Here is a 57,671-nt window from a genome sequence, read left to right as displayed (position 1 = left end):
CAGTTTAGGAATTAAAGCCTTCCAAAGCCTCTGGAATAAGCATAATCCGGGAGATCCACTTGATGTTGATGGTTCGCTAGGTACGGATTGGGAAAATTCTAAAACTATTAAGCGATTAATGAAATCGCCTATAGATGGCTTTTCTTAGCTAGCTCTGGCAACAGTGGTCGCCATTGCTATTGGGGGCATTCCCGAATACAAATCGTCCTAATCTATTGTTCGATTCCTAAGAATGCGCCGTGTTTATGAGTTCTTGCAGCATTAGTCATCGCGGCCTAACAATGCCCATGCACACCGACCGCCGAGAAGTTAGTGGTAAGCCAAACTGCTAGTTATTAGAGTAGCGATCGCACCTCGTCACTTCTTCATCTCCTCACCAAATAACAGGAAATGAAGGTTGCAAGTGCGATCGCCCTTTCCTCTCGATCGACTTCCCAACTTACAAACCTTTACAAAAGTCTGTCACTTTTTCTCACCGGCAGGGCGATCGGGATTTTGTTATTCTTTGAGTTTTGGAAGACGCAGTTAATCGCCTTTCGGGCATAGTGCGCTCTCCCCGTTTGGTCAGTAAGGCTGAAGCATGGCGTAGTTTATGCAGTCGGACGACACATATGCTGGTATAATCTGAAAAAGCAGACGTTGTAAATTGAACCCATGTTGTTTGATTGGGACGAGGAAAAAGCCAGAAGCAACCTTGCCAAGCATAGTGTTTCTTTCGATGAAGCCACTTCTGTGTTTGACGATCCGTTATTTTTAACCTTTGGTGATCCAGAACACTCCTTTCAAGAGCAACGTTTCATTATCATGGGAGAATCAGCCAAAGGACGATTGTTAGTTGTCGCTTACACTGACCGTGCAGGCATCACGCGCCTAATCAGCGCTCGTCCCGTTACCCGCAAAGAACGTAAAGCTTATGAGTCAGACCTCTGAAATGGATGATGATTTGCGCCCCGAATATGACTTTACTCAACTCTCTGTTGTAGCCCGCGGTCAAGGACGCAAACAATCCACCCTAACAGTCCAACTAGATCCTGATGTTGCAACAATTTTTCCAGATTCTGGCGCAGTTAATGAAGGGTTGCGCCTATTGATGCGACTGATTCAACATTCCCCCTCCCAGCCAATTGTACAGTCTGTAACGTCATCAAAAGGGGCATAAGATCAATTCCGATATGCACGGGATGATCAGTCCATACTGATGACACAACTGCTTAATTTTTAAAGCCGTCGGCGCGTGTCTAAAATTTGTTGTTGCAATTCCTCGAAAGCGGGGATTTGTGAGCTACCGTCTTTCTCAAATATCGCCCTTATTTGCTCCATCAGCTCGATCGCCAGTGGTACGCCAAGCTGCAACTGTTCCAAGACATCCCGCTGAGCAAAAACAGCTTCCGGTGTTCCTTCTAGAATCAATTTACCGCGATCCATCACAAACACCCAATCAGCCCAGGAGTAAATGAAATCTAGATCGTGACTTGCTAAAAGGATAGTGGTTCCGGCTGCGTGAATTTGTTGGAGTAAACCGACCAGTTGTCGCGTGTGACGCGGATCGAGATAGGCCGTAGGTTCATCTAGCAGCAGCAGTTTGGGCTTGAGAACCATGATATCGGCGATGGAAACGCGCTTTTTTTGCCCTAAGCTGAGGTTGTGAATTGGTTCGCGGGCGAGTTCGTTTAGATCGAATTGCTCGATCGCCTCTTGCACCATTCTCGCAATATCCGGTTCTGACAAACCCAAATTGTACAATCCGTAAGATATATCTTCTTCTACCGTGGAAGCTACTAATTGGTGTTCGGGATTTTGAAACACGAGTCCGATTTGTTGGCGCAGTTTTGTCAAGGATTTGCGATCGTAGCGAAAGGGTTCACCTTCCCAGCGAATTATTCCCTGTTGCGGTTGGTACAAACCATTTGCTAGCAGGAAAAAGGTGGTTTTGCCGCAGCCATTTTGACCGATCAGCCCGCAGCGCTTCCCGGCGGGGACTTTGAGGCTTAAGTCCTGAATTGCTACTCGCGAACCGCAGGGATAGGAGTAGAAAGTGCGATCGAATTCGAGAATTGGGAGTGAGGAATTAGTCATTTGTTATTGGTTATTGGTTATTGGTTATTGGTTATTGGTTATTGGTTATTTGTTATTTGTTATTTGTTATAGTAGCAATCCTCACATCATTTGTATAATTTATTGTAGGAACAATCCCCCGCTCGATTTCCCCGATCGAGGGTAGGCATTCTTGACACTACCTACAAATTTTGTGAATCATTTAGGATTGCTATAGTCATCAGTCATCAGTCATTAGTTATTGCTTGCCACTAACAAATAACCAATAACTGATAACAACTGTCAACTGTCAACTGTCAACTGCCAAAGTTGAATTTCATAACAAAGATGCTCTTCAAAAAGTTTACTCGCTTCCAATCCTTCAACCACCAATTTCTTAAACCAGCGGCGAAATATCCAGCGCAGGAATTTGTGGATGGGCGGAACCGCAATCGAAATCAAATCCGCAACATAGATCATTGTGTTGAGTCCATACCTGCGAAAACTATCGACGTACAAATCAATAGTCGGTAAAATATGAGTCGAAATATCCTCAGTTTTTACTAACGTGAACCCAGCTTGCAACAAAGCAGCATTAAGTTCTTTGACAACATGACAATTAGAAAACATTCCTTCTGTATAATTAGGATTAGAGCGCATCATATCCGCAAGCAGCAAATAGCCTCCAGGGTTGAGTACAGCCGCCGCACCTTTGGCTATATCGACAGCAGACATATATTGGCTACTTTCGCTTAAGAGAACCAAATCGTAGGAATGGGTGGCTTGAAAATCTTCAAATTTAGTGAGGTGAAAAACTGCCCGATCGCCCGTACACTTAAGAAAGCGCTGTTGTTGAAACGGATCTGGTGCTAGCCCTTCCACTGCAAAAGCGCGATCGAGCAAATAAGCCGCATTTCCGCCAATCCCGCACCCAACATCCAACACAGTCTTAATTTGTTTAGGAATAAAATCCAAAAGTTTATCTGTGTAAGCTTGCTGAGCAAAACGCAGCCGCCCGATAGTGAGATCCTCAGCGGGCACAGGTAGAGATTTCCAATAACCGTAATGAAGATACGGCGAATCCGTCAACCCCAAATAGTAATTCAGCGCCGCATTTTGGTAGCGAGTCACTTTAGAAATAGAGATTGATTTTTGCTTCGACATTGAGAAAGTTAGATTAATTTAAGGATTTCCGGGAGGGTTAAAATTCTTCCCAGCCCTTGCATACCTGTTCATAACACTGAACTGCCAAAAAAGCAAACTTTTGCAACAAATTGACATCAAAATCACAAAAATCCATCAGCGTTCATCTGTGTTTGTCTGCTGATATCTGCGGTCAAAAAAATCTCAATCTAACCAACCTACGATCGTCCCATTACAGTCGGCGGACAGCGCCGGATTTTCACCCAACTTTCCCCCAAACGTTCGATCGCCCTTCGCCATCACAGCCGATCGACCAGGCGAGATACTAGCACTATTTGAGTTCTTTGACACAAGACTGATGCTGCACGGGCCCGCATTCATTCCTTTTTCATAATCCTTTCATTCTTTGTGATTTTGTGGTAAAGTCAAAAATGAAACGATTATGAAAAATAGCGGCGGGCGATCGTACCGTCAGCAGCAAACTGTAGCGAAGTTCACTTGGAATTTTTGAATATATGCGGAAAAACCGTCAAATTACCCTAAATTTCCCTCTCCCCCTCCCCGACTCTCCCCCTAGTAAAAAACATCATCTCCTAGGATTCGGGCTGTTGCTAGCAGTTTGTCTCAGCGGGTGCAACACTCAGACGACCCAGCCTCAAACCAACCAAAATCCAGCTTCAGGCCCAACCGCCACCGATTTGAGAAACAAAGATAAAAAAGTCATTCTCACCACCTTCACGGTGCTGGCAGACATGGCTCAGAACGTCGCCGGTGACAAGGCAACTGTTGAATCCATTACCAAGCCAGGGGCGGAAATTCACGGCTACGAAGTCACGCCCAGCGACTTAACACGAGGGCAAAAAGCCGATGTGATTTTAGACAATGGCTTGAGCTTAGAACGCTGGGCTACTCGATTTTATAACAGTTTTCCCAAGGTTCCTCACATTACTTTGAGCGAGGGAGTCCAACCAGTTAATATTTCGGAAGATGCCTATCAAGGTAAACCAAATCCCCATGCTTGGATGTCGCCCAAAAATGCTTTGATTTATGTTGATAATATTCGCAAGGCTTTAGGAAATATCGATCCGGCTAATGCTGCAACCTATGACGCAAATGCGGCAAAATACAGTGAACAAATTCGGGCGATCGACGAAAAACTCAAACAAGCTATTTCAGCAATTCCCCCGGACAAACGCTACATAGTAAGTTGTGAAGGCGCTTTTTCTTACATTGCCAACGATTACGGTTTGAAAGAAGTTTATATTTGGCCTGTCAACGCCGAACAGCAATCCACACCGAAACAAGTCGAACGGGTGATTAATACAGTCAAAGCAAATCAAATACCTGCTGTATTCTGTGAGAGTACCGTCAGCAACCAAGGACAGCTTCAGGTAGCCAAGGAAACAGGCGCAAAATTTGCCGGGGTGTTTTATGTCGATTCCCTCTCTCCAGCGGAAGGCCCAGCATCAACCTATCTTAAGTTACTTGAATACAATGTCAATACTTTGATAAAAGGGTTACAGGGAAAGTAAGGAAGAAGGAAGAAGTCATTAGTCATTAGTCATTAGTCATTAGTTATTAATGCTGTCCCCCCGAACTTTCCGTCCAACGTCATCAGTCCGATGTCCGTCGGAAGAAGGAAGAATTCTCATACAGCAAGCTTTTTAGCCATCTGTATCTTACGTTTAATTAAGTAAAGTTACTTAAGGAAAATAAAAAAGATGAATGAAATCGGCATCAATCTTGAAAATGTGACAGTTGCCTATCACGGCAAAGTAGCCTTGCACAGCGCCTCGCTGCAACTCAAGGCGGGGACGATTTGCGGTTTGGTTGGGATGAATGGCGCGGGAAAATCGACGATGTTCAAGGCGATTATGGGATTTGTGAAGCCAAACACCGGACGCATTTTAATTAATGGGTTGCCGATTCGTCAAGTGCAAAAACGCAATTTGGTTGCCTATGTGCCTCAGTCGGAAGAGGTAGATTGGAATTTTCCGGTGAATGTTCGCGATGTGGTGATGATGGGGCGCTACGGGTACATGAATCTGTTGCGGATTCCTGGATCGATGGACAAACAAGTGGTGCGAGAAAGCTTGGAAAGGGTGGAAATGTGGCCGATGCGCGATCGGCAAATCGGAGAGTTATCCGGCGGACAAAAGAAACGCACCTTTTTTGCGCGGGCTCTGGCGCAACAGGCAACGGTTTTGCTACTGGATGAACCCTTTGCTGGAGTCGATATCAAAACTGAGAAATTGATGATTGATTTGTTGATGGAACTGCGTCAAACAGGACATACAATTCTCGTTTCAACTCACGATCTAGAGTCTATTACCACGTTTTGCGACCAAGTAGTGTTAATTAATCGCAGTATTCTCGCCTATGGTAATACCTCTGATGTGTTTACAGAGGAAAATCTTTCGCGAACTTTTGGAGGTTCCGTTGGCGATTTTTCGTCTGCAAAAAGTCGGTCAACCTGAGATATTGTAGCAATGTCAACAAAGGATTTTTTGGTGGGTTTGCACGTTTAATGCCCGATCGCGAATCCGCCCCTATAGGATTATTGATTGTGGTGTCCGATCTCAGTTAACTCAAGTCGATTTGGAGAAAAAATAATGGATTTAATTCAGTGGTTTGCCGCGCCGTTGCAGCATGAGTTTATGCTAAAAGCAATTTTAATCAGTGCTTTGGTCGGGCTTGTTTGTTCGGCGCTTTCGTGCTACATGACTTTGAAAGGATGGGCATTGATGGGTGATGCGGTTTCCCATGCGGTGATGCCGGGGGTTGTGATTGCTTATGTGCTGAATATTCCTTTGGCGGTGGGGGCGTTTGTGTTTGGTGTGGGCTCCGTAATTGCGATCGGCTTTATCAAAGCGAAAACTCGCATCAAAGAAGATACGGTAATCGGTTTAGTGTTTACTGGATTTTTTGCCCTTGGTTTAGTGTTAGTTTCTAAAGTCAGAAGTTCGATCGACTTGACGCATATCTTATTTGGCAATGTCTTAGGCATTTCCGATTCAGATATTGTTCAAACTGTAATTATTAGTGTCATCACCTTAGTGACGCTGGCAGTTTTACGCAAAGATTTAATTTTGTTTTGTTTTGATTCGACTCACGCGCGATCGATCGGTTTAAATATCACATTTCTCTATTACGTGCTGCTATCTTTGCTATCGCTCACCGCAGTGGCTGGACTTCAAACTGTTGGGATTGTTTTAGTAGTAGCAATGTTGGTGACTCCGGGAGCAACCGCCTATTTATTGAGCGATAATTTTGACCGGATGATGTTGATTGCGATGGCGAGTGGGGTATTTTCTAGCGTCATGGGAACTTATATCAGCTATCACATAGATGGGGCGACGGGTGGATGTATTGTTGTTTTGCAAACGCTGCTGTTTGTGTTGGCGATGATTTTTGCTCCGAAACACGGTTTGTTAGTCAGGGCGAGGAATTCACGGGCGATCGATTAATAAGAGTCGGCGGTTAAAACCGCTCTTAGACAAGCCTAATTCGTCTAGGTATTTAAGCCGGATTAGGTATAACATCAAAGTTAATATCTTCATACAAATTTGCTAGCAAAACTTCCACAAAAATAGAAGTTAAGAAAACTCGATCGCCCAGCTATACGCATTCCCAGGCAGAGCCTGGTAACGATAAATTGAGTTCATAAAGGTCATATTGGGAATAGGATTTTGTAGGGAGTGCGATCGGTGTATCTCAAAACAAAGCAAATTCAGATATGGCAATGCCGTTTCCCTACCCTAAAATAATCATGAGCAGTCCATAAAAATAGTCAGAAACCGGGTTTTTTGCGACAATACTTCGCTACAGTCAACAGATTCAGTAAAAACCCGGTTTCTTTGGTTGTAATGCGTAAGTTCCGTTGATATTAACCGCCACCGCCACCGCCACCACCGCCACCGCCACCACCGCCACCGCCACCACCACCACCGCCACCACCGCCACCGCCGCCACTACTCGGATCTACGTAAGTCGTCACAACTATTTTTTCATGGTGATAACCGCAATTTTCACAGTGACGGATAACTTTATCCTTCCCTTTATTCCTTGGCGTAGCTGTAGAGATTACTTGTCTATTAGTGTCTAGCATGAATTTTTTACATCTAAAACAGAATGTTATAAAATAGACGTAAATCATTACTAAAATTAAGTAAAGCACACCTATCCATATCGGCGATGTCATCATTGCTATGAATAAGAAAATCATTAGAAAGAAGTCTACGAAAGGGTTTCCTCCTCCCGAAGAAGATTGAGATTGGTTGCCAGTTTGTTGCCAACCAGGTTGAGGTATATTCAGAATTGCCTGGGGAAATGCAATGTGCACTTCTAATTCTTGTTCCGGTAGAATAGCCTGACTTGCCACAAATTCAAAGGTTTTCGGATCTACTTGATGGGGAACCGCTGCTGCACCGAAATTCGTAAACGAGAGAACTTTCCCTGACAAAGCATCTGGTAAATTTACCGTAACTTTTCCAGTATTAACTGGCGCTTTCCGACCCGCTGCAATGGCTTTCCAATAAACGAGAGTATTCTCACCATCTAACTGCAATCCACCTACAACTCGATATTTGATGATAAAAGTATGTGTATCTGGCGGTTTTAATTCATGTTCCCAACGAATGCAAAGTTGATTGTTTTCTGTTCCAGTGCTACTAGGAATTATGCGATTGTTTTCGGCAACTGTCACATCTTTAATTTCATCGACTTTATCTAAAGGAATATAGCGATACCGTTCATTGTTGTAGGCTGCTGTGAATACATATTTTTGCGTTTCAGTAACTAACATATCTCCGTTTGTCTGAACGTCGATCGCAACATTGATGTTATCCCAGTAAAACGGTAGCTGTTGGGCTGTGGCATGAGTCACTGTGACTAACAGTAGGGTTAATGATGCTAGTAATGAAAAAACTATTCTTTTGAGGATGCGTTTATTTATCATAGGATTTCCACAAGATAAGTGTTGAGTACAATTATTCAACAGGTTTATTGGGGAGTCAATTCATAAAAATCATTAATTATGTTCATAAAAGTCATATCTTCAGTCGGGCAGGGAATTCATATCAATTCCGGTTGCACCGGAATAATATAGAGGAGACGGCAGTGCCGTGTCCTCATTTCCTAATTTCTTCTCAACTTTGAAATACTACACTTAACAAAGTTAAAACCGTGCCGCCAAATACGGCTTCAAATGTATATCTGCGGGAGGGTTTGTAAGGGTAGGAGTTCCAAACGCGGAGTTCTCCGTTGAAGCCGCGCGAGGCTAAAGTCAGGGAAACTTGACGGTAGTTTTCTAAAGTTCGCAGCAGCAATTGACCGATTAAAATGCCTAAACTGTGCATTCCCCGCTTCCAAGTGCGGTAGCCACAGCGGGAGTTTTGGGCTGTCCAAAGTTCGTCGGCGATCGCCAATAAGCTAAAAATAAAGCGGTACATTAGTAATAACAGTTCTGTGACTAACTCTGGACAGCGTAATTGTCTCAGAATCTGCAAAATTTCGGTAAATGGTACTGTCAACAGGATGAAGTACATACAGCTTGTGGATGCGAAGGCGCGGGCAAACAGCAAGCTCACTTGGTATATTCCAGTGCGGCTCACATAGAGATAAAAAGTGCCGGTGCTAATTCCCCAACCTTGCCAAATATCCCACTGAATTTCTGGGATTCGATCGCTCCCAACCGCACCCATCGCCAAAGCAGGCAAACTCGTCAGTAAAAACATCAGCGGTAGCGACAGCAACCGCAGATATAGTTTCGCCGGAATTCCCGCATAAACGACGATCCAGATTGTCAACCATAGGGCGATCGACAACTGCACCGCTACATGGGAAACTAGAGACAGGATTAAAAGGGCGATCGCAAATGATAGTTTGTGAGATGGCGGCAAACCGCGCAAGCGATTTGTATAAGCCAGACTATCAATTTGATGGTTCATTCCAAGGTTTTGCGATCGGAATTTTGCCGAGATTGCGATCGGCCTTTATATAACCCAATCACGTAGCCAATTACGCCAGCCCCCATCGCCGCTTGAGACGCAAACAATAGACTAGCAATTTCTCCGCTAGCAGGCTCAACTAAGTGATTAAACCAAGGTTTATAATCCGGTTGAATTTCGGTAATTGCTTTCTTAGCTTGGTCATCGGAACCGCCGTATTCACCCCGAACAAATGCTAGGGGAATCACAGCCAGAATAATCACTGCACCAGCCAACAGCCAATTTTCCCGCGAAGTAGCTTGCTGATTTGTAGGTTTTTGATTCACGACTTTATGACTCCTGTCTCAATAACTTCAAAGTTTCCAACTCCGGCTTCCCGTAGGAATGCAGCCAATTCCAAACCAATACAGTCAGCAATCCCTCACTAATAGCCAGAGGAACTTGAGTAATTGCAAAAATGCTAGCAAACTTGAGAAACGAAGCTACAAAACCACCGCTTGCTGCGGGAAAAGCCAATGCTAATTGAATCGAAGTCACCACATAAGTCAGCAAATCCGCCAAAGCCGCAGCACAAAAAATTGCCGCCCGCTGACTACCAGTTCGCATCAGCAAATGATAGATAAAATACGCAGCAAAAGGGCCAACAATTGCCATCGAAAACATATTTGCTCCCAGGGTAGTCAAGCCGCCGTGGGCCAACAAAATTGCTTGAAAAAGCAGCACTAAAGCGCCGAGTACAGCCATCACCGAAGGGCCGAATAAAATCGCCCCCAAACCAGTGCCCGTCGGGTGAGAACAACTCCCCGTTACCGAAGGAATTTTTAGAGCAGAAAGCACAAAAGTAAACGCACCCGCCAAAGCTAACAACAGTTTAAGTTCCGGGTGTTCTTTGGTAATGCGGGCGATCGATCGCAAACCAACTAGAAAAAAAGGTAACGCCACAATCCACCAAAACGCCGCCCATTGCACCGGCAAAAAACCTTCCGAAATGTGCATAGCTGCGGCGGGCGTTGCCGAACCGAGGACAATATAACAACTCAAGCCAGCCATCAATCCCAGGCTGACTAATTTCCGATTTCTGGCCTTCACGCTGAACCTCGCAGATGAGACTATGTAAACAAACACATCGGCGGGCATCCTGACTCAGAAAGCGACATAGCTTTCATTACAGTTGCGGGACAGCGCCGGACTTACACCGAACTTTCCCCGTTTCCTCTAATGGCTGCTCCCCATTAGAACCGAATGATTAGCTTAGTATAGTCGATCGCGCAACTCTCAGCCGAATACTTTACCAAAATATTTCAAATTAACTAGCTTAGATTGTGTCCGACAGCTTCAACTGTCATTGCAAAGAACGAAGCAATCGCCAACACTTAGGATTGCTTCGTTCCTCGCAATGACAAACAATAAAACTGCCAGCAAACACAATTTAATCTATCTTCCTTCGCGTCCTTTGCGTCTTCGCGGTTCATTAAAATCTTTAGGAAATACAAAATTATAGCCAAACAACTAAACGCTATAATATTAATGAGTTTTGAGGAAACCCGCCATGTTAAATTACAACTTTCCGACGCACTGGCCCTCAGCCGACGAACTACCAGACTCAGATGAAACACCAGTGGATAACGAACTGCAAGAATTAATCCCAGGATTGCTAAAAGCAATATTGCTCATACTTTGGGCAGAACGCATGGACTGGTTTTTTGGTATAGATATGGGTCTTTACCATCACCCGGAAAAACCTCCGATTGTGCCAGATGCTTTCTTGAGTTTAGGGGTGCAACGGTTTTATGACGAAGAATTGCGTCCCAGTTACGCGGTGTGGGAGGAAAAAGTGATGCCAACTTTTGTCCTCGAAGTTGTTTCCCCAACTTATCGCAAGGAATATACCGCCAAATTGGAAGAATATCAAAGTTTAGGCATACTTTACTATGTTATTTACTCTTCTCGCCGCCGTCGCAAACCTCATTTGGAAGTACACAAGCTAGTCAATGGCAAGTACGAGTTACAGTCAGGAAATCCTGTTTGGATGCCAGAGATAGGTTTGGGAATTGGCTGTGAAAGGGGCAATTATTCTGGGGTGACAAGGGAGTGGTTGTATTGGTACGATGCTGATGGAAAACGTTATTTTACTCCAGAAGAACAGGTGAAAGAATCGGCGCAACGCGCACAACAGGAATCGCAGCGCGCACAACAGGAATCGCAGCGCGCCGATCGACTAGCTGAACGATTGCGAGAGTTGGGGATAGATCCTGATAATATAAGCTGATTGCAGTCAAGAGTGCGACACAGAGGTACTCTGCGGGCGATCGCCAATCTGATTTTTCCACGCCCGATCGCCCTCAACCGAGAATTTTCGAGAAAAACCCGGTTTCTGCGTCCGGGAATGTATGAATATTTATCAAAAAAATTAGGAAAGATGCGGACTTATTTGGAACAGACAGATAGTTTGATAGCAAACATTGACAAGCAGCTCGAAAACATGAAAATCTGGAGAGGTTATTAAATAATGGTTATGGATCTGCGTTTTTACGATGTCATCGGCTTTGGGGATGAAGTTCCGGGAGTTATAGCCGTTATCTCAGCAGCCCGAGAATACCGCCGCCGGACAAAGCGTTATCCGCGAGTTTTGCTGATGTCGAAAGCAAACTTGCAAGAAGGCATTGGCGGGCATTTAGTCAGAGGCGGCCTTGCTTATTTAGATAGAAGTCAGATAGATCAAGAACTGCGACAATCTTTAAAGTTAGATACCTTTGGTTCACCAGCGACAATCTATCAAGAGTTCCTGCAAAAATCCGGTGTCAGTGCGATCGCGCTTGATCCCCGCAAAGCCAGCGCAGCGCTGCAAGAAATGCTGTCACAAGCAGGTGTCGATCTCCTCAGCAAAGTAGAAATTCAATCAGTCAATAAAGAACGCCAAAGAATTGCCAGCATAACCACATCTAAAGGCATAGTTTATGCAGGAAAGCAATTTATTGATGCCACTGTCAATGGCGAATTAGCTCAAGCTGCCGGCGCGAAAAAGCTAAAGGGATTTGAAACCTTTGGTCTGCCAAACTCCGAACTTCCAGTCACCCTCGCTTTTGAAACCCAAGGACTCAGTGCAAGAAAACTGAAAGAACTCGATTACATTTATCTAAAACGCTTCACAAACCTCGCCGATTCTGAGAGTCAAAAATTTTTGCTGTACGCTGCAGGCAAGGATGCCCAACTAGCAGAAGAACTCCGACAGGAAATGCTCGACACCAGAGGAAATCTCAAAACTCTGTGGGCAGGCAACGATTACATCGACGTGCGATCGCCCGCGCTGTCTGTAGCTTACCACTCCTTTAGAGGAACAAAGCTATCTTTTCCTGAAATCGGCGTAATTTTAGACGAGGGAAATATAGCCATACTTCCAAATAGCAGACTTTCGTGGAACGCGCTATTATTTGCAGTCACCAGCAGCGAAGCAGAAGCCTTAGCCAAAAGCGGGAGTAAACCGACGGCTAATATGCAAAAAGAGATGTTATTCGTAGCAACTTGGCTGAGGAGTTTGGGGGCTACTTCTGTTACTTCTGCCTCAGAACTGTATATCAGACACGCAGGCAATGTGACGGGAGTTGTAGAACCTTTAACGGGCGCACAAATGCTGTTAGGTGGCGTACCTGCCAATCAAGCACTGGCAACATTTAGCTATCATTTTGATGTACGCGGAGGCATCCCCGGTATGGGGGAAAAAGCCAACAGTTTAGGATGGTTAAAAAGTCTGAGTTTTAAACAGCCTACCTTCAATATTGGCATCCGCCACGCAGTGATGAAAAACATTCCTAACCTGGCAGTTGTCAGTCCGTGTTCTGGATTTGAAGGGTTCGCCTGTTCCGTCGGCAGAATTGTTGAATTCAACGCTGCAGTTGGTCAAGGTGTCGGTATCGCTGCCATTAATGCTATTCTTAATAATAAAAATATAGCTGATATATCTAACGCAGAAGTGAGACAAGTTCTCGTTGAAACAGGTCAGTTACCTAAAATTTTTGGAGTTGCAAACAATGCTGATGGAACGCTATTAGCGCAATTCGAGACACTTGTCGGTGCGGATGCTATTGCTTAAGAAGATGGAAGATGGAAGATGGAAGATGGAAGATGGAAGATGGAAGAAGTCATTAGGGGCGGTGCCCCCGTGCCCGCCCTCCTGCCGTCATTAGTCATCAGTCATTAGTTATTTTTTATTTGTTATTTGTAACAACTGGCAACTGACAACTGACAACTGACAACTGACAACTGCTTTCCGTCCAACGTCATCAGGAAGAAGGAAGAAGGAGCATCAAGCACGCCAGCTTTTGTAGTGCTGTCCTCGCACGGGCTTTTATCACCAAGCGAGCGAGGACAGGACTCAAACAAAAAATGCTTTTTACAAAAATGAAATGCTCCCCTTGAGTCCTCACTACAAACCAATTCTTAATTCTTCTGCGAGCACTTCGGATGAATACCTCCCTGCAAACAAATGTAAGCAATTTGATTTTTATCTAAATTTTTAGCCTCGGCAAAATCAACTCCTTGGAATCTACCTGATTTACTACCTGCAGGACTTTGAATAAACTGATCGGAAGCTGCTTTACCCTGAAATACAGCCCCTTGAAAATTCACTCCCGCTACATTTGCGCCCCTAAAATCAACCGAAATCAGGTCGGCATTCCGCAAATTAGCATCTTGCAACCGAGCATCTTGAAAATTGGCGTTGGCGAGTTTAGCAGAACTCAAATCGGCATTTTGTAAGTTCGCACTTTTCAAATTTGCACCGGATAAATCTGCACCTTGCCATTCCGATTTAGACAAATTTGTCAAGGATAACTGAGCGCCTTGGCCCTTGACTTTGCCCAAACGCGCGCCTGATAAATCGGCTCCAGACAAATTCGCGCTGCCCATATCTGCACCCGTAAAAGCTGCATTTTTTAACATTGCTTGCTGCAAATTTGCGCCAATTAAAAGAGCACTGCTAAAATTAGCTCCATTCAAATTTCCGCTTGACAAATTAGCTTTGTTCAGGACAGCGCGCACAAAAGTAGTGCGGTTCATTACAGCACTATTTAAAAATGCTCCGGTTAAATTTGCTCCTTCAAAATTAGCGCTGCTCAAGTCAGAAATCCAATCGTCAAATGTACCCGGACGCCTGTCTTCGCCGCTGCCGTAAAAGCGAGTTCCCTGCAAGCTGGCATTGGTTAAATTGGCGTTTTTCAGCTTGATTCCTGATAAGTCAACTTTGTCTAATACTAAAGTAAACTGAGCGGGGCCGGCAGGAGTTTGACTTAAATCGGTGCGACTGAGATCGACGCCGTTGAGTTGGCTGCTATACACTGTGAGAATTTTGCCGATCGCCCTTTGCACTGTTCGCTGACGGGTAGCCGCTAACTCGCGTTCCGAGGCTTTCCCCCGGTAGCGCAGGGATTCGATCTCGTTGCTGAGACCTTGGTTTAATCGCCGCAAGTCAGGTAAAGCTTTCGGCCCACTACTGACTAAAGCTTGTTGGATCGCGTCCAGCATTGAGCTGCTATCTTCTTGGGTTAGCAAATCCGCTAACAGCGGTATGGCGCGGGAATCTTCCACCGCCCCCAAAGCCAAAATTGCCGATCGCCTCCCCGATGTTCCGCTGGGCGAAGCCGGAGACAATTTACTAACCAAAGCCACAAATAATTCGTCGTTCCGCTGGCGAGAATCCCGCATATTTGCTTGACTTTGAGTGTAGATCAAAGTGCCAACAAACAAAGTTAAAATTAATCCCGCGCTGCCAATGGTAACTATCACTAAAGTTGTGCCTGGATGTTGGCGCATCCAATTCCACAAACTGGGATCTTCTTTGACATTGGTTTCGCGAGTCAAAACCAAAGCCGCAATCTGCGCGTCTTCCTCAGTCCAATCTTGATTGTTGACAGGATTGGCAGATTGTTCGATCGATCGCGCATTGACCACCAAAGTATTCGCGAGGCGATCGTGTCCCGATTGCCGTTTGTAGCGGAATGCAAAAGCGCCGTCTGCCAGCACTGCCAAGCCGCTCAACCCCCCTAAAATGATTAAATCAGGAAACGCGCCGGACAAGCGCCAAATGCCGTAGGCTACGCCCAGAGGCACTCCCCAGCGCCCCAAACTTTCGCGGATCAGCACTCGCCTCCAACCCGGAGGAGTACCAAAAGCTGTGACGACTTTAACGGCAAACCAGCGTTTCGGGAGTGTTTGGCCGGTTCGGGCGAGCAAAAACAGTTCCCACGCCGCTAAAACTAGCGGTGCTAGCAGCGCCCCCGACCAGAATAGATTAGTTAGGGGTGCGACTCTCGGGTTGCGATCGCGCACGGGTACGCCCAAAATACGGGCTACAGTTTCCGATGTTGCCGCTACAGAGGAATTTAGGGGCACGGTTTGAGCGTCCTTGTTGACCAATGCCCCGATACTGAAGGGAACGAGGGCGCTGGCGGCAATTAAGGAAATTTCAACGGCCCAAGCGCCGCACCTACGAACCAGCAGTGGCATTTGCTGGGATTTTGTCTGCCAAGATGGAGACGGATCGGGTTGATTAATATCATCACCGGATGCGGTTGGGTTAGCCATATTTATAATTTCCTATTTTTAGTCGTTAGTTGGACGAATCAGCAGATATTGCCAATTTGTACGCTATGTAGATTAGCACTCCGAGAACGGCAAGACTCATCAGGGCCGAAATTAGCTGTACTATGCTATTGAAGACTGTCAGAACCACGATCGCTCCGACGGCAAAGACTGCCACTTGTCCTGGTTTGGGGAGTTTTTGAAACTTGTCCAGAAATTGATTGTAGAAGGTTCCGAGCGCTTGATAGCTATCTGGATTTTGTTGGATGAGGGACGATCGCTCTACTTTAGCTTTTAGTTGTGCGATCGCTTGCTGCAAATTGAACTTATTTTGAGGATTCATAAAAAAAATTGGGAGTTAGTTTAGCTGTACGCCGATCGTTTTAGGGCGGTCACATTAATAAGAGTCACATTAGCGTGTTCGGAACCGCTCATTATCCTCTACCGTCAAAGAAGTGGAACCTTCCGCCATTGTGTTCGGATAAATAAGGATAAAAATGAAGATATGCTATCCGTGCGATCGCCCCAGACTGCGCTTTGGCTCGATCGCAATCCTAGCCCTAGGAATGATTTTAACTGCACCGGGGGCTCTTCGGAGCCAACCGCTACAAATTGCTCCGGGATTTCGCGAACCCCTGAGTGTTTCAGGAGTCTCCGGCGGCCCGAACAATAGCGGCGACTGCGGTTTCGTGGCCGCCGGGCCGAACCAGGTGATCGAAGTAACGCAGGATTTGCCATACTGGAAAATTGCAGTACAAACGGCGGGAGCGCCGAGTTTGATGATTCAGGGGCCGAGGGGTCGTTTCTGCGTCCTACCGGCGAATGCTGGTGCGGGGAACGTAGAATTTTCCGGTTATGGGGACAAGGGGACTTATGTAATTTTCGTGGGCGATCGGGCTCAAGGTCAACACCCTTACTCTCTCTCTATCACTCAACAGCGCAACTAAAAAAGCAATTAGATTGTAGCAAATTGGTAGTAAGGACTTTAGCCCTCAAGTTGGTAGTAAAGACTTTAGTCGTCAAAGTCTGATATCGTTTCCGGTTGCATCGGAATAATAAAATCGAGTCAACAGCTAATACTCAATCATTCAGTTTTCCTACCCCGAATCAACAGTCAACAGTCAGCAGTCAACAGTCAACAGTCAACAATCAACAATCACCTGACGGTGCAACCGGAATTGACAGGATTTGTTCTATCACCCACTTGCGAAACAATCGGAGAGTTTGACTCGTCCCCGCTGTTTGACTTTGTTCGCAATATTCAGAAATAGCTTCAATAATTGGCAGATTCGGAAATGTCGGACTAATTGCCGATTCAACATATTTCCCATTTTCAAGCACATTAATCTGAAGCCTTTTATTTTCGTACCGCCAGATTTCAGGAACTCCCAGCGCCTCGTAAGCATCCAATTGAGTTTTAGAAGTTAAATCCACTTCAATTGCTAAATCCGGTGGCGGATCGATACTTAAGTCGATGCGCTTTTTGCCAATCATTAGAGCGGAATTTTGAATGTAAAAACAGTTATCAGGCTCTATTCCTTGCAACATACTCTGGCGTTTAAAAGTCGTCGAACCAAAACATTCTCGATCAATTTCAAGTTCTTCGAGTAATATCTTGACCATATCGCCAATGATTTCTTTATTAAATTCGTGTTCTGGTAGTGGCATCCTAATCTCCAAAATTCCTTTACTGTAAGCGATTCTGGAAGCACGGTGTTCTCCCAACTCCTCTAAAATTGCTTCAAATTCCAGCCAACTTACATCATGGAACAGCACTCTATGTCCAGGCGGTACACTGATTTGTCTCAATTGCAGCGTTACCATTCCAACCTCCGATTTAATTAAGTTTATTGTAACTCAATACGATTTAGATCGGATAAGACGGCGGTTTCAACCGCGTCTACCAAAAAAATAGTCCGAATTTAGAAGGTATAAAAAAAACAACCTAATTCCATTTGCCCAGTTTTCTTTATTTCTTCAACCCGCATCGGCGGGTTTTGTCTGTGTAGGCGCGAATTCCATTCGTCCGGTTTTCTAATCTGCTATTTTTTGTAGTTTATAAAGCTCCTTAAACTTGCGCTGCTGCTCGTTGTGATCTACGATCGGATCGGGATAATGAAGCAGCCTGCGTTCTATAGGCGAAATATTTCCTGTTAGCAAAAGTTTCGTATCAACTCGGCGCAATTCTGGAACCCAGTGCCGAATATATTCCCCTTCCCGGTCAAATTTCTGAGCTTGACTGGCGGGATTAAATATTCGCAAAGGTTTCGGGTCCATCCCGCTCGATGCGCTCCACTGCCAGCCGCCATTGTTAGCAGAAAGGTCGCCGTCAATCAAATTTTGCATAAAGTATTTTTCCCCCCACTGCCAGTTAACAATTAAATCTTTCGTGAGGAAACTAGCGACTATCATCCGACAGCGATTGTGCATCCAACCAGTCTGATTTAACTGCCGCATTGCTGCATCGATAATAGGATAGCCAGTTTTGCCTCGACACCAAGCTTGAAAGAGTTTTTCATCGTTCTCCCAAGGAAAATTTTTGAATGCTTGACGGTAGGGCCCATCTGCTAAGTCAGGGAAGTTATACATGGCGTGTTGGTAAAATTCTCGCCACGCTATTTCCTGTTGCCAAGTGCGGATGCTTGTAGACGCTTCTTCGCTGCGACAAGTTTCCATTACTCTCTCGGTAGCTTGCCAAACTGTGCGGATACCAATTGCACCGAATTTGAGGGCGGCGCTGAGTTGCGATGTGCCATTATTTGCTGGAAAATTGCGCTGTTCTTGATATTCGTAAATGGCGATTTCGCAAAATTCTTCCAACTTTGCTCGCGCTGCATCTTCTCCGGGTTCTATTACTAACGGATTTTCCCAAGTAAATCCCAAACTAGATGCCGTTGGCAGTGTTTCTATTGCACCTGTTTGGTTAGCGATTTCTTGTTCTTGGGCGCTTAATCCGGTCATTAATTCCAGATAAGTTATCGGCAGTGTCTCTACTGGTTCAGCTTTGGGTTTGCTGTGCCAATTTTTCCAAAATGGTGTATAAACTGTGTAGGGTTTTCCTGTACCAGTGCGAATATCGTCCGGGGCGTGCAGGATTTGATCCCAGAAATTTTTAACTTGAATTCCTGCCTGTTCGAGAGCTTTTGATACGCTGATATCTCGCTCTTTTGCATAGGGTTCAACATCCAGGTTCCAAAATACTGCTTTGGCATCGATTGCGGTTGCTAATTTTGGGATGCCATGACTTGGTTCATCTTGGATTATCAGCAATTGGCTACCTGCTTTGCTGTAATTCTCCTGAAGTTTTTGCAAGCAACCTATCATGTAGGTGACTCTGGCTGGCGCTACGTCATCGCGATCGAGAATATTGCGATCCAGGCAAAAAATCCCGACTACTTTCGGGCTTTCCTGGCGCGCGGCAGCCAGTCCGATGTTGTCAGAAATACGTAAATCTCGACGGTGCCAAAATAAAATTAAGTCTGACATTTGATTTGAGGTTTAATATTTTTGTAGGGTGCGTCGCTGCCACAATTCTAGTTATTTGCGACTGTATGTAAGCGACGCACCGCGATACTATTTTACATCAAAAAAGGGCGCGCTAGAAAAAAGCTAGAAATTGATTTTGCATCAATTGGTTCGCCTGCTAAAATGGCTTTTTCTAATTCCTCTGGAGTGAACAAAACTGTTTCCATGTCTTCATCATCGTCTTGTTCTGGCGGCTTTTCCAGCTTGACCAAATCTTGGGCTAAAAAAGCATAAATGATTTCGTCAGAATAACCGGGTGCGAGCAGGAATTTGCCTAATTCTCGCCATTTTCCAGCGCGATATCCGGTTTCTTCTTCGATTTCGCGTTTGATAGTTTGGGCTGGGCTTTCATTGATTTCAACTGTACCTGCGGGAAATTCTAAAATCCGTCCTTTGGCGGCGAATCGGTATTGTCGCACCAAGACGAGTTTACCTTCGGGAGTGACGGGAACTGCAAGTGCTCCGCCTGGGTGGCGAATACATTCCCAGTCGCCTTCGGAACCGTTGGGAAGGCGCAGCCTAGCTACGTCAAAGTTGAATTTGCGCCCTTGGTAAAACAGGCGCTGTTTGAGGAGTTGGGGCAGTTCTTTTCCTAATGGCATAAGCGAGAAGCGAATAATGTTTGATTGCACTAATTTATGACATCATATGCGATTGAAGCCATTAAATTTTGCTCAATTTTTACATTTTCATTTTTTCCACTCCCGAACAGTTTACCTTTTGCACGAGTTGATAGATCGCACTTTTCGTCACCGGATGCACCCAATCCGGGGCAATTTCTGCTAAAGGTACTAATACAAAAGCTCTTTCGGTCATCCGGGGATGAGGTAGAGTCAGTGTCGGAGTTTCTAGGATTAAATTGTCGTACAGCAGTAAATCTAGGTCGAGGGTTCTTGGCCCCCATTTTTCGCGGCGAATCCGATTAAATTTTATTTCAATTTCTAATAAAGCTGCTAGCAATTGTTTCGGTTCTAGGGCAACTTCTAGGATGGCACAGGCGTTGATGTAATCGGGTTGCGGCGGCCCCACGGGGGCGGTTTGATACCAGCTTGAATGAGATTTTACTGCTATTCCTGGGGTGTTGTTGAGGGTTACGATCGCGCTAGAGAGTGTGGCGAGGGAGTCGCCTAAGTTGCTACCGAGGGCGATCGCACTTTTTGTGAGTTTCATAAAGAAGAAGGTTCGGCAACGGATTGTGTAACGGATGTCACGGATGTCAGGAAGAAGGAAGAGGGAAGTCGGAAGAAGGAAGAGGGAAGTCGGAAAAAGCAAGAATAAAGAAAGATTTAGTTATCTAGCCTACAAGCCCTATTGTCCGCAAAATCTGATTATACAAAATATTATTTTAATCATAACTTAATAAGATGTTAATTTTTATTGATTATGATTGACAAGTGTTAGTATTTAGTTTCAAACATAATGAATTTGTACATACGTTTATTGTCCGCCGTCATTCTAGCAATTATCAGTTTAACAGCAAGTATATCGATAGCTTTGGCTGAAACAAAAGAGCGCTACCTTACCTTAGATTCGGACGGCAGTCAATCTTTTGCGAGTTTAGTGCAGCAGGCGGAAGATTTAGCGAAAGAGTCGATCGCCCGCGAGTTTCAAGAAAATCCGGCATTAACAGAAGTTACAGTCATCATTACAGCCGATCGCAGCCGACAAAGAGTTCCAGTTTTGCGATCGAGAGTATCCCGCCGCGACTGGCAAAAAGATGCGAGAATCGAACAGTGGACTAGATATTTTGGCGATGCTCAATTGCTGCTGGGATTCAGAGACGGCAATACTTCGCCCGCAAATTCTGGGTCTTCGCAAGCGATCGATGTACCTGCGCCCAGTCGATCGGCATCCAGACAAAACGATCCGGGTTTTCGAGATGATTAAAATAGTGGTAATGGGGCATTGGGCATTGGGCGAGCGCGAAGCGGAGGGATTGGGCATTGGTAGCCAACAACAAATAACAAACAACAAACAACTAATAACCAATTATTAACCCAAATATAATTCCACTTTAATTAACCTTCAGGTTAACTCCCCTTAATTTAACAGTGATAGAGTTTCATACGGAATCATCTGATTAGGGAAGTTGGGTTGAAAAGGAATTTATGTCTAAAATAACTCGCCGACAACTGTTAATTTTCTTTGGCAGCAGTGCAGCTACCACTGTGCTTGCCCCTCAACTAACTCAAACACTCTTCGGCATCAATTCCACCTCGGCGGAATCTATTGTAGGGCCGCTATCTTTCACTCCGTTAAGACTTCCTCACCCGCTGCCAGTTTATCAAGAATTGTCCAGCTTTATGCCGATCGCCCCAAACGGACAGGGAACAGTGATGGCGGCCTCGCAGAATACTCGATTAACCAGCTACAGCGTGGTTGACGATGTAGTTGTGCCGCCGGAATACGAACGGTACGTGATTCTCCGCTGGGGCGATCGAGTTTTCCCCGATCCGGCAGACTATTTCGGCTACAACAACGACTACACCGGCTTTGTAGGGATTCGCGGCAGCAGTGACGACGGCTATCTCTGGGTTAACCACGAGTACGTATCCTTCCCGATGTCGAAAGTAGCGCCGGAAGCGCCGTCAGATGTGGCATCATTTCCAGCAACCGATCGCGCCGTACTCGGTATAGACTTATCCGTAAAGAATCGCGATACTCTCGGCGAATTCCTCTACAATCTCGGTGGTTCGATCGTCCGCATTACCAAACAGTCTAACGGCAGATTTGGGGCGATCGCCCGCGACTCCCTCAACCGACGCATTCACGGACTTTCCGGCCTCGGCATCAACAGCCAGCGTACCGACAAATACAAAGATGTCACCTCCTGGGGAACCAGACAAGGCGATAACGAGTACCTCACGGGCACGGGCCCCGCAGCCACCCAAGTCTTCGCCCAAGTCAACAGCGACGGGCTGGGAAACCGCATCATCGGTACAGCCTACAACTGTTCCGGCGGCACAACCCCTTGGGGCACAATCCTCTCCGCCGAAGAAAACTTCCAAGGTAGCGAACTATTCTTCGTCGGAGTTCAAGAAAACATCAAACCCAACGGCGGCCAAACCGGCTACGCCAAGGGCACTACCGGCGAGGAATTCGGCTTAGTCGGCGAAAAATACGGCTGGATGGTAGAAGTCGATCCCCAAGATCCGAGTTTCCGCCCCCGCAAACACACCGCTTTAGGCCGTTTCCGCCACGAAAACGTCGCGATTCGCGCCGCAGCGGGACGCAAGTTAGTAGTGTACATGGGGGACGATCGGCGCGGCGGACACACCTGGAAATTTGTCAGCAGCGGTACTGTCAGCAATCCCGCAGATAAAACCAACAGCCGCTTGTTTGAAGACGGCACTTTGTACGTTGCCCAATACAACCGCAACGGTGCGGGAAGATGGCTGCCGTTGGCATTAAATAGCCCGACGAATCCAGTCAGTCCTTCTAAAGTTGGCGAAGCGGAATTAGCAACTTTTGGCAAAGCTCAAAGAGATGCAAATACTCGCTTCCCCAAACGCAGCGGAATTGCCGGTCAAACCGAGGACGGCGGTTCTTTTGTAGTAGATACAACTAATGAAGCAACAGCACTTCCCGGCTACAGAAATAAAACTCTGGCTAATTTCTACAGCAGCCAAGGCGCAGTTTTAGTTGATGCTTTTCATGCTGCTAATTTGATTGGTGGCACTCCGACAGCGCGGCCTGAAGATTTGGAAGTTAATCCTACTACTAAGGAAGTTTTCATTTCTTATACTGACGGCGCACCTGGTAGCGATGGTTATCCAGATTCTCGCATTTTTACTGTTGCTAAATACGGTAGCGGAGTCAATAGCACCCAGCAGTCGGGAGGAATTTACAAAATAATTGAAGATAGTTCCGACGGCGCGGGTTCGACATTCCGCTGGCAGCGTTTTGTTCAAGGTGGAGAAGCGGGTTCAGTCTCTGGGGCGGGCTTTGCTAGTGTAGATAATTTAGTTTTTGACACTCAAGGTAATATTTGGGGTGTCACTGATATGTCTACTCCCACGCACAATGGTTTTGACGTAGGGAGTGTGGGAAAGGCAACGGCGATCGACCACAAAAAGACAGGAAATGTCTCGGATTTTACTGGTGTTTTCGGCAATAATTGGCTGTTTTATATTCCGACTTCCGGCCCGAATGCGGGAACAGTCATTCCGTTTGCTCAAGGGCCGAATCGGTGCGAAATGACCGGGCCGACTTTTGTGGGAGATACGCTGTTGCTTTCGGTGCAGCATCCTGGGGAAGATTGCCCGATCGATGATGGTACTGTACTGAGTCGGCAAATTGAAATGTTGGATTTGAACGGTGCTGTTTTTAATCAGACTCGCAGTGTTTCTCGCGGCAGTTTGTGGCCGAGTAATATCTCGAATGATTCGCGCAGATCGCCGATGCCGTCGGTGATTGGGATTCGCCGCGTGCGATCGACTGCAACGGGTCAGTTTGTTTAAAGCGCTTAGTTATTAGTCATTAGTCATTAGTCATCGCTAGGGTGTGCACTGCGAGCCTTACGCCTTGATTGATGACTGATGGTTTTTGAGTTTTATATTAAGTATTTTTACTGATAAATATGACTATTATGACAGAAAATAATAAAAAATAAGAGCTTAAGTTTTATGTAAAAAGTTTTGAGGAAGGCTAAGCTGGAGATCCTAGGATAAATTAGTCCTGCTCAAAAAAATGCTTTATTCATTTTTGTCCGAGTCTCAAGTCAAAGTTCGCGTTTTAAAACAGTTAGCAGCCGCTGTTTCGGCGTCTTTAGCCATCAGTGCAATAGCCAGTTTGAAACCCTCACCGGTATTAGCTGCTGGCGATATCCCCCCCGCAGTTCAAACAACTCAGCAAGCCGTAAAACCTGATTCTAGCTGGCAGCTAGGGCAGTTGCGTACCACTATTCCCGTGCAGACAATGCAGCTAGGGCCGGGCGGATTTATCCCGATCGCGATCGGCAGTATGATCATTATTCTAGTCCTGCCATTATTTTTTGGCGGATTAGTCGTAATTGGCGATCGCGAAGTGGGAATTGTCAGTAAAAAGTTTAGCCTCGGCAAAAAGTCTTTACCCGCAGCAGATTTAATTGCCTTAAACGGAGAAGCTGGATATCAAGCTGATACTTTACCCCCCGGTTGGCACTGGGGTTATTGGCCCATACAATACAGCGTCCGCAAAGAGTCTCTAACCGTAGTTCCTCAAGGCGAAATTGGTTTAGTAATCGCAGCCGGAGGCGCGCCGATTCCGCCACAGCGCATCCTCGGTAAATACACAGAATGCGATAATTTTCAAGATGCTCGCAAATTCTTCATAACTGGTGGGGAAAAAGGCAGACAACTAGGCATTCTTACAGGTGGTAGCTATCGAATTAATACGGCATTATTTACTGTAATTACAGCAGTAAATGCTCCTAAACACGGGATGACATCGGAACTGTTAAAACTGTACAAAGTTGCTTCCGACAAAGTAGGAATTGTCACAACTTATGACGGCGTTCCGATTCAAGATGGCGAAATTGCAGGTTCGATTATTCCGAACCACGACAACTTCCAAAACGCGCAAAAATTTATCATCGGTGGCGGTAGGCGCGGTTTGCAAGAACAAGTTTTGCTTTCCGGTTCCTGGAACTTAAATCCTTGGTTTGTCGGCGTGGAACAAGTGCCGATGACCGAAATCCCGATCGGCTATGTCGGCGCAGTTATTTCCTATGTTGGTAAAACCTCGGAAGATGTCAGCGGTGCTGCTTTCACCCACGGCAATTTAGTAAATGTCGGCAATAAAGGGGTGTGGGTGACTCCTCTTTATCCAGGAAAACATCCGCTAAATACTCGCATTTTAAAAGTAGAATTAGTCCCAACTACTAATATAGTATTGAACTGGTCTGGGAAGACGGAACGGCACAGTTATGATTCTAAACTTTCATCTTTAACCGTGCGTTCTCAAGATGGTTTTGCCTTCGACTTAGAAGTAGCTCAGATTATTCACGTTGGCGCTTTAGATGCTCCGAAAGTAATCTCGCGCGTGGGTTCGATGCAGAATTTAGTAGACCACGTTTTGCAGCCTACAATCGGCAATTATTTCCGCAATTCGGCTCAATCTTATTCTGTGTTAGATTTTCTATCGGCAAGAAGCGGCAGACAAGCGGAAGCAGCGGAGTATATCAAAGCAGCTTTGCGTACCTACGACGTACAAGCAATTGATACTTTGATCGGCGATATTTTGCCGCCAGCAGAGTTGATGCAAACTCAAACAGACCGCAAAATTGCTGAGGAACAGCGCAAGACTTATGAGGTGCAGCAATTAGCACAAACTCAGCGGCAACAATTGGTCAGGGAAACTGCTTTGGCTGAGATTCAACAAGAGATGGTGAAATCGGAACAAGGCGTGAAGATTGCTGAGTTGAAAGCGAATTCTCAGGTGAAACAAGCTCAAGGCGAGGCTGAGTCGATTCGGATGAAGGGAAATGCTCAAGCTGAAGCTTATCAGGCGGGTGTTGTGGCTTTGGGCGGTTCCGGTTATACGGCTTTGCAATTAATGCAAATTATCGGCGATAGTCAGGTGCGAGTTGTCCCAGATGTTGCGGTTAGCGGTAATGGTAGCGGCGGCGGTTTGGTTGATGGTTTGCTGGGAATGATGATGTGGAATCAAACTAGCAAAAATGGAGGCAATGGCGGGGAATTGCCAGTAGTTAAGTTGGAAAAATCGCCGCCTGTTGCTGTAGAAAATTTTCCTGATTTACCAGTAGCTAAACTGCATTCAAGCAACCAAGCAACAAGTAGCGAATCCTGAGACTTTCCATGAGAGTGAGATTGATTTGCTGTTTTATGAATTGCCATTTGACTATCGATCTTTTAGTTAAGCTTTCTCAGGATTTACGCATCTATGCCAAAGAAACCGGGTTTTTTACCAAATCTGTGGGTGACAACCAAAGATTTTCGTAAAAAAACCGGTTTCTGACTGCCCGTGCGTCTGGGACTATTTGTGATCGTAGTGATGACTTCAGTCCTATTTTCACGCTTTTAGCTAATCGGGACTAAAGTCCTTACTACAAACACAAATATTGTTTTAAATTCAACTAACTGTCAACTGTCAACTGTCAACTGTTAACTGCTATATATTCTGGCGTTGCGAGAAATCGCAGTACAATCGATCAATATTGCATCTGAGGAATCTCCCCATGTCAGACCAGTTTTCCACTGAAATTAGCGATCGCATCTGCACTCACATGAACGAAGACCACGCTAGCGCCGTAGTCCTGTACGCTCAAGCCTACGGCGACAAGCCAGAGGCCACATCCGCTCAAATGCTCGCTATCGATGCCGACGGCATGGATTTAACCGCTGAAGTAAATGGCGAAACAGTGCCTGTCAGAGTCAAGTTCGATCGCACTTTAATCGACGCCGAAGATGCCCACCACACTCTGATCGATCTGGTGAAACAAGCCCGAAAAGTTGCTAAGTAGCCAAATTATCGCTATTCTGTTATAATTTCAAGGTTCGTAGTACGGATTTTAGTCAGTTTAAATTCTTTTGAAGGACTAAAGTCCTCACTACAAACCTTTAGTCCGATATAATTTGAAGGTTCTTTCCTAGTACGGACTTTAGTTAGTTTTAATCATTTTGAATAACTAAAGTTCTTATTAAAACCAAAATATTTAATCGACTTAAATTTACATATAAAATATCAAATAAGATGACATTAGATCGCCCACAATTTCGAGAATTAGATGCCGTCAATCTCAGCAAAAACAACCCTTTTGCCGGACTGGTAAAGCGACTGGATTTGATGATTCGCGCCCGCTACTCGCTGCTGTACATTGTCGGCGCTGAGGAGGAACCCGTCGAAGCTGTAATTGCCCAAGTGGCGCTGCAAGTAACTCCCGCGCGCCGAGTATTGTTCTGGGATATCGTGCGCGGCTGGGAAGACAACGGTTCTGCAAAAGGTTCAGTAATGGCGGCGCTCGATCGCATCGGCAAGACGGCTGTAGAAGAATATACCATATTTGTACTGCGGGATTTGCACCCAATTTTGAGAGCGCCCTACACCGAAAAAAATGCTCCAGTAGTGCGGGAATTGCGTAATTTAACCAGGGAATTGAAGCGCAGCAAAAAAACAATCGTCCTCACTTCTCACGCCCTCGAATTGCCAGAAGAATTGAAAGAAGAAGCCACAGTAATTGATTTCCCCTTGCCCAACATCCAAGAAATCGATAGTTTGATTTCCCGCATTGTAGAAAAACCGGAACAGTTGCAAGTTAGCGGTTTAGCAAAGGAACAATTAGTTAAAGCTTGTCAAGGTTTGAGCCGCGCTCGGATCGGGCGGGTTTTAGCTAAAGCTTTGGCGGCCAAACAACAAATTAATGAGTCAGATATTGATGGAGTTTTGGAAGAGAAACAGCAAGCAATTCGCAAAACAGGAATTTTGGAGTTTTTTAATTCCCGAGAATCTCTCAAAAGTGTCGGCGGATTGGAGAATTTGAAGCAGTGGGTAAAGATGCGGCAAGATGCTTTTACTGACGAGGCGCGCCGCTACGGCATACCCAATCCAAAAGGGGTTTTGTTAGTAGGAATTCAAGGAACGGGCAAATCTTTATCGGCGAAAACTATTGCTGCTGAATGGCGTTTGCCGCTGCTGCGTTTGGATACTGGCAGATTGTTCGGCGGCGTGGTCGGGGAAAGCGAAAGCCGCGTTCGACAAATGATACAATTGGCAGAGGCGATCGCCCCTTGCGTCTTGTGGATCGATGAAATAGATAAAGCCTTCGGCAACATTATCAGCGGCGGCGACGGCGATTCGGGAACTTCGCGCCGGGTATTCGGCAGTTGGATTACTTGGATGCAGGAAAAAACCAGCCCGGTGTTTATTGTCGCAACTGCAAATAACGTCCGAATTCTTCCGGCGGAGTTGCTCAGAAAGGGCAGGTTTGATGAGATTTTCTTTTTGAATTTGCCCTCAGAGTCGGAACGGCAAGATATTTTTAAAGTGCATTTGCAGCGTTTGCGCCCGACTAGATTGCGCGACTTTGATTTGGAGATTTTGGCGAAGTCTGCTAAGAATTTTAGCGGTGCGGAAATTGAGCAAGTTGTAATTGATGGATTGTACCGGGCTTTTGGGACTTTTGTGAACGGGCAGCGCCGAGATTTGACGACGGAGGATGTTTTGAGGTCGATCGAGGATACGGTACCATTAGCTGCGATCGCCCGATCGCAAATTGAAGATTTGAAGCGGTGGGCGGCCGAAGCGGGTGCGAGAACAGCTTCTAACGATACTCGATTGATTGATGAATTGAAGCGCTACAGCAGGCCGCTGGGTGAAGATGCGATCGACAATTAACCAAATTTCTGTTTGTAGTAAGGACTAAATTCCTAAATTTTGCGGAGTGTCGTCCTCACTACGAACCCAATCTAAAAATATCCGCAAAAATCGCATTTTCCCCAACCATTCTACTCACAGCAGGCGAATCGTAAACCACTAACAGCGCATTCTCCTCCCCCAAATAGGGAAACAAACTCAACCCCTCAGCATTGTCCGTACCAACCTGAAAAGGCAAGTCAAATAAAACCTCCAAATCTCCCCCACCTTGCCCAGTAATACTGTCGCCCGTTAGCGAAGCCCTCGAAGAGGATCGCCCTAAAATATTCCTTAACCGAAACACCCTCGTCGCCCCCGATAAAGTCATCGTCGGCCCGCCTAAAACAATCAAATCTTCCCCATTAAAACACAATTCTCGCACACCCAAACCGTTCAAATCGACAAAATGTTTTTTGTACAATTTCCCTGCTTCCCCAATTTCCTTAAGCCTTAAAACTCCCGGTTCTGCTTCTTCAACCTCCAGTTCTAAAATTATCGCCCAACCCCGCAGCACCGGGCCCCGCAAACCGAGAAAAATGCTCTCCCCCCGCACCGCCAACCCTTCAATATCGAAGCCATTTTCTTTGCTCGGAATTGGCACAGAAAAATACAATCCGAGATGTTTGTCATCTTGCAGCGCATCTGTCAGCAGATTGCCCGTTTCTGTCCGCTGAAGGCATCCCGCCGTTAATTGAATTTGGGGATTTTCAGGATGGGAAATTGACTTGTACAAAATCCCGTCTTTTACAGGAACTTTGGCTAGCAAATAGCGGTTGACATCTGTCTCAATTGTGGCTAATCTTTCGATATCGTCTTCGCAATCTTTACCTTTAGGTTTTTTGCGTTTTGTGCTGTGAGAACCGACCAGCCAAAGGCAATTGCTGCTGAAATCAATTCCTTCAATATCGATTTCGTCGTCTCCCGATAAATCGATAAAATCCGCGACCGCAAATTTTTGATGTTCTCCAAAAACATGAGGCGCGACAGGCGACAAACATTCCAGCGAAGTCGTTTCATCGGAACCCAGCCACAAATGGCCGTCGGGAGTCAAAGCAACAGCGGATAAATCTGTAATAATCTCGCTCGCTTCGCTGTTGAATTGCAGCAGCAGGCGGCCGAGCAAAAATGATTCTGACATAATTATTAGCACCAAAACTATTCTTATAGTAAGTGATTATAGCTAAAATTGCTTGAAACTGATATCGAGTCAGAGCTGCAATAGTCCGCCAGGGAATTAATTCCCCGTATCAAAGGTAAAATCGGTTTTAACCGACTGAAAACTTATATTTAAAACTTAAATAAATATAATGTTATGTCCTCAGAGAGATGACTTCCGTTCTTTCGGCGATTGTCAATCCCTGGCAGCCCTGCAGCCCTAACCGCAGCCGGCGGTTATTATTCAGCAAACCGAACCTCTACAGACGGATAACACCCTAATTGAAACATTAACATTTGAGTTACATTTCGTTACTATAAGGAAACAGAGAAAAAACTTTTCGCCCATAATATCAGAGGTAGCCAATTATGAACGGTACATTTCGCGTCGGCAACCTGTTTGGAATTCCCTTTTATGTCAACGTATCTTGGTTTCTAGTTCTGGGTTTAGTAACTTGGCAATACGGCGGCGCACTAGCTAACCTGTTTCCTGCATTAGGCCCCGTAGCGCCCTGGATGCTGGGATTGTTCACAGCGCTGCTGTTATTTGCTTCCGTCTTAGCCCACGAATTAGGACACAGTTGGGTGGCCATCAAACAGGGAATTGGCGTGAAATCGATTTCGCTATTTCTGTTTGGCGGGCTGGCTAATTTGGAAAGAGAATCAAAAACCCCAGCCGAAGCATTTTGGGTCGCCATTGCAGGCCCGTTAGTTAGCTTATTGTTGTCGGGTTTGTTAACTGCGATCGGCATCGGTGCTGGTCTCACAGGCCCCGCAGCCGCCATCGTCGGACTTTTAGCTTCGATCAACTTAGTTTTAGCCTTATTTAACTTAATTCCGGGTTTGCCCCTCGACGGCGGCAACATCCTCAAAGCGATCGTCTGGAAGATTACCGGCAACCCTTACAAAGGCATAATTTTTGCTAGTCGCGTCGGTCAAATCATTGGTTGGATTGCCATTGCTACAGGCATATTTGGTAATATTTGGAATCTAGTAATTGGTTGGTTCTTGTTGCAAAATGCTGGTCAATCCGCACAATATGGCACAGTCCAAAATCAACTCGCAGGGCTGACAGCCGCAGATGCTGTTACCGCGCAAAGCCCGATCGTCCCAGAAAACTTATCGCTCAGAGAATTTGCCAACAACTACGTGATCGGTAACACTCAAAACTGGCGTCGATTCCTAGTTACCGACGATGCGGGACAATTGGTAGGGGCGATCGACCTTGACGACCTCAAAACCATCCCCACCGGTACCTGGCCCCAAGTTTTGGTCAAAGAACTCGTCAAGCCGATCGAATTTTCCACCACCGTCAAACCAGAATTATCCCTCCTCGAAGTCGTCACTCTCCTAGAACAACTTAAAGTACAAGAACTCCCCGTCATTCGCGAAAACGGAGTTCTCGTGGGACTTGTAGAAAAAGCAGAGATTGCCCGCCTACTACAAAAACGAGCTCAAGCAGATCCTGCTTGATACCCTCAGATACTTGACAAATAATAGTTAACCCCCTCGATTGCTTTTACCAAAAGGGCGATCGGGGGGGTTAACTGTAGCTTCACAAAATTCAACTCAAACCTTAAATTATTAGCGACAAATCAACAATGATAATTATCAGAGTTTTTTAATCAAGCGAGAACGTTAGGCCATCTCAGGACTTTTTCTCTCAATCGGAAACACTACGGTTTACTCAGGATCGAAAACTTAATAACTTAAACACCTCCTACAGTCTTCTCTCCTGTAAGTTGCCTTCCTCAAAGGAGACTCTTCCTCGCCTATCTGCATTACCAGTCAACTGTTAACTGTTAACAGTCAACAGTCAACAGTCAAAACTCAGTAGAGGCGGTGGATGGTGCGTGCGGGCCCTCTTAACTTAACAGTCAACAGTCAACAGTCAACAGTCATGTATGAGTGCAACCGGAATTGATATTACATGATAGTTGAGAAAATCAGCATCAAAAATGTTTTTCATAATACTCTTTGAGAATAATATAAGGTTTATATTGCACACCCTAGAGTTAAATTGATGCAATTAAATCGAGAATTTCTTGATAATCAAAATTATCTAAATGATTCATCAAAATTTCGGCAAAAAGCTCGTTTTTGCTGCGGATTTCCTCAATTGTTGTAGCAATAAAATCGAAGTCAGCCTCACGGACTGCTTGTTGAAGTTTGCTCGTCCATTCTGGAGAAACTTGCGGTTTAGAGTTAAGCGTAAATATTTTATGAGTATCCAATATTTCTTGTTTTAGGATAGTTGAAGTCTCTGAAATATTATTTATATCAACAGGGGAAATAGCCGTAACGACTGGAATATCAAACTTAAAAACTGTACCGCGTCCCACTTCGCTTTCGGCGGTAATTTCGCCACCCATTAATTTTATGAACTCGCGGCTGATGCTTAATCCTAAGCCCATACCTTTTTGAAGTGTCTTCCCCGATGAACTTTGCATGAATAATTCAAATATACTATCTAATTCTTCCGGGTCGATGCCAACTCCTGTATCAGTAATTTCAAAGCAAATAAAAACTTTTGATAAGCTTTCAAATGATTTAACAAAATCTTCTTTTGCAGACCTTGTTCTTCCTTCTTCCTTCGCTCGGACGGTGACTGATACTGAGCCGTTTTGAGTGAATTTAACTGCATTATCTAAGATATTAATCAGCACTTCCCGCAACTTAATGTCATCTGTTTCTATGTATTGAGGGAGATCCGAGGAGCAGTCAATAATTAATTTTATTTTTTTATTTAGTGCCGGAATTTGGAACATATTCTGCACGTCGCTCAGCAAGCGGTACAAGTCAAAGCATTTGGGGTAGATTGTCATGCGCCCCGCTTCAATTTTAGATAAGGCTAAGACTCTATCTATCAGTTGAAGCAGGTGTTCTCCGCTGCGGCGAATAATTTTGATATTTTCTTTTTCCGTGAAAGTTAAATTAGGGCTGGGTTCCATTAATTGAGCGAAGCCGAGAATGGCATTGAGGGGGGTTCGCAATTCGTGGCTCATGTTGGCGAGAAAGATGCTTTTAGTTTTGTTTCCAGCTTCTGCTGCTAATGCGGCTTCTTTGAGTTGTTGTTCTGCTTGTTTGCGATCGCTAATATCGAGTATTATGCCGTGCCAGACGATATCTCCATTTTCGCGCAATTCCGGCCGAGAATGAGCTTGCAGCCATTTGAGTTTTCCAGAGGCTGTGACAATCCGCCACTCGCGGGCAAATGGTTCGAGATTTACAGCACTTCTGACAATGGCCTCGAAGTAGCTGGGGCGATCGTCCGGGTGCATTTGTTCGTAGAGTAAAGCAAAGTTGTTCTGGATTTCCTCCGGCTCTAATTCTTGAATTTCTCGGCACATAGGACTGATATATTCCATCTTGACAGAGCCGTCGGGATGCTGTACGAATATGTAAAGTTCTCCGGGCACCGTGATTGCTAATTTGTGAAATAGAGCTTCACTTTTTTGCAAGGCTATTTGTGCTTGTTTGCGATCGCCAATATCAATCCCAAACCCAAACAAAAAGTCAAAATTGCCATTTTCATCCAAAACGGGCGTACCGTACCACTCGACTAACAAAGTATCACCGCACTTAGTGAGAATCCGGTGCTCGTTAACCGTTTGCTCCCTCGCTGTGACGCGCTCAAAAATCGAGTGCAATCCGGCTCGATCGCCCTCCGGTACAAATTTAGCTAAATAATCTTGGCCGATAACTTCAGCAGCAGTATAGCCCACAGATTCCAGCATACATTCATTGGCCAGCAGGATTTTACCCTCCGAATCGATCGCCACAAAAAAGATCGGAGAATTTTTGATAATCTTTAAATTAAAGTCCCGCTCTTGGTGGATAATTTTTTCAGCTTGCTGGCGCTCCTCAATTTCGAGCTGCAAGCGGGCATTAATTTGAGCTAGTTCCAGAGTGCGCGAGGTTACTTCCGTTTCCAGGGTACGGTTGTAGTCTGCCAATATTTGCTCTGCTTGTTTGCGCGCCGTGATATCTTCAAAAACAATCAGTACGTAAATCACATTCCCCTCAGCATCAAACATTGGCTGCGATCGCACTTGCAAGGGAATAACTTTCCCATTCCGGCGAAGATCCATATCTTCAAGGAACGTTTCTTTGCCCATCACGGCGCGTTCAAAGGGCGAATCTTCGATCGGGTACAGCCTGTCTGTTCCCGATATATAAAGTTGATAAGTTTCGGAAAGTTCTTCAGGGGTGGTATTTGCCACCGCCCCTTTGCCCGTAATTTCTCCTCCCATCGAATTCATAAAAATACTGCTACCAGCCGGAGTCAGAGCTATCACCCCAACCGGCAAGCTTTCTAACAACTTGGCAAATTTTTCCTCGCTTTGGGCCAAAGCTTGAAAAGACTTTTTCAATTGAGCCGCCATTTCGTTAAAAGACTGTGCTAAGGAGCCGATTTCATCAAGCCTGCTGATAGCAACAGTGCGATCGAATTCTCCTTGGGCGATATCTTTAGCTGCTTGGTTGAGGCGCAGCAGGGGCAGCGTCATCCACCGGGCATTGAGCGCTCCGACAATTGTCGATAGCAGCAGCGCCGCGGCACAAAGTAAAATTGTACTGCGGGTATTTTTGTTAATTTGTCCCATGAAATCCGATGCGGGAACGGCGATCGCGATCAGCCAGTTCAAACCGTTACTATCCGAAAACGGCAGCACTTCCACAAAATATTCTGCCCCATCTCGGCTAAATTTCAGTTGTTGTCGCTGCTGAATGTTACTAAAGCCGCCAAACTGTTCGTACAAATACTTAGCTGCGGTGCGAATGACAAAAGTTTCACTGTCTAAAACATTTAGACGCTCAGGTTCCTGCTTTCCCGACATCTTTCTAAAGGATGATTCTTGACTCGAACTTGCCACCAGCAAGCCCGATCGTTCGATCGCAAAAATTTCTCCAGTTTTGCTAACCTTGAGGCGATGGAGATATTGCTGAAGCTCCCAGAGGGACAAATCTACCGCACAAACTCCCAGCAATTCACCATTGCGATCCCGAATCGGTTGGCTCGCAGCAATAAACACAGTCCCCGGAGTAAAACCCCGATAAATGCTCGTCCAAATTGGTTTGTTAGCTGCGACAGCTTCTTTGTACCAGGGGCGCGATCGGGCATCATAGGTTCCCGGTTCTGCTTTTAATTTGGCGGTGCGAGTACCTTGTTTGTCTGTTGTGTAGTAGATATTCTGATAGTTAGTAGACTTGTTAGCTGCGACAATTTGCAAGCTGTTGTCCTTCGGGTTGCGTTTAATGCCGAGATATTCTCCTGTTTTTTGAGAACCGAGGGAAATCCATTGAATGCTTTTAAACGATCGCATTTGCTGCCAGAGGAACTTCTCTCCTCCCGGCTGGGCTTGTCCTAACTGTAAGTTTAATTCGGCGCGATCGATCGCTGAGGCATTAAGTTGATTTACCCAGTGGGTATTTTCCACAACAGCAGTCAGTTGTTCTTCAACTCTATTCCCCGTCTGGGCGATCGATTTCAGAGCGACTTCTTCGACTGCTCTTTCTCCATTGCGAAAGGAAAGATACCCGACAATCCCTACGGCTGCGACGATTTGCACCACAAAAGAGCCTACTAGAACGCAACGCAGGGGTATTTTTGTTGGCTGTGACAAAGTTTTGCTCGCGACTCGGGGCAACGGCATAGGCTGGTGTCTAATTGCTCTCTAACACTTTAACTGTTCCAGCCCGTAATTTCAGTGTGTTTTGGAGACACCACCCAAAAACCAAGTTTCTACATCAATATATCAACGGAGCAGCAACAATTTTCCCAGAAACAAGGTTTTTTGATTTTTATTTCTATCACTTGCGGGTGATGGATTGTCTCAAGTTACATTCTTTTTTTAGTTCGATCGCGCCTTGCGGTTCAAAAACCCGGTTTCTCGATCGCTTGTTGACTGTTGTGCAACATATCAACCTTAGCTACTTCTTCTTTCTCGCAGGATTTCCGGCTTGGCATTTGTAGTGCGATTACCTGAACCGACTTGAGCTGCATCAATATTCTATCTGTTAACCGCAGATTTCCAGCAGATGCAACACTGATGAACGCAGATACATTCAACAATTGAAAGCGATTGAGTCGAACTCAAGTTTCAGCAAAAAAATGTTTTTTACAGAGCCGGAGATGCTTTCTCTACCTCTTTCCCTGTTTTTTCTTACTTTTCTCTGCTTCACGCTTGACCTCTCTTTAACGCGCGGAAAATCCCTCGCTTGTCCGAACGGATATAGCGAGGGGTGAGAATAGGTATTCTCAGAAAATATCAAGTAGTGGCAGTGGCTTTTGTCGAGCCATTGCCATCTATAGAAGCCATACTGTTGTGAGCGCACAGAAAGATTTCAGAGCTAACTCTCTGCTTGCACTCAATGCTTGAAATCAAACCAATCAGTTCAAGCAAGAAGTTAAAGCAAGTCCTAAAGACTTAGGCTACTTCTTCGCGATCGATTTGGCGCAGGTGAATGTGCTTGCGTCCCAAAGAGATTTCAAATTCATCTCCTGCCTTCAGTTCCATTTGTTTGGTGTAGGCGGCTCCAATCAGTAAATTGCCGTTAGATTGAACGCTAATCCGATAGCTGGCAGAGCGTCCGCCACGTCCGTTACCGTTTTGCTTCCCGTCTAACTGAATGCCTTCTGCATCAATCAGTGCATTCAGGAATTTCATCATGTTGACCCGTTCTACGCCATTCTTGGTAACGGTGTAGTAGCCACAGGCTCTAGCTTTTTCTTCCTTGGTGAGGTTCTCTAGCTCTTTGACCTTTTGGATCAGGTCTTCTCCTTCAAGGGGTTCGATATTTTTCTTTTTAGCCATCTACTGAGTCCTGAAATATTCAACTGGTGTACGGAATTTTTCTCGGTTGATTTTTGGTTTGACCAAGAAACTTTAGCTTTATAGCCGATCGTAAAACCATCTTACACCGATCGGCTCAATTGTTAACCACTATTGTCTAAATATTTTTAACAAGGTGCAGTCTTTCTTGAGAAGTAGCAGCCGGTGCAAGCAATCTCTAAACTCGGTAGCATAAGCTATCAGCTATCAGCTAGCTAAATATTTGCCCCCAATTTTAAAATCCCATGAAGTTAACCACACGCGGACACTACAGTGTCAAAGCATTACTGGATCTAAGTTTGCAACCTCGGTTCGGCCCGACATCGGTAAAATCGATCGCGAACCGACAGGAGTTACCGGCTCCGTATCTCGAAAAATTATTGATTGAAATGCGACGAGCCGGTTTAGTCCAATCAGTTCGGGGTTCCCAGGGAGGATATCAATTAGCCCGCGAGCCGGCTCAAATTTCTTTAGGACAAATCTTAGAGGCGGTAGGCGAAACTATTGAACCTTTACCTCGACATTCTCCCGACGCGACGCAAGCAGAGGATTGGGTAACATTCAGTTTGTGGAACCGATTGCACAAAAAACTTGCCGAAGCGCTATACACTATTTCCCTCGAAGACTTATACTATGATGTCCGCAGTTGGCAAGCTGCTCTGGGAGAAGAAACTAGCTTTATCATTTAGATGGTAAGTTGATTTATTCGATCGCCCGAAAACATGGACACAACACTTGTTACCTACTCCGGCGGCTGTCATTGCGGTGCTGTCCGCTTCACAGTCGCGGTTGACAAACACGAAGCATCTGACTGCAACTGCTCTATCTGTAAAAAGAAAGGATTTTTGCACCTAATTGTGCCGCCGGAACGTTTTACGTTGCTGTGCGGCGAAGATGTTTTGACAACTTATACGTTTAATACAGGAACTGCTAAACATACTTTCTGCCGGATTTGTGGGATTCACTCGTTCTATCGTCCCCGATCGCATCCCGATCAATTCGATGTCAACGTCCGCTGTCTTGACTCCGATGCCGTTTCCCAATTTCAGATTCTACCCTTTGATGGTGTTAATTGGGAGCAGAACGTACACAAGCTTGGCGACGAAAGTAATCTCAGCACTGAAAATCTGGGATAAAAAATCCAATTCGGCTGTTGGTAACAGCAGCTAAAACCAGCCCGATCGAACGATCGCTCGCTGGCAGGACAGACTATCAAGTTTGACACAATATATAATGATGCCGGATCAATTTGCTGTTTTGATTTTAGCTGCGGTATTGGATTATTCGATCGGCGATCCTTGGGGTTGGCCGCATCCCGTACAGGCGATGGGTTGGGCGATCGACCGCTATACTCGAATTGTCTTTAGTATCTGGAATAATCCCGCAGACAAAATGGCTCCTGCGGGCGATCGTCCGGCCGGTGAGCTGCACAAACTGCTGCTGCGATGTGCTGGTACAATACTAGCGATCGGGCTGATTCTAGGCAGTTATACTGTCAGTTGGTCGATCGTCCTTGCTGCTAGTTGGGTGCACCCTCTTTTAAGTATTGCCCTGCAGACCATTTTGCTCGCAAGCTGTTTTGCCGGTCGCAGTTTGAGGGCGGCGGCTCAAGATGTGCTAGCACCTTTAACTGTTGCAGATTTAGTCAAGGCGCGGGAACGGTTGAGTCTTTATGTCGGCCGGGATACTGAAAACTTATCCGAGCCAGAAATTCTGCGAGCATTGTTAGAAACTGTAACAGAGAATGCAGTCGATGGCGTGACAGCGCCGCTATTTTATGCCCTAGTTGGGTTCGCTCTGCCAGATTTATTATTAACTGTTACCAATTTGCCGATCGATCCTAACTCGATGCTCGCCAGCGCGATCGTTCCCTGTGCGATGGCTTACAAAGCAGCCAGCACATTAGATTCAACCGTCGGCTACAAAGAACAGCCATACACTAATTTAGGATGGTTTAGTGCCAAACTAGAAGACGTCCTCACCTGGTTTCCTTGCCGACTAACAGTGATTACTTTAGCCCTGATCTCTGGTAAACCGATCTACGTATGGCAGATTTGTCAGAGAGATGCTGTTAAAGATGTCAGTCCCAATTCCGGTTGGAGCGAGTGCGCCTACGCAGCCATCTTGGGAGTACAACTAGGAGGTATAAATTCCTATCGGGGAGTTATCAAACACAAACCGCTGTTAGGCGAGCCTATTCGCGCGATCGCCCCCGAACAAATTTATCAAGCTTTGCAATTAACTCGCTATTGCTTTTTGACTTGGTTGGGACTATCATGGCTGGTTTATACTTTATGGTTTTTTGTCCCCTAACTGCTGACTTTACTGGGCGACAGATACCAGCCACCAGATTCATCAGTGAAGTCAATCTCAAACTTTTAGGGCCAAGTCGAAATATCTAAAATTATTCAATTATTCAATTGTTCGATGGGCCAACAGCCAACAATTAAATCCCAGTAAAATAATGACTAAAATTATCAAAATTTTATCGCCGGATGAAGTGAGGCGCACTCTCACCCGCGTCGCTTCCGAGATTGTCGAAAAATCTGGGGCTCCGTCGGAGTTAGTGCTGTTGGGGATTTATACTAGAGGAGTGCCACTAGCTCAAATGTTAGCCGATCAAATTGAAGTCCTCGAACAAGTAAAAGTACCGGTGGGCGCTTTGGATATTACCTTTTACCGAGATGATTTGGATCGAGTGGCGATGCGGACACCGGCTAAAACAGAAATTCCTTTCGATTTGACGGGAAAAATCGTTGTGTTGGTAGATGATGTCATATACAAAGGTAGAACAATTCGAGCGGCTTTGAATGCGGTAAACGATTACGGAAGGCCGGAAAAAATTTGGTTGGCGGTATTAGTCGATAGAGGCCACAGAGAAGTGCCGATTCAGCCAGATTTTACGGGTAAAAAGTTGCCGACTGCAAAGGAAGAACAAGTTAAGGTTTACGCTCAAGAGTACGATGGGCGCTACGGGGTGGAATTGATTAAGGGTTGATCTATAGCCTTTCTTTGCTCTCATAGGAGGTACTATCCGGCATCGGCCAAACAGGCCAAACAGGCCAGGCCAAACAGGCCAAACAGGGCATCGGGCATAGGGCATACCTCACGACGCTTGACAACCGCTATAAGTTGAACTTGCGAGTCGATCGACTTGGGTGTCTGGTTCGCGATCGATTTCAGAAGAGTGAAACTGGGTTTCTCCCTCCCTCACCCTCAAAAACTGGGTTGGTACGTATATTTATTGTTACTTAACGCCAAAATTCCCAGAAACCGGGTTTCTCGCCCCATGCGTCGCAGAAATAAGCTTGGTTGCGACGGGCGCTGAGCGTCCTAATTTATTTAAAATCGGCAGTGCAGGAGTTGAACCTGCCTGGGGCGAATTATGAGTTCGCTGCCTAAACCGCTCGGCCAACTGCCGTTAAATTGATTTGTTCAATCTATCTAACTTAAGAAGTAACTATAACATAATTTCTCAGTTCGTGCTAGAACTAGAGAACAAAAATCAAAATCTTTAGATCTGTTGAGTCCCCGATCGCCCGAAACGCACCTGCGCTATCCGGCTCGACCGGACAAAGCAGTTTCTACGACTAGGCATAAAATTACAGGCAATGGCAGTGAATTCAACAGTAGTGCTGACTCTAATTCTGCTAACTCTTATGTTTGGAGCAGGTGTGACGAGTTCTGTTTTGGGATTTACTACAGGTCGCGAAGCCTTGAAAGGAACGACTCAACCTGATGTTCGCCCCAGCAACTATGCAGGCACCGGCAAGCAGGGAACTGTGGCTAGCAAAGAGCAAGTGAGCATTTTGAAAGAAACAGACATTCTTAAAACCGTCAAAGCGCGGATAGAAGGTCGCGATCCTGACAAAACGACCGGAGCAAATACTAAAACAGACAAGACAAGCTCTAAACCAGCCACAGCCAAAAAGCCCGCCGAACCAAAGGCCAGCGCCAAATTTCCCCTGAACAGTCGCGACGGGGGAATAACCCTAGAAGTGAGCGCGGCCAGTCAGCGCGGCAACTCCATGCTGCTAGACGTGAGCATGAAAAACGAAGGTTCCCAATCTGTGAGGTTTCTCTACAGTTTCTTGAACGTCACGGACGATCGCGGCCGGGCCCTGTCGGCAACTGCTGAGGATTTGCCGTCGGAACTGCCCCCCAACGGGCAGGTGTATTACGGTACGGTGAGTATTCCCACCGCTTTGCTGGAAAATGCTAAACAAGTTTCGCTGACGCTGACAGATTATCCAGGTCAAAAACTTCAGTTGCAAATAGCTGGGATTCCAGTAGCGAAGTAAGACAAAAGGAGCAAACACTCCAGGGATTTTGAGGTTCGATCGAGAAAGTTGTTCTAGGGAGCATTGTGTCACTTTTAGGGGCGAGAGTGCAGGAGATAGCTGATTTACCCGCGATGACTCCGACAGAAGTGCTGTCGCGGTTGCTGGCAGTGCTGCTGCTGATTGCAATTAATGCTTTTTTTGTGGCGGCTGAGTTTTCGATGGTGACGGTACGCCGATCGCGCATCAATCAGTTAGCCGAGGCTGGCGACATTGCAGCTCTAACTGTTCAATCTTTGCAGAAAAGTATCGAGCGATTGCTCTCAACAATGCAGTTGGGAATCACTCTTTCTAGTTTAGCTCTCGGCTGGATTGGGGAAGATACGATCGCCGTGCTAGTCCGAATGTCGATCGCCAGTTTGCCGCTGCCACTTTACATCAAGTCGGCCGTCCCCCATTCTTTGGGAATATCAATAGTAACTTTTTTCCTGCTAGCTTACCTGCAAATCGTACTCGGCGAACTCTTTCCCAAATCTGTAGCGTTACTTTATTCCGAACAGCTAGCCAGAAGTTTAGGGCCTCCGAGTTTATTAATTTCTCGTTTGTTCAATCCCTTTGTGTCGTTTCTCAATCAATCCACGCGATCGCTCTTGCGGTTTGCAGGAATCGAATACAACCTAAGACACCGGCCCGTTACTCCCGAAGAACTGCAATTAATTATAGCTACTTCCAGCGAATCAAGCGGCTTACTAGCAGAAGAGCGAGAATTGCTCAATAACGTGTTTGAATTTGGCGAAGTTTGGGTACAAGAAGTGATGGTGCCGAGGCCAAACATTATCGCACTTCCCAAGACGGCTACTTTTCAAACTTTGCTCGACGAAATGGCAATTTCCAACCATTCCTTTTATCCCGTGACGGGAGATTCTTTAGACGATATTATCGGCATTATTGGCTTCAAACAACTTGCAAAACCTCTAGCTGAAGGTTTGCTATCTCCCGACACAGAAATTGTAACTTGGATGAGTGCAGTGAGGTTTGTGCCGGAGATGATGCTGCTGGGAGAACTGCTGCCTTTGATGCAGCGTTCGTCAGAAGAAATTGCGATCGTAGTCGATGAATTTGGGGGCATTTCCGGGTTAGTGACGCTGAGGGATTTGATCGCCGAAATTATTGGCCGCACTTACCACTCGCCCGACAGTAAAGAAATTGCTTTGCAAGTATTGGACGATCGCACTTTTTTAGTACAAGCGCAGCTAAATGTAGATGATGTCAATCAAATATTGAATTTGGATTTGCCGATAGCTGAGGAATACCAGACAATCGGAGGTTTTTTGAGCTATCAGTTGCAAAGAATGCCCGCTGTTGGGGAAGTTTGGCGCGGCGACAATGCAGAAATTACGGTGGTTTCGGCGATCGGGCCGCGGTTGGATCAACTTCAAATTCAGTTGCTGTCAGGGGCTGCGGGCGATCGAACTTTAAGTGAAATTGGACAGATAGATGGGGAAATTGTGGGAAAAAGTCGCAAGAATAGCGGGTTGAGAGATGTGGCGAGATTTTCTAGTTGAGCATATTTTAGCGAATACCTAGATAATCTACTCGTAGGTCAAGTCAATAGACTCGATTACAATCATATTTTATATCTCCAATTCATGCTGCAAAAATTGTACTTAATTTATGCTGTTTCTTATCTTTTTCGTGCTTATTCTCGATGGGGAAATGGAGATAAACAGAGAGCAGTTAAATATTTTCAGAAAGCGATAGATATCTACAGGGCTAGAGGACTATCGGACATAGCCGATCAGCTTTTAGTCCCATTCAGTACACTGCAAAATGAAATCAAGGATGAACAGGAAAACCAGGGTCAACCGGAAGTTGAGGATGAGCCGAAAGCTAAATAAGCAGACTGCTGATTCAAAACTAATTAACAATCAATTTTTCAAATTTTAGTCAGACAGGACTTATATCAATTCCGGCTGCGCCGAAATGACAAGCGAGGACACGGCAGTGCCGTTTCCCTACCGCCATCAATTGTAGGGACACGGCACTGCCGTGTCCTGATTTCTCGCGAAAAAACCACGTTTCTGACTACCCGCGCGCCAGCCATATTTAATAGTAATGCACCGGATCTTTCAATCCCAATTCCTCAAAAGCCGCCAGCCGCAGCCGACAAGAATCGCAAACGCCACAGGCTTTTTCCCCGCCTGCATAGCAAGACCAAGTTTGCTCCCAAGGCACTCCCAACTTGTTACCCAATTCAATAATTTCGGTTTTTTTAAGTTCGAGCAAAGGTGTGACAATCTTAATAGCTTCTCCTTCCCTTCCCTGCTTGGTTCCTAACCGAAATACTTCCTGCATTGCTTGGATGTAATCGAGGCGACAGTCGGGATAGCCGGAATAATCTAAAGCGTTAACGCCGATGTAAATGCGCTGAGCTCCTAGGGTTTCGGCGTAGGCGAGGGCAAAACTAAGAAAAATGGTATTTCTAGCTGGAACGTAGGTAGTGGGGATGTTTTGGGACATTTCTGCAAGATTGCGATCGATCGGCAATTCCATCTCATTATCCGTCAAAGCCGAACCGCCCCACAGCGTCAAGTCAAAGTTTATCACCTGATGCGCCTTAACATCCGCTGAAAGCGCGATCGCCCGCGCTGATTCCAACTCCCGCCGGTGCCTTTGCTGGTAGTCAAAGGAAATCGTGTAACATTCGCAGCCGTCGGCTTTGGCTTGATACAAAACAGTTGAGGAGTCCAGCCCTCCCGACAATAAAATAACTGCTTTCACTTAAAATAACCTCCATTAAATTAGCATTTACATTTATATCAAATTAGTTGTGAATTGACAAGATTACAGCGATGGATTTTAACGAACCGCGAAGACGCGAAGGAAGAGAAGAGAAGAAAAATATTTGACAGTTTATGCGAGAATTGCTATAAGTTTAACTTGCTAACAAATTGTCTAGTTCCCGGTAATCTGGCAAAGTTGTATCAATTTCTTTACCTTGCCGCAAAACTGTGCGATCGCGCTGCGATCGAGATAACAATTCGCTGAAAGTTCGCCCCTTAAATAAAATCAAGTCTGCGGGTAAACCAACTCCTATTCGTCCTACATTCGGCAATCCCATTAAATCTGCTGGTGTTGTTGTGACTGTGCGCGGCCAATCTTCCCAAGGCCTGTCTAAATGGGCTATGCGGACTGACATATTAAAGACTTCTAAAACATCGTGATCTCCAAATCCGTAAAACGGATCGCGACAGTTGTCGCTAGCAACTGTGACGGGAATTCCTGCTGCTTTGAGTTCGTGCACCAGCGTCACTCCCCGCCAGCGCGGTGTACGCCCCGATTCTCTGTCTTGCAAATAAAGGTTGCACATCGGTAAGCTGACAATGCCAATATTTGCTTGCTTGACTAATGTCAAAGTTTCTGTTACTAAATCCGGCGGTTGTACGGCTAAACTGCAGCAGTGCCCGCAGATTATTTGACCGCTAAATTTATGGCGAATAGCCGTTTTTGCTACTTCCCGCGATGTTGTGGATTCTGGATCGTCGGTTTCGTCGGTGTGGAAGTCGAGGTTTAAACCGCGTTCTTGGGCTAAGCTAAATACGCGATCGAGTTGTTTGTCTAAATCCGGGTTCATGTAGGCGACTCCGCCGAGGATGCCGCCGATTTGGGCAATTTTGTCTGCTAATTTTTCGCCTGCGGGTGTCAGGTAATAGTCGAGGGAAACTAGGGAAACTGCTTGCAAAATTAGCCGATCGCTCCATTCGGCTTGCAAGGCTTCAAATACTGCTAAACTAACGGTTCCCCCATCGCCTGCGCTGTCGATGTGAGTGCGGATGGCTTTGGTGCCGTGGGCGTAGCTGCACTTGAGGCCGAACTGCATCCGCCGGTAAACATCCTCTGCATTCCAGTGTTTTTCGGCGTCAGCGCGCACAGTCTCCAGCGCACTTGCAAAAGTTCCGTCGGGATTGGGCGATCGTTCCCAAATGTGGCCTTTGTCTAAATGCGCGTGCATATCCACAAAGCAAGGGAAAACTAAGCCGTTTTGCAAGTCTACAATTGGAATATCTCGAAGTTGCGATAAAGGTTCTGTATTGGTGGGGATGATTTGGGCGATCGCACCCGCTGCAATTTCCAGATCCACCGCACAAAAATTGTTCTCTGTCCCCGTTGTTGCAATTGCAGAAACTGAGGGTGCGATCGACTGTATTTCTAGCAGAGACGCGGGGACGCGAGCATTTTTGAGCAAATAATTAGATGTACTTGGCAACATTAACTTTGTGAGTTAGAATTTTATTAATAATTTAGCGATACCAGTTTTAAATATAGCAATTATTTCCAAATTTGGGAACTTTTTTATTTCTCTATTTCCATTTTACTCTCTTTTTTTCTCCTTTGCGCCCTCTGCGCCTCTGCGGTTCGTTAAGCTGTTGTGCATCTAGATTCTGTATGGTGATTGAGGGGGAGAGGGGGAGAGAGGGAGAGGGGGAGAGAGGGAGAAGATTTTTGATCGATCGTCGAAATATACAATGTTTATTTGCACAACAGCTTAAAAAAATATGATTCACACATTAAATCTAATTGCTCTAAAAGATTTCGCTAAAATTGGATAGCTCGAATCCTTCCGCAGACACAATTCTGTTGTTACAATCGATAATCGTTTAAAATTGCCATAGCCAGAGCCAAAAACAACTGTGTCACAACCCAAGCATATAGTTTTAACATCCCATCCCGACAGATCCGGTACAGAACCAATTCCCATTTGTTGGGGAGAAATCGATCCTCTCAAACGGGGGCCGGTGATTGGCAGCCTCAGCAAATCTTCTCACCGGAATGCGATCGGCACTCATTCGGGTTCCTATTCTGTTTATCGAGCGCTAGCAGTTGCTTCCGGCGCACTTCAAGCCGATCACCTGCCCGATTTTACTAACACGTCTCCGGCGGCACGCATCGGGCCTCACCCGAGTTGGGGCGATCGCAATTTGATTGTTTCTCTCGATCCCTTTGGGGGTTTGGTCAGCCAAATTTATACTTCATTTTTTCAGCAGGGATACGATATTCGCCCGACAATTGCTGTTACTAAAGCTCATATTAATATGCCGGAATTGCAAGATGCCATCGCTAAGGGGCGCGTGCAAATTGATGGCAAAATAGTCAAAGCAGGCGGCAATTTAGCGGTAACTAAAATTGCGATCGACCCCGTGTGGTATTTGCCGGGAATTGCCCGCAGGATAGGCGTGCAAGAAAGTGTTCTCCGCCGCGTTTTATTCGAGCAAACAGGCGGTATGTTCTCGGATTTGGTGACGCGGCCGGATTTACAGGTTTTCTTGCCCCCGATTGGCGGAACTACAGTTTATATTATTGGCGATGTTGCAAATATTTCTGACCCTCAGAAGCAGTTGGCGGTAAGGGTACACGATGAATGTAACGGTTCTGATGTGTTCAGTTCAGATATCTGCACTTGCCGCCCTTATTTGGTACATGGGATTGAAATTTGCATCCAAACTGCACAATCCGGCGGTTCTGGAGTAATTGTTTATTTCCGCAAGGAAGGCAGAGCTTTGGGGGAAGTTACGAAGTTTTTGGTGTACAATGCCAGAAAACGGCAGGAAGGGGGCGATCGCGCTGATGCCTATTTTACTCGTACTGAATGTGTCGCCGGAGTTCAAGATATGCGGTTTCAAGAACTCATGCCAGATGTTTTGCACTGGTTGGGGATCTCTCGAATTGACAGTTTAGTTTCTATGAGCGATCTCAAATACAATGCAATTATCAATTCTGGCATTCAAGTAGTCGATCGCATCCCCATTCCCGAAAATTGGATTCCCGCAGACGCCCAAGTCGAAATCGCTGCCAAAAAAGCAGCAGGCTACTACACGCCAGACCCCGTGCCAGATGCTACAATTCTTGCAGAAGCCATCGGACGCGATTTAGGAGATTGACAGGCCAAAGACGCGAACAATCGGGCGCGAACAATCGCGTCTTTGCCAAATAAAATTTATTGCTGGTCTTTGATCGGTCAGGGTAGGTTATGGCTAATTTGCGTTCTACTGTTATCGTAAAAACAGATATTTGCGGATATACCGTCCGAGTCAAAAAGTTATCTCAGTCCGAATTAAGTAGTTTATTAAACGAGCATAAAAATTTTATTTCAGATATTACTATCAGAAATGAAGGCAGCATGATTAAAGGGGAAGGTGATTCATTTTGGATGATTTTTCCCAGCGTGACTGCAGCGGCGATGGCAGCCATAGAAATGCAGCAAGAATTGAGAGCTGAACAATCTAGTAAATCGAACGATGAACGATTGGCTATTCGCGTGTCGATTACCCTAGGAGATGTCTTGCACCAAGATAAAGATATCTTTGGCGATACAGTGAATTTAACAGCGCGGATAGAATCAGTAACTCCGCCGGATGAAATATATTTGTCCCAAGCAGCATGGCTGGCCCTCAACAAAGCAGAAGTGCAAACATCTTTTGTTAACGAGTTTTCTTTGAAAGGGATGAGCGAACCTGAAAAAGTTTACAAAGTTGATCAAAGTCACAAAACGCGAATAGTAGAAAATCAAGCAATAATTAAAGCTGATTTGAGAGGTTTTATTGCTTATCAAGAATCTAATTCTATTAAAGATGTTGAATATTTACTGACTAAGTTCGATAATTTTGAAAAAACAATTTGTGAAGAATACGGCGGCACAATTCGGAGTATTGTTGGTGATTCGCACTTGTTAACTTTCCAGGAAGCTCACTCAGCCTTAGCGGCCATGGAAAGTTTGTGCGAGAATTGGAAACTATTTATTCGCGGCAATCAAATACCTTGCGGCTTGTCGGTAGGAATTACTAAAGGAAACTTGTATATATTTCGGTCTTGCACTTACGGAAAAGATATTAACATCGCCGATAGGCTGGAAGATTTAAGTAAAATAATATCTCCGGCTACTGACAAAAATTCAGTGATAGTTTCCGATCAAATAAAACGCGAAGTCAGCGGCTCAAAGTGGGAGTACAAGCTGATCAAAATCGATAAAAATGCGATTTTAGATAATCTTTTAGATTACAGTCAGTTTGACTTTTTTCAAGAAAACGATGTTTATCGGTGTTTGATTGTATGAAGTTGAGCAAACTTGAACTAGAAACTGTACAATATCTGAGAACGCCGGCTGCGATTCGCCAAAAGTGCGATCGGCTTTTTAATTTAGCCTCCGAAAATAAACTACCCTACTTCCGCGTCGATTTATCCCAACTCGACAAAGCAGCAAATTATGTAATCGACACCACCCACCAACAGTATCCCGATTTTAACATTCCCTTTCACAGTCGCTGGCGGCATTTTGAAGTCGGCAACCTGCCGCGACTAGCCGAATTAGATGCAGCTTTAACAGAATTTTCACCCGTAGAACAAGCTAAGATCAAGTTTGATTTAGCAATTATCAGCGTTTTGCTTGATGCCGGTGCCGGTGCAGATTGGCAGTATTGCGAACCAGAAACAGGACAAATTTACCGCCGCTCAGAAGGGTTAGCAATAGCCAGTTTTCGGATGTTTTGTCAAGGTGTTTTTTCCAGCAATCCCGATTTTCCTTTTTCTGCTGATTCGCGGGGGCTTTCTCAATTAAAACTAGAAACTTTAGCTGCGGGATTTCAGGTAAGCCGAGACAATCCGCTAGTTGGTTTAAGCGGCAGATTAGAATTGTTGCAGCGTTTGGGGAAGGCGATTTGCCAGCATCGATTATTATTTGGTAGCGAAAACCCGCGTCCCGGCAATTTGGTACAATACTTGCTCGACAGTCGGGTTTCTGGAGTCAAAACTGTGAATGCTTCTGAAGTATTGAATGCTGTTTTGACAGGTTTTGAGGAGATTTGGCCGGGAAGATATGCCATTGGTGGGGTTAATTTAGGGGATGTTTGGCGGCATTCAGCTTTGGCGGGAGAAAATTTTGGAGATAACTTTGTGCCGTTTCACAAACTCTCGCAGTGGTTGACTTATTCGCTGTTGGAACCGCTGCAACAACTGGGTTTAGAAGTCGCAGGATTGGATGATTTAACGGGTTTGGCGGAGTATCGCAACGGTGGTTTGTGTTTGGATGTCGGGCTGCTGCGGGTAAAAGATGCGGCTGTTGGCGATCGTAGTTATTTGCCTGGTTCGGAAGTTATAGTGGAATGGCGATCGCTAACTGTGATTCTTTTAGATAAGATTGCCGCAACTATGCGAAAAAAGCTGCATTTGAGTGCGACAGAATTGCCGCTGGTGAAGATTTTGCAAGGGGGAACTTGGGCGGCGGGGCGAAAAATTGCCGGGGAATTGAGAGTCGGTGGAGTGCCGCCAATTCGGATTGAAAGTGACGGTACTGTGTTTTAAATAAGCCGAAATTAGGACACGGCAGTATCATAAGAAATTAGGACACGGCAGTGCCGTTTCCCTACGTCAGATTAATTGTAGGGAAACGGCACTGCCGTTTCCTCTATATCATTTCGGTACAACCGGAATTGATACAATTAGAGCATTGAAAAACCCGGTTTCGTAAAGAATCCGGGTCATCAGTGTTATCTGTTTTTTAGTGTTTCTGCTTAGTTGCAAGTGCGATATTTGACGTGATACACTAAACCGCGATGAGCTAAATCGAAGGAGTCAACGGTTGCCATGCCGGCACCGCGGGCTGTCATCGCAGCATTTACTCGCATATTTACACTGTCGCCGCAGCGAGACCAAACATTAGCTACAGTGGCTAAACTATCTCGAACGTTGTAGTTAGTTTCTCCGCTTAAATTCCGATTAAAAACTGGGCCGCGGCTTCCTGCAAAAAAGTATTCTGCTCGCAGGTTTCCTGTGGTTTTAGGAGCAATGTAGCCGCGGTAATCGGCATCGTAGATAGAAATTTGGAAGCCTTGGGGTACTTTGATGGGAATGCTCAGATTGCAGCTTTTCCGGGTTTCTGTTGAGACATTTCCTTGGGCTGCAAACTTATCAAATAGGATGGTGAGTTCTTGACCGTCGGGGCTGACACTGACGCTGGCGGAGCGGTCTGGGCAGCCGCTACCGCCGTAGCTGGCTCCTAATATTTGAACTGCAGGATTTGCCAAGGCGGGGCTGATAGAAGCGGCCATTAATGCTGTCGCCAGCAAGAGTTTTGCAAATTTCATGGATGTTCTCCTTAATGTTTTTTTGTTAGGACAACTCTGAAAAATTCAAGGAATATTGAGGCGATGCCTTTCTATTTAGGAGATGGCAAGCCTTTACTGAAAAGGCAGTCAGTTTCTGACTGAGAGCTAGATATCTGTATTTAGCTCGGGGCTTTTTCGAGTAGCATTAATTTATGTATTAATGCTTGTTGTGTCCTGATACTTTCTAATATTCATTTCATTCAAAGAGTGTTCCGGAAGATTTGAGCGAATAATATTCATCGTTTTTATGAGGCTTTGTGGGGAACAAAGTTCTGATTTTTGGGTCGGCGCTGCGCTAGGAGGTATTTGTTGGACGACGAATTATATGCCTTCGCTATTGGCTGAGAAAAGATGCTTTAATTCGGGAATTAGAACTGCTGGATTTGTAGTAAAAGGCTCTGTCTGCTAGTGGCGAAGGAGGAAAAGGTGACGATATTCGTATTTTCCGGCAGATTCAGAAGATGATAATTATCTTCAGAGAAACCGCAGATATCGGGCTGATGTAACACCGATTGACGCAGATAATTTCAAGGTGTTTTGCAATTTTTGCTATTTAAGTTTATTGGTTTGTACCGCGATCGCACTACTCAGGTGGTGGGCTCGTCTTTCTGTCACAGTTCCCCTGGATATCAAACCGCGAGATGTTTTAATTGTCGATCGGATGCTGGCTACTGGTAACTCAGCAGTGGCTGCTGTGGATCGGCTTAAAGAAGTTAATCCGAAGTCTATTAAATTTTTGTGCTCGCTGGCTGCGCCGGAGGGAGTTGAATACCTTCATCAACAGCACTCTGACGTGCAGATTTATACGGCTGCTGTTGATGAGCGTTTGGACGATCGCAATTATATTGTACCGGGACTCGTCCATGCGGGCGATCGGCTTTACGGCACTATTTGAATTGAATCAAATTATTTTCTGCTGTATATACCAATACATTCATTGTAAAATAAGTTTACTCACACAACTATTACTTTGATTCTGTTATACAATGTAATTTATAAAGTTTTAATGTCAGGGAAAATCTATATGTATAGCCTTTATCAAAAAGATGATGTACTATCCGGTATAGGGCATAGGGCATAGGGCATAGGCCATACCTCACTTTTTAGATAACCGCTATAGCAATATTTGTATGGTTTTTGATGTGGAATTCATAAATTGCATTATCTATATGTATTTACTGCATTTGAACGTAAAAATTTATGCTTTTAGTGTAACTAATGACAGGATTTAGTAGATAAAATAGATGTATGATGCTAATCGCTGGCGATCGACTAATAACATTTTTTGTAAGAGGAAAAAAGAATGGAGACTACAGTACATAAGGAAGCCCCACATCAGCCTGCTGAGGAAGTGAAAGTTAACAGCATCAACAGTGTGGAGTTTGAGCTTTGGGCGAAAGCTGTGAAGCAACAGATGATTGCAGCACTTTCTAAAAAGGGCGGAATGTAATATCTCTGGCTGTTGTTGGCGCGAGTTGTGTAAATTGAATTAAGAAAATTGCTCTCTGTATTTTTTTCCGAAATTGATCGGGGGATTGGGACAAAAGAGCGAACATTAGTCCGCACTACGAAGCACATCTTTACAGTTCGTAGTGCGGACTAATGTTCGCAGTTTAAGAGCGGACTAAAGTCCGCACTACGAACCAGATATTTACGAACCACATTTTTACTAACTACATCTTATTGTTGTCAATCGATGGGACATGATATCAAGAGTGTGTCTTAGATTGTTTCCCAGCAGAATGCTTTTTGCCTGATTACGATCGCTTGTCAACGGCCGCCAGCAAGCGCAGACTTCCGTCTTGAATCTGCACCGCTTTCACCGTTCCGACAGCGACTCTTTGTTGACCGTTAGCCATCGCTACCTCAATTTTAATCTTGGGGTCAGCCTGCAAGCCCAGCCGCCCCCAGAGCCATTTAATTTGAGTATCGGGAAAAGAGCGCACTTCTACATCTCGAAAGGGCGAATTAACCCAGCGGATGCCGTCGTAAAAACTCGCTACTTGCACCTGATACCAAACTTGTTCTGGGGTCAATTTTAACTCGCTTTTGGCTGCGGGTTCCAGCCAGTCAGCAGGGTTGATATTGTTAATTAATGTAGCAGAACCCATAATTTGACTTTTGTGGTCTCCTAAAGTTTGGGCCAGAGAAACTGCTTCATCAAGTTTATTGACCAAATTCCGAATTCGACTTCTAGTTTCGCTGTCGGTATCTGATTGCTGGTCGAGCCAATTCATCGCTTCGCGAGTTCCGTCTTGAGAGGCTAAAATCAGAGCGCCCCAAGCCTTGACATCGCCGTCCGCGGCATTGACTCGCAAGGCGGCATCTACGCGGTTCATAATCCGCCCGCCGTCATTTTTGAGGGTTGTGGCAATTTCGTGACTGTTGCTGGGATCGGCTTCAAATACTTGCAAAGCTTCACTCCAGCGGCCGTCGATCAATTCTGCGAGCACTTGTTGGCCGGGACTGGCCCAAGATGCGATCGCCTGAGCACGAGTAATTTTAGCGTGAAATTCGATCGTTTCTAGTTGAGCTTGCGCGAGTGCGGGCCAATTTTTGCCGGCTTTACCCTTAGCAATACGCATGACATTTAATCCTGGAGACCACAGCCCACTTTTTGCCAATCGCAGCCCGTTTTTATAAGTCTCGTCATTCAAGGCAAATTCTTCTAAAGAAATCGGAGTTAACTGAACTGGGTTCGGCACAAATTTGCGCGGGCCAATTTGATAAAGGGTAAATTGCGGCTCTAAACCAACTGTTTGGTCGATCGCCAATTGCGGATTTGAACCCTTCACAATTTGCTGCCAATTCGGCGGTTGTCCGGCCGCACTCACCCAATCCAACAGCGAGATTAAATGATTTTGGCTGGGGTTGTAGCGAATGACTTGTCCGTAGGGAATTTTCTTGTCGCCGCGCACCAGTTTACCGCTGACATTAAACCAAATACCTTCGGCGGGGGGCTTGCCGTCAAAGCGGCGCAGTTCTGTTAGGGGTAGCGACTGATTGGAGGCTTGATTGTCGGACTGGGAGTCAGCTAAAGAAGCAATCACAAAAGATTCGGCAGGGCCTTCTACACTCACAGAACTTGCTAACTGAAAATACTGCTCTTTATCGGAATCGCGATCGGGAAGCTGCACCCGCTTGTACACCCGAAGTTCAACAATTTGACGGCAAGGATTTTTGCAAACAGTAGAAGCATTAACTGTCCTTTCTACCATCACCGGCAACAGTAAATCGGCAATAGAATTATCTGCAGATTTCTCGACGGGAAGCGGTAGGGGTTCGCCGGTTATGAAGCCCAATTTGCGGATGCTGGCTTTGATTTGAGCCAGAGTTTGGATGGAATCTCTGCTACCGGTAGGCAGGCGCGACCATCCAGGGACAAACTGAGAGACCAACCTGTTACCGTTGGGATCGACAATTAGCTGGTAACTCAGCCAAGCGCCGCCTCCCATCAAAGCGGAACAGCCGCACAAGATGCCGAGGGCTGTCAAATTAGCTACGAGTCTTTTCCAGGGATATCTGGCGCGAGTTGGGGAAGGAAGTAGGGGAAGCTGGGAGTCTTGAAGTTTTTTGGGGCGACGATTGCGGCGGCGTCTTGTCGGAGGAGGAGGAGCAACTTTTGAATTTTCTGGGGGTTTGACTCGGCGTTTCGAGGGGTTAATTTTGTGTTCCATCGTCCGTCCAATTTTAGAATTTAGATTTTAGAATTTCGAGTTTAAAGTTGCAATAGTCGATCGTACTGCCGACCTATGATATCCCAGGTGTATTGACTTTCAACGAGGGCGCGCGCGCTTTCGGACAACTCTTGTCGCTGTTGCTGACTTTCAAACAAACTGGTAATCGCCTCAACATACTCCTGAACTTTGTTCGCCCGCAAGGCCCTTGTCGGTTGTGCGCCGCCACCGAGGGCTAAACCCTCCAAACCTCGATCGCTCGCCACCACGGGAGTTCCCGCAGCCATCGCCTCCAAAGTTTTATTTTTAATCCCGAAACCAATCCTCATCGGCACCACACAAACTGCAGCCTGATGCAAATATTCTGCCACCCTTTGCACCCGACCTACTACTTGAATTCCTTGGAGTTTCCCCAAGGCGAGCACTTCCGGGACTGGCGAAGCCCCGACTAGAGTGAGGGTAGCATCGGGATATCGATGCTGCAAGGAAGGCAATATTTGCAAACTGAGAAATCTGGCGGCGTCAATATTGGGCAAATTGTTCATTGCGCCTGCAAAGATTAAGGTGTGTCCTCCCGGATCGATCGACCGGTACGGAAATTCTGTCAAATCCACGCCGTTAGGAATGACATCAATCGGAGGCACAAAAAAATCTGGTTTTTCTCCGAGTCTTCCCGCTGGCGACAGCAATTCTAGGAGTTGCTGCTTGTCTGTGGATGTGGTGGCGACAATGCGGGAAAATTTGGCACAGTAGCGTCTTTCGTAGCGGGCGAGTAGCGGCAAATTTAGTCGATCGCGCAGAGGTTTTTGGGAAGTGCCGGTGATTAACATTTCCCTACAAGTTCCCCAAACCGAACTGTGAATATTGACCACTGTCAGCAGTTTTTGTCGCCATTCTGGACGCACGTAAATCTCGTTAACGCTGTGTTCGCAGGTAACAGCATCGCATTTCCCTGCAGCTACCAAATCGTCAGCCCAATTCTGCATTGCTTGAGAGTAGCTTGAGAGCACGTTTGGAGGTGTCCCGGATAACACAAATTGACTGAATCTGTGGAATTTTCCGAGTATTTCAGAGAACCCCCCCTCAGTCCACCCCTTAACAAGGGGGGGAGGCAAGAAGCCCTCCTCAAGCCCCTGATTGAGTCTTAGCCCTCCCTTTGCAAGGGGAAATTGGGGGGGTGCAATGGGAGGCAAGAATCCTTCCTTAGTCTCCTGATTGAGTCTTAGCCCCCCCTTAGCAAGGGGGGGTTGGGGGGGTATCTGCGGGTGGGGAAAAACTGCCAATTCTGTCACTTGCCCTCGCAATGCGTCGATTTGTGCGTCGGTGACATCGGGCGATCGCACAGTGCCGAGAATTACATCATGCCGCCGGCTCAAGTATTGTAATAAATTAAAAGTCCTTACCTGAGTTCCTCCCCGGCTTGGCGGGTAGGGAAAAGTCGAGGAAAGTATCAAAATTTGCATGGGATATTGGATAAATCAAATTGCCGCTGTCGCGATAAGATTGACGGATAAAACTTTTTTAACAATCTTCTCACTATGGACGAATTATCTATCAAAGCGCTGCTCCAAGACTTAAAAAATTCCGAAGAAAGCGTGCGCGATCGGGCAACTACAGAACTCTGGCGGACTTGGTTTAACCAGAAGGGTGATTATGGGATGCAAATTCTCAGGCGATCGCAAGTTTCGCTAAGTGCCGGCGATGTTCGCCACGCTTTGGATTTGCTGACGAAACTGATTGCTCAATCGCCTGATTTTGCTGAAGCTTGGAATCGGCGCGCCGTACTTCACTATACCCAAGGAAATTATAAAAAGTCGATTCACGATTGCGAAATTGTCCTCAAATTGAACCCGGTACATTTTGGGGCGCTGCACGGTCTTGGTTTGTGCTACGCTGCCTTGGGAGAATACACGAGTGCTATTCAAGCTTTTCGCCGCGCTTTGGAAATTCAACCCTTTGCTTTGGTGAATCAAAAGTTAATTCTTGAATGTACGGCTCGTTTGAGTTAAAGAAGGAAGAAGGAAGTTCGGCAACGAGCAATGTACGGGATGTAACGGATGTAACGGATGTAAGTCAGAATTCAGAAGGAAGAAGTCATTAGTCATTGGGCAAACAGGGCAAACAGGGCATTGGGCATTGGGCGAGCGCGAAGCGGAGGGATTGGGCATCAGGAAGAAGGAAGACTTTAATTTGGGGCAGTCTAAAGTTTAAAATTTCAGATATAAAATCTAAAATCTAAAATCTAAAATGGTTTTTGTTTGTGCCGAAAATTAGCGTTTGCATTCCTACTTGCAATCGAGTGCATTTGCTGGCTAGTGCGATCGCCAGCGTGTTAGATCAAACTTATACAGATTTTGAATTAATTGTCTGCGATGACGGCTCGACTGACAGCACTCCGCTGTTAATGTCAGAATTTGTAGGGCCAGGAATTCGCTACATTCGTCACCTGCAGAATATCGGTAAAAGTAATAATATGCGATCGGGCTTTGCGGAGGCAAGGGGCGAATATTTTATCAAATTTGACGATGACGATCGCCTGAGAGCGCAATTTCTGGAGCGGACATCTGCTATTTTAGATAAAGACCCCAGCATTGATTTTGTCAGTACCGATCACTGGGCGATCGACATTCACAACAATATTGACGAAGCCGAGACTAAACTGAATTCGCAGCGGTGGGGCCGCACCGATTTATCCGCTGGAATTATTGAAGATTTGCTCTCGACAGTTTTTCTGAGACAGAGTTTGCAAATAGGGGCGACTTTGTTTCGCCGCCCCGCGCTGCAAGAAGTAGGATTTCTGCGGCCGAATTTGCAAAACTGTGAAGATAACGATTTGTTTGTGAGACTTGCAATTGCGAACAAAAAATGCTATTACTTGCCAGAGTTATTGATGGAGTATCGATTTCATGCAGAACAACAAGGAGTCGATCGGGCAATTCCGTATTTGAGCGATAAATTGCGCTATTTGACCGGCTACGAATTTGAGTCAGAGCAGCTCGAAACAGTCAGGCTCAAAAGGCTCGCGGAAACTCAATTAGCGCTTGGTTTGCGGCTGATTGAGGTGGGTGAAACTGCAAAAGGGCGACAAATGGTGCAGGCTGGAAAGTCTTTTTCTGAGGCGAAGATGTGGGCGGGTTTGGGATTGTCGCTGCTACCCGTGGAGTTGCGTCCCAGGGCGTTTAAGTTTGTGCGGCAGTTGATAAAATAACCATCAATCAGAGTTATAAGACTCCTGACTCTAATAGCTCTAAATATACAAACTCAGGAGCTTTAACTCCCGCTTCTTCTCTAATTTTCACCAGTCTCGGAGACTCAAAAAATGCCCTGGCATCTGCTATTGATGTCCAGCCACTGAAATGAACAATTTTGTTGGGTTCATTTTCATACTTCAAAACTTGATACGATCGCTCGCCAGCTTCTTTTCGCAGGTTCTCAGCATTGTGAAATACTTTTTGCCAAGCTTGATAATTTTCTACTTCATGAATAATTAATACATACTCCACAGTCATAAAATCTATTTTCCTATTGATTTTGTTATGCTGTCAATTATAATAGACGACTGTAAAGTAGTAAACAGTGTCCGATCGAAGTTATTCCTAAATTATCGTGTCTATATTTTCTGAAATTCCCACTGTGTGGTTGCAAATTTCCCTCGTGGGAGCCTGGTTGGGTGTGATTTTATTGGTAGCTGAGGGGTTAAACCGCTTGACTTCTGTGGGTGCAGAGGTATCCCGGAAGGTGGTTCACATCGGTACTGGGAACGTGATTTTGCTGGCTTGGTGGCTGCAAATACCGGGCTGGGTGGGAATTTCGGCGGGGGTTTTAGCAGGTGCGATCGCCCTAATTTCCTACCAACTGCCGATTTTGCCCAGTCTTAACAGTATCAACCGCAAAAGTTTCGGGACTTTTTTCTATGCTGTGAGTATTAGCGTTCTCGTCGCTTGGTTTTGGCCGCTGCAACATCAGGAATACGCAGCTTTGGGCATTTTAG

54 protein-coding genes, 1 tRNA gene and 1 riboswitch (2 of these 56 cut by a window edge) are annotated in these 57,671 nt (G+C 45.6%); of the genes, 31 read left to right on the top strand and 24 right to left on the bottom strand.

From position 1 onward, the window contains the following. From QT998_RS00770 to QT998_RS00755, 4 genes are all read left to right on the top strand, one after another. Positions 1 to 148, top strand: the 3' end of a protein-coding gene (locus QT998_RS00770) for a M15 family metallopeptidase (RefSeq protein WP_194067458.1). The gene continues 473 nt to the left of window position 1, outside the view; only the last 148 of its 621 coding nucleotides appear in the window; its start codon lies beyond the left edge, outside the window; its stop codon occupies positions 146 to 148. A 242-nt stretch (positions 149 to 390) separates the two neighbouring features. After that, positions 391 to 546 carry a hypothetical protein gene (locus tag QT998_RS00765; RefSeq protein WP_333092758.1) on the top strand — a complete coding sequence of 52 codons (156 nt, stop codon included), beginning with the start codon at positions 391 to 393 and terminating at the stop codon, positions 544 to 546. Between the two features lie 108 nt (positions 547 to 654). Then, positions 655 to 930, top strand: coding sequence for a BrnT family toxin (locus tag QT998_RS00760; RefSeq protein ID WP_194067456.1), 276 nt, complete (start codon positions 655 to 657; stop codon positions 928 to 930). Beyond that, positions 914 to 1,159 carry a hypothetical protein gene (locus QT998_RS00755; RefSeq protein ID WP_194067455.1) on the top strand — a complete coding sequence of 82 codons (246 nt, stop codon included), beginning with the start codon at positions 914 to 916 and terminating at the stop codon, positions 1,157 to 1,159. The genes QT998_RS00760 and QT998_RS00755 overlap by 17 nt, the downstream gene beginning before the upstream one ends. Before the next feature lie 59 nt (positions 1,160 to 1,218). Here QT998_RS00755 and QT998_RS00750 read toward each other — a convergent pair whose 3' ends face one another. The 3 genes from QT998_RS00750 to QT998_RS00740 form a co-directional block, all read right to left on the bottom strand. Continuing rightward, entirely contained in the window at positions 1,219 to 2,076 is an 858-nt protein-coding gene (locus tag QT998_RS00750; protein WP_333113567.1) for an energy-coupling factor ABC transporter ATP-binding protein, read from the bottom strand. Between the two features lie 261 nt (positions 2,077 to 2,337). After that, the gene (locus tag QT998_RS00745; RefSeq protein ID WP_194067453.1) at positions 2,338 to 3,198 is read right to left on the bottom strand and encodes a class I SAM-dependent methyltransferase; all 861 of its coding nucleotides are present in this window, start codon (positions 3,196 to 3,198) and stop codon (positions 2,338 to 2,340) included. Positions 3,199 to 3,381: 183 nt separating this feature from the next. After that, positions 3,382 to 3,528, bottom strand: a complete 147-nt coding sequence (locus QT998_RS00740; RefSeq protein ID WP_333113570.1) for a hypothetical protein — start codon at positions 3,526 to 3,528, stop codon at positions 3,382 to 3,384. 164 nt (positions 3,529 to 3,692) lie between these two features. Between QT998_RS00740 and QT998_RS00735 the strand changes: the two genes are divergently transcribed. From QT998_RS00735 to QT998_RS00725, 3 genes are all read left to right on the top strand, one after another. Next, a complete protein-coding gene (locus tag QT998_RS00735; RefSeq protein WP_333092756.1) occupies positions 3,693 to 4,709 on the top strand; it encodes a metal ABC transporter substrate-binding protein in 1,017 nt (338 codons plus the stop codon). A gap of 189 nt (positions 4,710 to 4,898) precedes the next feature. Further along, complete coding sequence (locus QT998_RS00730) at positions 4,899 to 5,654, top strand: metal ABC transporter ATP-binding protein (protein ID WP_333092755.1); 756 nt, start codon at positions 4,899 to 4,901, stop codon at positions 5,652 to 5,654. 135 nt (positions 5,655 to 5,789) lie between these two features. Then, positions 5,790 to 6,644, top strand: coding sequence for a metal ABC transporter permease (locus QT998_RS00725; protein ID WP_333092754.1), 855 nt, complete (start codon positions 5,790 to 5,792; stop codon positions 6,642 to 6,644). A gap of 419 nt (positions 6,645 to 7,063) precedes the next feature. Here QT998_RS00725 and QT998_RS00720 read toward each other — a convergent pair whose 3' ends face one another. The 4 genes from QT998_RS00720 to QT998_RS00705 form a co-directional block, all read right to left on the bottom strand. After that, entirely contained in the window at positions 7,064 to 8,134 is a 1,071-nt protein-coding gene (locus QT998_RS00720) for a DUF2207 domain-containing protein (protein ID WP_333113573.1), read from the bottom strand. Between the two features lie 190 nt (positions 8,135 to 8,324). Continuing rightward, positions 8,325 to 9,125, bottom strand: a complete 801-nt coding sequence (cbiQ, locus tag QT998_RS00715; RefSeq protein WP_333113576.1) for a cobalt ECF transporter T component CbiQ — start codon at positions 9,123 to 9,125, stop codon at positions 8,325 to 8,327. Continuing rightward, positions 9,122 to 9,451, bottom strand: a complete 330-nt coding sequence (locus QT998_RS00710; protein WP_333092751.1) for an energy-coupling factor ABC transporter substrate-binding protein — start codon at positions 9,449 to 9,451, stop codon at positions 9,122 to 9,124. Before QT998_RS00710 ends, cbiQ begins: the two co-directional genes overlap by 4 nt. 4 nt (positions 9,452 to 9,455) lie before the next feature. Then, the gene (locus tag QT998_RS00705) at positions 9,456 to 10,175 is read right to left on the bottom strand and encodes an energy-coupling factor ABC transporter permease (RefSeq protein ID WP_333092797.1); all 720 of its coding nucleotides are present in this window, start codon (positions 10,173 to 10,175) and stop codon (positions 9,456 to 9,458) included. 61 nt (positions 10,176 to 10,236) lie between these two features. Continuing rightward, positions 10,237 to 10,383: riboswitch (cobalamin riboswitch) on the bottom strand. A 291-nt stretch (positions 10,384 to 10,674) separates the two neighbouring features. Here QT998_RS00705 and QT998_RS00700 point away from each other — a divergent pair. The 3 genes from QT998_RS00700 to QT998_RS00690 are packed head-to-tail and all read left to right on the top strand — an operon-like array spanning position 10,675 to position 13,215. Further along, the gene (locus QT998_RS00700) at positions 10,675 to 11,394 is read left to right on the top strand and encodes a Uma2 family endonuclease (protein ID WP_333092750.1); all 720 of its coding nucleotides are present in this window, start codon (positions 10,675 to 10,677) and stop codon (positions 11,392 to 11,394) included. Between the two features lie 12 nt (positions 11,395 to 11,406). Then, entirely contained in the window at positions 11,407 to 11,631 is a 225-nt protein-coding gene (locus tag QT998_RS00695; RefSeq protein WP_333217888.1) for a hypothetical protein, read from the top strand. 9 nt (positions 11,632 to 11,640) lie between these two features. Continuing rightward, a complete protein-coding gene (locus tag QT998_RS00690) occupies positions 11,641 to 13,215 on the top strand; it encodes an FAD-dependent oxidoreductase (protein WP_333217886.1) in 1,575 nt (524 codons plus the stop codon). A 347-nt stretch (positions 13,216 to 13,562) separates the two neighbouring features. Here the strand turns inward: QT998_RS00690 and QT998_RS00685 are convergent, their stop codons facing one another. After that, positions 13,563 to 15,704 carry a pentapeptide repeat-containing protein gene (locus QT998_RS00685; RefSeq protein ID WP_333113583.1) on the bottom strand — a complete coding sequence of 714 codons (2,142 nt, stop codon included), beginning with the start codon at positions 15,702 to 15,704 and terminating at the stop codon, positions 13,563 to 13,565. Between the two features lie 25 nt (positions 15,705 to 15,729). Continuing rightward, positions 15,730 to 16,044 carry a hypothetical protein gene (locus tag QT998_RS00680; protein WP_194012082.1) on the bottom strand — a complete coding sequence of 105 codons (315 nt, stop codon included), beginning with the start codon at positions 16,042 to 16,044 and terminating at the stop codon, positions 15,730 to 15,732. A 154-nt stretch (positions 16,045 to 16,198) separates the two neighbouring features. Between QT998_RS00680 and QT998_RS00675 the strand changes: the two genes are divergently transcribed. Then, complete coding sequence (locus tag QT998_RS00675) at positions 16,199 to 16,648, top strand: hypothetical protein (RefSeq protein WP_333113586.1); 450 nt, start codon at positions 16,199 to 16,201, stop codon at positions 16,646 to 16,648. 202 nt (positions 16,649 to 16,850) lie between these two features. Here QT998_RS00675 and QT998_RS00670 read toward each other — a convergent pair whose 3' ends face one another. The 4 genes from QT998_RS00670 to folK all read right to left on the bottom strand — a co-directional run bounded on the left by QT998_RS00670 (position 16,851) and on the right by folK (position 20,396). After that, entirely contained in the window at positions 16,851 to 17,525 is a 675-nt protein-coding gene (locus tag QT998_RS00670) for a Uma2 family endonuclease (protein WP_333113589.1), read from the bottom strand. Between the two features lie 210 nt (positions 17,526 to 17,735). Next, positions 17,736 to 19,187 (bottom strand): FAD-binding domain-containing protein, encoded by a 1,452-nt coding sequence (locus QT998_RS00665; protein ID WP_333113592.1) that lies wholly within the window; start codon positions 19,185 to 19,187, stop codon positions 17,736 to 17,738. Positions 19,188 to 19,279: 92 nt separating this feature from the next. Further along, positions 19,280 to 19,828 carry an NUDIX hydrolase gene (locus QT998_RS00660; protein WP_333091341.1) on the bottom strand — a complete coding sequence of 183 codons (549 nt, stop codon included), beginning with the start codon at positions 19,826 to 19,828 and terminating at the stop codon, positions 19,280 to 19,282. 79 nt (positions 19,829 to 19,907) lie between these two features. Beyond that, positions 19,908 to 20,396, bottom strand: coding sequence for a 2-amino-4-hydroxy-6-hydroxymethyldihydropteridine diphosphokinase (gene folK, locus QT998_RS00655; protein WP_333113595.1), 489 nt, complete (start codon positions 20,394 to 20,396; stop codon positions 19,908 to 19,910). 249 nt (positions 20,397 to 20,645) lie between these two features. On the opposite strand from folK, the gene QT998_RS00650 reads away from it, so the two are divergent. The 5 genes from QT998_RS00650 (at position 20,646) to QT998_RS00630 (ending at position 28,559) form a co-directional block, all read left to right on the top strand. Then, positions 20,646 to 21,113 (top strand): hypothetical protein, encoded by a 468-nt coding sequence (locus tag QT998_RS00650; RefSeq protein WP_333113601.1) that lies wholly within the window; start codon positions 20,646 to 20,648, stop codon positions 21,111 to 21,113. A gap of 221 nt (positions 21,114 to 21,334) precedes the next feature. Continuing rightward, positions 21,335 to 23,686 (top strand): PhoX family protein, encoded by a 2,352-nt coding sequence (locus QT998_RS00645; RefSeq protein ID WP_333113604.1) that lies wholly within the window; start codon positions 21,335 to 21,337, stop codon positions 23,684 to 23,686. Between the two features lie 229 nt (positions 23,687 to 23,915). Beyond that, a complete protein-coding gene (locus QT998_RS00640; protein ID WP_333113606.1) occupies positions 23,916 to 26,015 on the top strand; it encodes an SPFH domain-containing protein in 2,100 nt (699 codons plus the stop codon). A 388-nt stretch (positions 26,016 to 26,403) separates the two neighbouring features. Continuing rightward, entirely contained in the window at positions 26,404 to 26,688 is a 285-nt protein-coding gene (locus QT998_RS00635; RefSeq protein WP_333091332.1) for a DUF2470 domain-containing protein, read from the top strand. A 230-nt stretch (positions 26,689 to 26,918) separates the two neighbouring features. Next, a complete protein-coding gene (locus QT998_RS00630) occupies positions 26,919 to 28,559 on the top strand; it encodes an AAA family ATPase (protein ID WP_333113608.1) in 1,641 nt (546 codons plus the stop codon). A 58-nt stretch (positions 28,560 to 28,617) separates the two neighbouring features. Here QT998_RS00630 and QT998_RS00625 read toward each other — a convergent pair whose 3' ends face one another. Beyond that, positions 28,618 to 29,715 carry a DUF3616 domain-containing protein gene (locus tag QT998_RS00625; RefSeq protein WP_333113610.1) on the bottom strand — a complete coding sequence of 366 codons (1,098 nt, stop codon included), beginning with the start codon at positions 29,713 to 29,715 and terminating at the stop codon, positions 28,618 to 28,620. Positions 29,716 to 30,101: 386 nt separating this feature from the next. Here QT998_RS00625 and QT998_RS00620 point away from each other — a divergent pair, with 386 nt between their 5' ends. Next, positions 30,102 to 31,205: a site-2 protease family protein gene (locus QT998_RS00620; RefSeq protein WP_333091329.1), complete on the top strand. Its 1,104-nt coding sequence runs from the start codon at positions 30,102 to 30,104 to the stop codon at positions 31,203 to 31,205. Between the two features lie 542 nt (positions 31,206 to 31,747). Here QT998_RS00620 and QT998_RS00615 read toward each other — a convergent pair. From QT998_RS00615 to QT998_RS00605, 3 genes are all read right to left on the bottom strand, one after another. Then, entirely contained in the window at positions 31,748 to 35,356 is a 3,609-nt protein-coding gene (locus tag QT998_RS00615) for a PAS domain S-box protein (RefSeq protein WP_333113612.1), read from the bottom strand. A 251-nt stretch (positions 35,357 to 35,607) separates the two neighbouring features. Then, on the bottom strand, positions 35,608 to 35,736 hold the full coding sequence (locus QT998_RS00610; RefSeq protein ID WP_333091326.1) for a hypothetical protein: 129 nt from the start codon (positions 35,734 to 35,736) through the stop codon (positions 35,608 to 35,610). Positions 35,737 to 36,160: 424 nt separating this feature from the next. Next, positions 36,161 to 36,547 carry an AbrB family transcriptional regulator gene (locus QT998_RS00605; RefSeq protein WP_194011110.1) on the bottom strand — a complete coding sequence of 129 codons (387 nt, stop codon included), beginning with the start codon at positions 36,545 to 36,547 and terminating at the stop codon, positions 36,161 to 36,163. Between the two features lie 263 nt (positions 36,548 to 36,810). On the opposite strand from QT998_RS00605, the gene QT998_RS00600 reads away from it, so the two are divergent. The 4 genes from QT998_RS00600 (at position 36,811) to pyrR (ending at position 39,563) form a co-directional block, all read left to right on the top strand. Next, the gene (locus QT998_RS00600) at positions 36,811 to 37,254 is read left to right on the top strand and encodes an Rrf2 family transcriptional regulator (protein WP_194011111.1); all 444 of its coding nucleotides are present in this window, start codon (positions 36,811 to 36,813) and stop codon (positions 37,252 to 37,254) included. Between the two features lie 33 nt (positions 37,255 to 37,287). Further along, a complete protein-coding gene (locus QT998_RS00595; RefSeq protein WP_194011112.1) occupies positions 37,288 to 37,701 on the top strand; it encodes a GFA family protein in 414 nt (137 codons plus the stop codon). Positions 37,702 to 37,798: 97 nt separating this feature from the next. Beyond that, positions 37,799 to 38,878 carry an adenosylcobinamide-phosphate synthase CbiB gene (gene cbiB / locus QT998_RS00590; protein WP_194067699.1) on the top strand — a complete coding sequence of 360 codons (1,080 nt, stop codon included), beginning with the start codon at positions 37,799 to 37,801 and terminating at the stop codon, positions 38,876 to 38,878. Positions 38,879 to 39,029: 151 nt separating this feature from the next. Continuing rightward, positions 39,030 to 39,563, top strand: a complete 534-nt coding sequence (pyrR, locus tag QT998_RS00585) for a bifunctional pyr operon transcriptional regulator/uracil phosphoribosyltransferase PyrR (RefSeq protein ID WP_194011114.1) — start codon at positions 39,030 to 39,032, stop codon at positions 39,561 to 39,563. A 350-nt stretch (positions 39,564 to 39,913) separates the two neighbouring features. On the opposite strand, the gene QT998_RS00580 is transcribed toward pyrR, so the two are convergent. Then, positions 39,914 to 39,986: transfer RNA gene (locus QT998_RS00580), tRNA-Ile, on the bottom strand. A gap of 190 nt (positions 39,987 to 40,176) precedes the next feature. Here QT998_RS00580 and QT998_RS00575 point away from each other — a divergent pair. Then, positions 40,177 to 40,866, top strand: a complete 690-nt coding sequence (locus tag QT998_RS00575) for a hypothetical protein (protein WP_194067698.1) — start codon at positions 40,177 to 40,179, stop codon at positions 40,864 to 40,866. A 65-nt stretch (positions 40,867 to 40,931) separates the two neighbouring features. Then, a complete protein-coding gene (locus QT998_RS00570) occupies positions 40,932 to 42,410 on the top strand; it encodes a hemolysin family protein (protein WP_333113615.1) in 1,479 nt (492 codons plus the stop codon). A gap of 541 nt (positions 42,411 to 42,951) precedes the next feature. Here QT998_RS00570 and queC read toward each other — a convergent pair. Beyond that, a complete protein-coding gene (queC, locus tag QT998_RS00565) occupies positions 42,952 to 43,626 on the bottom strand; it encodes a 7-cyano-7-deazaguanine synthase QueC (protein WP_333113621.1) in 675 nt (224 codons plus the stop codon). Positions 43,627 to 43,780: 154 nt separating this feature from the next. Further along, positions 43,781 to 45,115 carry a cytosine deaminase gene (locus QT998_RS00560; protein ID WP_333113624.1) on the bottom strand — a complete coding sequence of 445 codons (1,335 nt, stop codon included), beginning with the start codon at positions 45,113 to 45,115 and terminating at the stop codon, positions 43,781 to 43,783. Between the two features lie 421 nt (positions 45,116 to 45,536). On the opposite strand from QT998_RS00560, the gene QT998_RS00555 reads away from it, so the two are divergent. The 3 genes from QT998_RS00555 (at position 45,537) to QT998_RS00545 (ending at position 49,200) form a co-directional block, all read left to right on the top strand. Next, a complete protein-coding gene (locus QT998_RS00555) occupies positions 45,537 to 46,784 on the top strand; it encodes a GTP cyclohydrolase II (RefSeq protein WP_333113627.1) in 1,248 nt (415 codons plus the stop codon). 89 nt (positions 46,785 to 46,873) lie between these two features. Beyond that, positions 46,874 to 47,956 (top strand): adenylate/guanylate cyclase domain-containing protein, encoded by a 1,083-nt coding sequence (locus tag QT998_RS00550; protein WP_333113629.1) that lies wholly within the window; start codon positions 46,874 to 46,876, stop codon positions 47,954 to 47,956. Further along, positions 47,953 to 49,200, top strand: a complete 1,248-nt coding sequence (locus QT998_RS00545) for a URC4/urg3 family protein (RefSeq protein WP_333113632.1) — start codon at positions 47,953 to 47,955, stop codon at positions 49,198 to 49,200. Before QT998_RS00550 ends, QT998_RS00545 begins: the two co-directional genes overlap by 4 nt. A gap of 209 nt (positions 49,201 to 49,409) precedes the next feature. Here QT998_RS00545 and QT998_RS00540 read toward each other — a convergent pair whose 3' ends face one another. Beyond that, entirely contained in the window at positions 49,410 to 49,982 is a 573-nt protein-coding gene (locus QT998_RS00540; RefSeq protein WP_333091313.1) for a DUF4360 domain-containing protein, read from the bottom strand. Positions 49,983 to 50,535: 553 nt separating this feature from the next. Between QT998_RS00540 and upp the strand changes: the two genes are divergently transcribed. Together upp and QT998_RS00530 are read left to right on the top strand one after the other, a co-directional pair. Continuing rightward, the gene (upp, locus tag QT998_RS00535; protein WP_333113634.1) at positions 50,536 to 50,898 is read left to right on the top strand and encodes a uracil phosphoribosyltransferase; all 363 of its coding nucleotides are present in this window, start codon (positions 50,536 to 50,538) and stop codon (positions 50,896 to 50,898) included. 408 nt (positions 50,899 to 51,306) lie between these two features. Further along, positions 51,307 to 51,453, top strand: coding sequence for a hypothetical protein (locus tag QT998_RS00530; RefSeq protein ID WP_194067688.1), 147 nt, complete (start codon positions 51,307 to 51,309; stop codon positions 51,451 to 51,453). Positions 51,454 to 51,760: 307 nt separating this feature from the next. Here the strand turns inward: QT998_RS00530 and QT998_RS00525 are convergent, their stop codons facing one another. Then, positions 51,761 to 53,680, bottom strand: a complete 1,920-nt coding sequence (locus QT998_RS00525; RefSeq protein WP_333113636.1) for a hypothetical protein — start codon at positions 53,678 to 53,680, stop codon at positions 51,761 to 51,763. A 41-nt stretch (positions 53,681 to 53,721) separates the two neighbouring features. Continuing rightward, on the bottom strand, positions 53,722 to 55,143 hold the full coding sequence (locus QT998_RS00520; RefSeq protein ID WP_333091309.1) for a glycosyltransferase family 4 protein: 1,422 nt from the start codon (positions 55,141 to 55,143) through the stop codon (positions 53,722 to 53,724). A 75-nt stretch (positions 55,144 to 55,218) separates the two neighbouring features. Between QT998_RS00520 and QT998_RS00515 the strand changes: the two genes are divergently transcribed. Both QT998_RS00515 and QT998_RS00510 read left to right on the top strand, forming a co-directional pair. After that, the gene (locus QT998_RS00515; protein ID WP_333091306.1) at positions 55,219 to 55,689 is read left to right on the top strand and encodes a tetratricopeptide repeat protein; all 471 of its coding nucleotides are present in this window, start codon (positions 55,219 to 55,221) and stop codon (positions 55,687 to 55,689) included. Positions 55,690 to 55,940: 251 nt separating this feature from the next. After that, complete coding sequence (locus QT998_RS00510; RefSeq protein WP_333113638.1) at positions 55,941 to 56,888, top strand: glycosyltransferase family 2 protein; 948 nt, start codon at positions 55,941 to 55,943, stop codon at positions 56,886 to 56,888. A gap of 13 nt (positions 56,889 to 56,901) precedes the next feature. Here QT998_RS00510 and QT998_RS00505 read toward each other — a convergent pair whose 3' ends face one another. Then, positions 56,902 to 57,189, bottom strand: a complete 288-nt coding sequence (locus QT998_RS00505; protein ID WP_228042730.1) for a putative quinol monooxygenase — start codon at positions 57,187 to 57,189, stop codon at positions 56,902 to 56,904. A 97-nt stretch (positions 57,190 to 57,286) separates the two neighbouring features. Between QT998_RS00505 and QT998_RS00500 the strand changes: the two genes are divergently transcribed. Next, positions 57,287 to 57,671: the 5' portion of a diacylglycerol/polyprenol kinase family protein gene (locus tag QT998_RS00500; protein ID WP_333113642.1), read on the top strand. It continues 314 nt past the right edge of the window; the window shows 385 of its 699 coding nt (coding positions 1-385); the start codon lies at positions 57,287 to 57,289; the stop codon falls past the right edge of the window.

It is taken from the genome of Microcoleus sp. S1D4 (assembly GCF_036700765.1).
Taxonomy (GTDB): Bacteria; Cyanobacteriota; Cyanobacteriia; order Cyanobacteriales; family Microcoleaceae; genus Microcoleus.
Note: the sequence above shows the minus strand (reverse complement) of the source record. Positions and strands in the feature narration are given on the sequence as shown.

What these genes read in the sequence shown, in the direction of transcription:
- QT998_RS00690 (WP_333217886.1), top strand. Translation starts at nt 11,641, where the DNA reads ATGGATCTGCGTTTTTACGATGTCATCGGCTTTGGGGATGAAGTTCCG.
- QT998_RS00515 (WP_333091306.1), top strand. Translation starts at nt 55,219, where the DNA reads ATGGACGAATTATCTATCAAAGCGCTGCTCCAAGACTTAAAAAATTCC.
- QT998_RS00670 (WP_333113589.1), bottom strand. Translation starts at nt 17,525, where the DNA reads ATGGTAACGCTGCAATTGAGACAAATCAGTGTACCGCCTGGACATAGA.
- QT998_RS00540 (WP_333091313.1), bottom strand. Translation starts at nt 49,982, where the DNA reads ATGAAATTTGCAAAACTCTTGCTGGCGACAGCATTAATGGCCGCTTCT.
- QT998_RS00730 (WP_333092755.1), top strand. Translation starts at nt 4,899, where the DNA reads ATGAATGAAATCGGCATCAATCTTGAAAATGTGACAGTTGCCTATCAC.
- QT998_RS00630 (WP_333113608.1), top strand. Translation starts at nt 26,919, where the DNA reads ATGACATTAGATCGCCCACAATTTCGAGAATTAGATGCCGTCAATCTC.
- QT998_RS00680 (WP_194012082.1), bottom strand. Translation starts at nt 16,044, where the DNA reads ATGAATCCTCAAAATAAGTTCAATTTGCAGCAAGCGATCGCACAACTA.
- folK (WP_333113595.1), bottom strand. Translation starts at nt 20,396, where the DNA reads ATGAAACTCACAAAAAGTGCGATCGCCCTCGGTAGCAACTTAGGCGAC.
- QT998_RS00575 (WP_194067698.1), top strand. Translation starts at nt 40,177, where the DNA reads ATGGCAGTGAATTCAACAGTAGTGCTGACTCTAATTCTGCTAACTCTT.
- QT998_RS00725 (WP_333092754.1), top strand. Translation starts at nt 5,790, where the DNA reads ATGGATTTAATTCAGTGGTTTGCCGCGCCGTTGCAGCATGAGTTTATG.
- QT998_RS00625 (WP_333113610.1), bottom strand. Translation starts at nt 29,715, where the DNA reads ATGTCAGAATCATTTTTGCTCGGCCGCCTGCTGCTGCAATTCAACAGC.
- QT998_RS00560 (WP_333113624.1), bottom strand. Translation starts at nt 45,115, where the DNA reads ATGTTGCCAAGTACATCTAATTATTTGCTCAAAAATGCTCGCGTCCCC.
- QT998_RS00645 (WP_333113604.1), top strand. Translation starts at nt 21,335, where the DNA reads ATGTCTAAAATAACTCGCCGACAACTGTTAATTTTCTTTGGCAGCAGT.
- QT998_RS00735 (WP_333092756.1), top strand. Translation starts at nt 3,693, where the DNA reads ATGCGGAAAAACCGTCAAATTACCCTAAATTTCCCTCTCCCCCTCCCC.
- QT998_RS00750 (WP_333113567.1), bottom strand. Translation starts at nt 2,076, where the DNA reads ATGACTAATTCCTCACTCCCAATTCTCGAATTCGATCGCACTTTCTAC.
- QT998_RS00665 (WP_333113592.1), bottom strand. Translation starts at nt 19,187, where the DNA reads ATGTCAGACTTAATTTTATTTTGGCACCGTCGAGATTTACGTATTTCT.
- QT998_RS00605 (WP_194011110.1), bottom strand. Translation starts at nt 36,547, where the DNA reads ATGGCTAAAAAGAAAAATATCGAACCCCTTGAAGGAGAAGACCTGATC.
- QT998_RS00600 (WP_194011111.1), top strand. Translation starts at nt 36,811, where the DNA reads ATGAAGTTAACCACACGCGGACACTACAGTGTCAAAGCATTACTGGAT.
- cbiB (WP_194067699.1), top strand. Translation starts at nt 37,799, where the DNA reads ATGATGCCGGATCAATTTGCTGTTTTGATTTTAGCTGCGGTATTGGAT.
- QT998_RS00745 (WP_194067453.1), bottom strand. Translation starts at nt 3,198, where the DNA reads ATGTCGAAGCAAAAATCAATCTCTATTTCTAAAGTGACTCGCTACCAA.
- QT998_RS00720 (WP_333113573.1), bottom strand. Translation starts at nt 8,134, where the DNA reads ATGATAAATAAACGCATCCTCAAAAGAATAGTTTTTTCATTACTAGCA.
- QT998_RS00685 (WP_333113583.1), bottom strand. Translation starts at nt 15,704, where the DNA reads ATGGCTAACCCAACCGCATCCGGTGATGATATTAATCAACCCGATCCG.
- QT998_RS00610 (WP_333091326.1), bottom strand. Translation starts at nt 35,736, where the DNA reads ATGCAGCTCAAGTCGGTTCAGGTAATCGCACTACAAATGCCAAGCCGG.
- QT998_RS00640 (WP_333113606.1), top strand. Translation starts at nt 23,916, where the DNA reads ATGCTTTATTCATTTTTGTCCGAGTCTCAAGTCAAAGTTCGCGTTTTA.
- QT998_RS00520 (WP_333091309.1), bottom strand. Translation starts at nt 55,143, where the DNA reads ATGCAAATTTTGATACTTTCCTCGACTTTTCCCTACCCGCCAAGCCGG.
- QT998_RS00550 (WP_333113629.1), top strand. Translation starts at nt 46,874, where the DNA reads ATGGCTAATTTGCGTTCTACTGTTATCGTAAAAACAGATATTTGCGGA.
- QT998_RS00545 (WP_333113632.1), top strand. Translation starts at nt 47,953, where the DNA reads ATGAAGTTGAGCAAACTTGAACTAGAAACTGTACAATATCTGAGAACG.
- QT998_RS00675 (WP_333113586.1), top strand. Translation starts at nt 16,199, where the DNA reads ATGAAGATATGCTATCCGTGCGATCGCCCCAGACTGCGCTTTGGCTCG.
- QT998_RS00765 (WP_333092758.1), top strand. Translation starts at nt 391, where the DNA reads ATGAAGGTTGCAAGTGCGATCGCCCTTTCCTCTCGATCGACTTCCCAA.
- cbiQ (WP_333113576.1), bottom strand. Translation starts at nt 9,125, where the DNA reads ATGAACCATCAAATTGATAGTCTGGCTTATACAAATCGCTTGCGCGGT.
- QT998_RS00505 (WP_228042730.1), bottom strand. Translation starts at nt 57,189, where the DNA reads ATGACTGTGGAGTATGTATTAATTATTCATGAAGTAGAAAATTATCAA.
- pyrR (WP_194011114.1), top strand. Translation starts at nt 39,030, where the DNA reads ATGACTAAAATTATCAAAATTTTATCGCCGGATGAAGTGAGGCGCACT.
- QT998_RS00760 (WP_194067456.1), top strand. Translation starts at nt 655, where the DNA reads ATGTTGTTTGATTGGGACGAGGAAAAAGCCAGAAGCAACCTTGCCAAG.
- QT998_RS00755 (WP_194067455.1), top strand. Translation starts at nt 914, where the DNA reads ATGAGTCAGACCTCTGAAATGGATGATGATTTGCGCCCCGAATATGAC.
- QT998_RS00635 (WP_333091332.1), top strand. Translation starts at nt 26,404, where the DNA reads ATGTCAGACCAGTTTTCCACTGAAATTAGCGATCGCATCTGCACTCAC.
- QT998_RS00650 (WP_333113601.1), top strand. Translation starts at nt 20,646, where the DNA reads ATGAATTTGTACATACGTTTATTGTCCGCCGTCATTCTAGCAATTATC.
- QT998_RS00700 (WP_333092750.1), top strand. Translation starts at nt 10,675, where the DNA reads ATGTTAAATTACAACTTTCCGACGCACTGGCCCTCAGCCGACGAACTA.
- QT998_RS00525 (WP_333113636.1), bottom strand. Translation starts at nt 53,680, where the DNA reads ATGGAACACAAAATTAACCCCTCGAAACGCCGAGTCAAACCCCCAGAA.
- QT998_RS00595 (WP_194011112.1), top strand. Translation starts at nt 37,288, where the DNA reads ATGGACACAACACTTGTTACCTACTCCGGCGGCTGTCATTGCGGTGCT.
- QT998_RS00705 (WP_333092797.1), bottom strand. Translation starts at nt 10,175, where the DNA reads ATGGCTGGCTTGAGTTGTTATATTGTCCTCGGTTCGGCAACGCCCGCC.
- QT998_RS00620 (WP_333091329.1), top strand. Translation starts at nt 30,102, where the DNA reads ATGAACGGTACATTTCGCGTCGGCAACCTGTTTGGAATTCCCTTTTAT.
- QT998_RS00660 (WP_333091341.1), bottom strand. Translation starts at nt 19,828, where the DNA reads ATGCCATTAGGAAAAGAACTGCCCCAACTCCTCAAACAGCGCCTGTTT.
- QT998_RS00530 (WP_194067688.1), top strand. Translation starts at nt 51,307, where the DNA reads ATGGAGACTACAGTACATAAGGAAGCCCCACATCAGCCTGCTGAGGAA.